Annotated in this window: 55 protein-coding genes (1 of these 55 running past the window's edge); 26 read left to right on the top strand and 29 right to left on the bottom strand. The window is 31.1% G+C overall.

The annotated features are described in order from the left end of the window. The 5 genes from mreC to AC28QF_RS05565 all read right to left on the bottom strand — a co-directional run. On the bottom strand, positions 1–168 hold the 5' portion of the coding sequence (gene mreC, locus AC28QF_RS05585) for a rod shape-determining protein MreC (RefSeq protein WP_488201185.1). The gene continues 639 nt to the left of window position 1, outside the view; 168 of the gene's 807 nt are visible here — the first part of the coding sequence; it begins with the start codon at positions 166–168; its stop codon lies beyond the left edge, outside the window. Between the two features lie 20 nt (positions 169–188). Then, a complete protein-coding gene (locus AC28QF_RS05580; RefSeq protein ID WP_488201186.1) occupies positions 189–1217 on the bottom strand; it encodes a rod shape-determining protein in 1029 nt (342 codons plus the stop codon). A gap of 82 nt (positions 1218–1299) precedes the next feature. Then, positions 1300–2826 (bottom strand): bifunctional phosphoribosylaminoimidazolecarboxamide formyltransferase/IMP cyclohydrolase, encoded by a 1527-nt coding sequence (gene purH, locus AC28QF_RS05575; RefSeq protein WP_488201187.1) that lies wholly within the window; start codon positions 2824–2826, stop codon positions 1300–1302. A gap of 137 nt (positions 2827–2963) precedes the next feature. Then, the gene (locus tag AC28QF_RS05570) at positions 2964–3089 is read right to left on the bottom strand and encodes a hypothetical protein (protein ID WP_488201188.1); all 126 of its coding nucleotides are present in this window, start codon (positions 3087–3089) and stop codon (positions 2964–2966) included. 80 nt (positions 3090–3169) lie between these two features. Then, the gene (locus tag AC28QF_RS05565) at positions 3170–3622 is read right to left on the bottom strand and encodes a GAF domain-containing protein (RefSeq protein ID WP_488201189.1); all 453 of its coding nucleotides are present in this window, start codon (positions 3620–3622) and stop codon (positions 3170–3172) included. 111 nt (positions 3623–3733) lie between these two features. On the opposite strand from AC28QF_RS05565, the gene AC28QF_RS05560 reads away from it, so the two are divergent. Genes AC28QF_RS05560 through AC28QF_RS05550 form a run of 3 tightly spaced genes read left to right on the top strand, consistent with a single transcriptional unit; the run spans position 3734 to position 6819 of the window. Next, positions 3734–4141, top strand: coding sequence for an HYC_CC_PP family protein (locus AC28QF_RS05560; RefSeq protein ID WP_488201190.1), 408 nt, complete (start codon positions 3734–3736; stop codon positions 4139–4141). A 55-nt stretch (positions 4142–4196) separates the two neighbouring features. After that, positions 4197–6446: a TonB-dependent receptor gene (locus tag AC28QF_RS05555; RefSeq protein WP_488201191.1), complete on the top strand. Its 2250-nt coding sequence runs from the start codon at positions 4197–4199 to the stop codon at positions 6444–6446. Position 6447: 1 nt separating this feature from the next. Then, positions 6448–6819 (top strand): heavy-metal-associated domain-containing protein, encoded by a 372-nt coding sequence (locus AC28QF_RS05550; RefSeq protein ID WP_488201192.1) that lies wholly within the window; start codon positions 6448–6450, stop codon positions 6817–6819. Between the two features lie 39 nt (positions 6820–6858). Here AC28QF_RS05550 and AC28QF_RS05545 read toward each other — a convergent pair whose 3' ends face one another. From AC28QF_RS05545 to AC28QF_RS05515, 7 genes are read right to left on the bottom strand one after another with little or no spacing between them, the layout of a single operon-like run. Further along, positions 6859–7836, bottom strand: coding sequence for a pseudouridine synthase (locus tag AC28QF_RS05545; RefSeq protein WP_488201243.1), 978 nt, complete (start codon positions 7834–7836; stop codon positions 6859–6861). Positions 7837–7878: 42 nt separating this feature from the next. Further along, complete coding sequence (locus AC28QF_RS05540; protein ID WP_488201193.1) at positions 7879–8796, bottom strand: geranylgeranylglycerol-phosphate geranylgeranyltransferase; 918 nt, start codon at positions 8794–8796, stop codon at positions 7879–7881. A gap of 9 nt (positions 8797–8805) precedes the next feature. After that, positions 8806–9732, bottom strand: a complete 927-nt coding sequence (locus tag AC28QF_RS05535) for a mevalonate kinase family protein (protein WP_488201194.1) — start codon at positions 9730–9732, stop codon at positions 8806–8808. A gap of 49 nt (positions 9733–9781) precedes the next feature. Further along, positions 9782–10273, bottom strand: a complete 492-nt coding sequence (locus tag AC28QF_RS05530; RefSeq protein WP_488201195.1) for a toxin-antitoxin system YwqK family antitoxin — start codon at positions 10271–10273, stop codon at positions 9782–9784. 19 nt (positions 10274–10292) lie between these two features. Then, on the bottom strand, positions 10293–11372 hold the full coding sequence (locus AC28QF_RS05525) for a diphosphomevalonate decarboxylase (RefSeq protein ID WP_488201196.1): 1080 nt from the start codon (positions 11370–11372) through the stop codon (positions 10293–10295). Positions 11373–11406: 34 nt separating this feature from the next. Then, positions 11407–12114, bottom strand: coding sequence for a LytR/AlgR family response regulator transcription factor (locus AC28QF_RS05520; protein WP_488201197.1), 708 nt, complete (start codon positions 12112–12114; stop codon positions 11407–11409). Then, positions 12107–13165 carry a sensor histidine kinase gene (locus AC28QF_RS05515; protein WP_488201198.1) on the bottom strand — a complete coding sequence of 353 codons (1059 nt, stop codon included), beginning with the start codon at positions 13163–13165 and terminating at the stop codon, positions 12107–12109. The genes AC28QF_RS05520 and AC28QF_RS05515 overlap by 8 nt, the downstream gene beginning before the upstream one ends. A 211-nt stretch (positions 13166–13376) precedes the next feature. Between AC28QF_RS05515 and AC28QF_RS05510 the strand changes: the two genes are divergently transcribed. From AC28QF_RS05510 to AC28QF_RS05485, 6 genes are all read left to right on the top strand, one after another. Further along, on the top strand, positions 13377–13739 hold the full coding sequence (locus AC28QF_RS05510) for a hypothetical protein (protein WP_488201199.1): 363 nt from the start codon (positions 13377–13379) through the stop codon (positions 13737–13739). Between the two features lie 12 nt (positions 13740–13751). Next, positions 13752–14798: a serine hydrolase domain-containing protein gene (locus AC28QF_RS05505; RefSeq protein WP_488201200.1), complete on the top strand. Its 1047-nt coding sequence runs from the start codon at positions 13752–13754 to the stop codon at positions 14796–14798. Positions 14799–14877: 79 nt separating this feature from the next. Next, positions 14878–15111, top strand: coding sequence for a hypothetical protein (locus AC28QF_RS05500; RefSeq protein WP_218772233.1), 234 nt, complete (start codon positions 14878–14880; stop codon positions 15109–15111). A gap of 22 nt (positions 15112–15133) precedes the next feature. Beyond that, the gene (locus AC28QF_RS05495; RefSeq protein ID WP_275316494.1) at positions 15134–15418 is read left to right on the top strand and encodes a hypothetical protein; all 285 of its coding nucleotides are present in this window, start codon (positions 15134–15136) and stop codon (positions 15416–15418) included. A gap of 55 nt (positions 15419–15473) precedes the next feature. Then, positions 15474–16094, top strand: coding sequence for a hypothetical protein (locus AC28QF_RS05490; protein WP_488201201.1), 621 nt, complete (start codon positions 15474–15476; stop codon positions 16092–16094). Between the two features lie 82 nt (positions 16095–16176). Continuing rightward, entirely contained in the window at positions 16177–16623 is a 447-nt protein-coding gene (locus tag AC28QF_RS05485) for a KTSC domain-containing protein (protein WP_315944423.1), read from the top strand. Between the two features lie 77 nt (positions 16624–16700). Here AC28QF_RS05485 and AC28QF_RS05480 read toward each other — a convergent pair whose 3' ends face one another. The 3 genes from AC28QF_RS05480 to AC28QF_RS05470 all read right to left on the bottom strand — a co-directional run bounded on the left by AC28QF_RS05480 (position 16701) and on the right by AC28QF_RS05470 (position 20301). Next, positions 16701–17909, bottom strand: coding sequence for a BaiN/RdsA family NAD(P)/FAD-dependent oxidoreductase (locus tag AC28QF_RS05480; RefSeq protein WP_488201202.1), 1209 nt, complete (start codon positions 17907–17909; stop codon positions 16701–16703). An 84-nt stretch (positions 17910–17993) separates the two neighbouring features. Further along, a complete protein-coding gene (locus AC28QF_RS05475; protein ID WP_488201203.1) occupies positions 17994–18944 on the bottom strand; it encodes a GYDIA family GHMP kinase in 951 nt (316 codons plus the stop codon). Between the two features lie 85 nt (positions 18945–19029). Further along, the gene (locus AC28QF_RS05470; protein ID WP_488201204.1) at positions 19030–20301 is read right to left on the bottom strand and encodes a hydroxymethylglutaryl-CoA reductase, degradative; all 1272 of its coding nucleotides are present in this window, start codon (positions 20299–20301) and stop codon (positions 19030–19032) included. Between the two features lie 142 nt (positions 20302–20443). Between AC28QF_RS05470 and AC28QF_RS05465 the strand changes: the two genes are divergently transcribed. The 4 genes from AC28QF_RS05465 to AC28QF_RS05450 all read left to right on the top strand — a co-directional run bounded on the left by AC28QF_RS05465 (position 20444) and on the right by AC28QF_RS05450 (position 26421). Beyond that, positions 20444–22588: a S9 family peptidase gene (locus tag AC28QF_RS05465; protein WP_488201205.1), complete on the top strand. Its 2145-nt coding sequence runs from the start codon at positions 20444–20446 to the stop codon at positions 22586–22588. Positions 22589–22599: 11 nt separating this feature from the next. Continuing rightward, entirely contained in the window at positions 22600–24156 is a 1557-nt protein-coding gene (locus AC28QF_RS05460) for a peptide MFS transporter (protein ID WP_488201206.1), read from the top strand. 75 nt (positions 24157–24231) lie between these two features. Continuing rightward, entirely contained in the window at positions 24232–25806 is a 1575-nt protein-coding gene (locus AC28QF_RS05455) for a peptide MFS transporter (protein ID WP_488201207.1), read from the top strand. 96 nt (positions 25807–25902) lie between these two features. Beyond that, a complete protein-coding gene (locus AC28QF_RS05450) occupies positions 25903–26421 on the top strand; it encodes a thioredoxin family protein (RefSeq protein WP_488201208.1) in 519 nt (172 codons plus the stop codon). A gap of 46 nt (positions 26422–26467) precedes the next feature. On the opposite strand, the gene AC28QF_RS05445 is transcribed toward AC28QF_RS05450, so the two are convergent. Beyond that, the gene (locus tag AC28QF_RS05445) at positions 26468–28489 is read right to left on the bottom strand and encodes a ComEC/Rec2 family competence protein (RefSeq protein ID WP_488201209.1); all 2022 of its coding nucleotides are present in this window, start codon (positions 28487–28489) and stop codon (positions 26468–26470) included. Positions 28490–28620: 131 nt separating this feature from the next. Between AC28QF_RS05445 and AC28QF_RS05440 the strand changes: the two genes are divergently transcribed. After that, positions 28621–29328, top strand: coding sequence for a hypothetical protein (locus tag AC28QF_RS05440; RefSeq protein ID WP_488201210.1), 708 nt, complete (start codon positions 28621–28623; stop codon positions 29326–29328). Between the two features lie 177 nt (positions 29329–29505). Here the strand turns inward: AC28QF_RS05440 and lysS are convergent, their stop codons facing one another. Both lysS and AC28QF_RS05430 read right to left on the bottom strand, forming a co-directional pair. After that, positions 29506–31203 (bottom strand): lysine--tRNA ligase, encoded by a 1698-nt coding sequence (lysS, locus tag AC28QF_RS05435; RefSeq protein ID WP_488201211.1) that lies wholly within the window; start codon positions 31201–31203, stop codon positions 29506–29508. A 368-nt stretch (positions 31204–31571) separates the two neighbouring features. Continuing rightward, positions 31572–32072 carry a DUF456 domain-containing protein gene (locus AC28QF_RS05430; RefSeq protein WP_488201212.1) on the bottom strand — a complete coding sequence of 167 codons (501 nt, stop codon included), beginning with the start codon at positions 32070–32072 and terminating at the stop codon, positions 31572–31574. A 578-nt stretch (positions 32073–32650) separates the two neighbouring features. Here AC28QF_RS05430 and AC28QF_RS05425 point away from each other — a divergent pair. The 5 genes from AC28QF_RS05425 to AC28QF_RS05405 are packed head-to-tail and all read left to right on the top strand — an operon-like array spanning position 32651 to position 37201. Then, entirely contained in the window at positions 32651–33568 is a 918-nt protein-coding gene (locus AC28QF_RS05425) for a hypothetical protein (protein ID WP_488201213.1), read from the top strand. A 3-nt stretch (positions 33569–33571) separates the two neighbouring features. Further along, a complete protein-coding gene (locus AC28QF_RS05420) occupies positions 33572–33937 on the top strand; it encodes a BlaI/MecI/CopY family transcriptional regulator (RefSeq protein WP_488201214.1) in 366 nt (121 codons plus the stop codon). Next, positions 33934–35439: an energy transducer TonB gene (locus AC28QF_RS05415; protein ID WP_488201215.1), complete on the top strand. Its 1506-nt coding sequence runs from the start codon at positions 33934–33936 to the stop codon at positions 35437–35439. Before AC28QF_RS05420 ends, AC28QF_RS05415 begins: the two co-directional genes overlap by 4 nt. Positions 35440–35447: 8 nt before the next feature. Beyond that, entirely contained in the window at positions 35448–36701 is a 1254-nt protein-coding gene (locus AC28QF_RS05410; RefSeq protein ID WP_488201216.1) for a tetratricopeptide repeat protein, read from the top strand. A 35-nt stretch (positions 36702–36736) separates the two neighbouring features. Further along, on the top strand, positions 36737–37201 hold the full coding sequence (locus AC28QF_RS05405; protein ID WP_488201217.1) for a hypothetical protein: 465 nt from the start codon (positions 36737–36739) through the stop codon (positions 37199–37201). 2 nt (positions 37202–37203) lie between these two features. Here the strand turns inward: AC28QF_RS05405 and AC28QF_RS05400 are convergent, their stop codons facing one another. Next, positions 37204–38712: a GH3 auxin-responsive promoter family protein gene (locus tag AC28QF_RS05400; RefSeq protein WP_488201218.1), complete on the bottom strand. Its 1509-nt coding sequence runs from the start codon at positions 38710–38712 to the stop codon at positions 37204–37206. A 66-nt stretch (positions 38713–38778) separates the two neighbouring features. Here AC28QF_RS05400 and AC28QF_RS05395 point away from each other — a divergent pair, with 66 nt between their 5' ends. Next, entirely contained in the window at positions 38779–39573 is a 795-nt protein-coding gene (locus AC28QF_RS05395) for a DUF2797 domain-containing protein (protein WP_488201219.1), read from the top strand. 105 nt (positions 39574–39678) lie between these two features. Here the strand turns inward: AC28QF_RS05395 and AC28QF_RS05390 are convergent, their stop codons facing one another. Continuing rightward, positions 39679–41799 carry a carboxy terminal-processing peptidase gene (locus AC28QF_RS05390; protein ID WP_488201220.1) on the bottom strand — a complete coding sequence of 707 codons (2121 nt, stop codon included), beginning with the start codon at positions 41797–41799 and terminating at the stop codon, positions 39679–39681. A 361-nt stretch (positions 41800–42160) separates the two neighbouring features. Between AC28QF_RS05390 and surE the strand changes: the two genes are divergently transcribed. From surE to AC28QF_RS05365, 5 genes are all read left to right on the top strand, one after another. Further along, the gene (gene surE / locus AC28QF_RS05385; RefSeq protein WP_488201221.1) at positions 42161–42931 is read left to right on the top strand and encodes a 5'/3'-nucleotidase SurE; all 771 of its coding nucleotides are present in this window, start codon (positions 42161–42163) and stop codon (positions 42929–42931) included. Continuing rightward, positions 42919–43206, top strand: a complete 288-nt coding sequence (locus tag AC28QF_RS05380; RefSeq protein ID WP_488201222.1) for a hypothetical protein — start codon at positions 42919–42921, stop codon at positions 43204–43206. The genes surE and AC28QF_RS05380 overlap by 13 nt, the downstream gene beginning before the upstream one ends. 12 nt (positions 43207–43218) lie before the next feature. Beyond that, positions 43219–44328: a lipid-A-disaccharide synthase gene (gene lpxB / locus AC28QF_RS05375; protein ID WP_488201223.1), complete on the top strand. Its 1110-nt coding sequence runs from the start codon at positions 43219–43221 to the stop codon at positions 44326–44328. Between the two features lie 79 nt (positions 44329–44407). Continuing rightward, on the top strand, positions 44408–44923 hold the full coding sequence (locus AC28QF_RS05370; protein ID WP_488201224.1) for a C40 family peptidase: 516 nt from the start codon (positions 44408–44410) through the stop codon (positions 44921–44923). A 3-nt stretch (positions 44924–44926) separates the two neighbouring features. Next, complete coding sequence (locus AC28QF_RS05365; RefSeq protein WP_488201225.1) at positions 44927–45397, top strand: C40 family peptidase; 471 nt, start codon at positions 44927–44929, stop codon at positions 45395–45397. A gap of 15 nt (positions 45398–45412) precedes the next feature. On the opposite strand, the gene AC28QF_RS05360 is transcribed toward AC28QF_RS05365, so the two are convergent. The 4 genes from AC28QF_RS05360 to secDF form a co-directional block, all read right to left on the bottom strand. Further along, positions 45413–46015 (bottom strand): hypothetical protein, encoded by a 603-nt coding sequence (locus tag AC28QF_RS05360; protein ID WP_488201226.1) that lies wholly within the window; start codon positions 46013–46015, stop codon positions 45413–45415. A 68-nt stretch (positions 46016–46083) separates the two neighbouring features. Continuing rightward, complete coding sequence (gene obgE, locus AC28QF_RS05355) at positions 46084–47073, bottom strand: GTPase ObgE (protein WP_488201227.1); 990 nt, start codon at positions 47071–47073, stop codon at positions 46084–46086. A gap of 125 nt (positions 47074–47198) precedes the next feature. Next, positions 47199–48317: an adenylate kinase gene (locus tag AC28QF_RS05350; protein ID WP_488201228.1), complete on the bottom strand. Its 1119-nt coding sequence runs from the start codon at positions 48315–48317 to the stop codon at positions 47199–47201. Positions 48318–48404: 87 nt separating this feature from the next. Continuing rightward, positions 48405–51383 carry a protein translocase subunit SecDF gene (gene secDF / locus AC28QF_RS05345; RefSeq protein ID WP_488201229.1) on the bottom strand — a complete coding sequence of 993 codons (2979 nt, stop codon included), beginning with the start codon at positions 51381–51383 and terminating at the stop codon, positions 48405–48407. Between the two features lie 206 nt (positions 51384–51589). On the opposite strand from secDF, the gene AC28QF_RS05340 reads away from it, so the two are divergent. Further along, positions 51590–53266 carry a formate--tetrahydrofolate ligase gene (locus AC28QF_RS05340; protein ID WP_488201230.1) on the top strand — a complete coding sequence of 559 codons (1677 nt, stop codon included), beginning with the start codon at positions 51590–51592 and terminating at the stop codon, positions 53264–53266. A 73-nt stretch (positions 53267–53339) separates the two neighbouring features. Here the strand turns inward: AC28QF_RS05340 and AC28QF_RS05335 are convergent, their stop codons facing one another. The 5 genes from AC28QF_RS05335 to thrS form a co-directional block, all read right to left on the bottom strand. Then, entirely contained in the window at positions 53340–53939 is a 600-nt protein-coding gene (locus tag AC28QF_RS05335; protein ID WP_488201231.1) for a hypothetical protein, read from the bottom strand. A 93-nt stretch (positions 53940–54032) separates the two neighbouring features. Continuing rightward, positions 54033–54377 (bottom strand): 50S ribosomal protein L20, encoded by a 345-nt coding sequence (rplT, locus tag AC28QF_RS05330; RefSeq protein ID WP_483704800.1) that lies wholly within the window; start codon positions 54375–54377, stop codon positions 54033–54035. A gap of 105 nt (positions 54378–54482) precedes the next feature. Continuing rightward, positions 54483–54680, bottom strand: a complete 198-nt coding sequence (gene rpmI, locus AC28QF_RS05325; protein WP_315944450.1) for a 50S ribosomal protein L35 — start codon at positions 54678–54680, stop codon at positions 54483–54485. Positions 54681–54728: 48 nt separating this feature from the next. Beyond that, positions 54729–55247, bottom strand: coding sequence for a translation initiation factor IF-3 (infC, locus tag AC28QF_RS05320; RefSeq protein ID WP_315945378.1), 519 nt, complete (start codon positions 55245–55247; stop codon positions 54729–54731). Positions 55248–55319: 72 nt separating this feature from the next. Further along, a complete protein-coding gene (thrS, locus tag AC28QF_RS05315; RefSeq protein ID WP_488201232.1) occupies positions 55320–57266 on the bottom strand; it encodes a threonine--tRNA ligase in 1947 nt (648 codons plus the stop codon). Between the last annotated feature and the right edge of the window lie 405 nt (positions 57267–57671).

Raw genomic sequence — 57671 nt, 5'->3', positions numbered from 1 at the left:
TTCTGATGATTTTTGATAAACACCACCAGTAATAAAATTAGTAGAACTAATAAATTTACTTTTATGAAAAGAATGGTTGTTAATGATTAATGCAACAGCAATAATTTCTAGAAATAGAAAAAACAAGAAGTTTTTATACTTCTGAAAGAAATAGATAAGCTGTTGCATATATAATAATCATTCAATATTTATTTGATCAATACAGACTTGTACTTTTCAAGGTTTTTTAAAGCAATACCAGTTCCTCTTACAACTGCACGAAGCGGATCTTCCGCAATATATACAGGTAAATCTGTTTTTCGAGATAAACGTTTATCTAAGCCTCTAAGCATAGAACCACCACCAGCTAAATAAATACCAGTATTGTAAATATCAGCAGCTAATTCGGGCGGAGTTTTAGATAATGTTTCCATTACAGCATCTTCAATACGTAATATCGATTTGTCTAATGCTTTTGCAATTTCTCTATAAGATACTTGTACTTGTTTTGGTTTACCGCTTAATAAATCACGTCCTTGTACCATCATATCTTCTGGCGGACTGTCTAAATCTTCAGTAGCAGAACCTATTTGTATTTTTATTTTCTCAGCAGTAGTTTCTCCAACATGTAAATTGTGTTGTGTACGCATGTAATACATAATATCACTTGTAAATAAATCACCTGCAACTTTTACAGATTGATCACATACAATACCAGCAAGCGCTATTACAGCAATTTCTGTAGTACCACCACCTATATCTATAATCATGTTTCCTTTCGGCTCCATAATATCAATACCAACACCAATTGCAGCAGCCATTGGTTCGAAAATTAAATAAATTTCTTTTGCATTCATATGGCGACCAGAATCAATAACTGCTCGTTTTTCTACTTCAGTAATTCCTGAAGGAATACAAATAACCATTCGTAATGAAGGTGGGAAAAATTTCTTTTTAATTGCTGGAATCTGCTTTACAAATTCTTTAATCATTTCTTCAGATGCCTGAAAATCTGCAATTACTCCATCTTTTAACGGACGGATAGTTTTTATATTTTCATGAGTTTTTCCTTGCATTCTGCTCGCTTCATGACCTGTAGCAATAATTTTACCAGTCAATCGGTTGCGTGCAACGATGGACGGATTGTCGATAACAACTTTACCATTGTGAATGATAAGCGTGTTTGCAGTACCTAAATCGACTGCAATATCTTCTGTCATAAAATCGAAAAATCCCATATAAACTCCTTTGTTTTACCTGTTTCTAATGTATTCTCACAAATCTAATAAAAATCTGCGGGTATTTTACATTCAATGTTATTTAATGTTTAAAATGTCTTGTACCTGTAAAAACCATAGAAACGTTGTTGTTATTACAATAATCTATACTTAATTGATCTTTAATAGAGCCTCCTGGTTGAATTACACTTTGTATCCCTGCGTTATTTGCAATCTCTACACAATCAGGAAAAGGAAAAAATGCATCACTTGCCATAACCGCTCCTGTTAAATCAAAATTAAAACTAGTTGCTTTGTCAATTGCTTGTTTTAAAGCATCAACTCTACTTGTTTGTCCTGTTCCACCAGCTAGTAGTTGTTTGTTTTTTACTAAAATAATCGTATTCGATTTTGTGTTTTTACACAACTTTGAAGCAAATAGCAAATCATCTAACTCACTTTCTGATGGTTTCGTATTTGTAGGATACGATAAATCTTCTAATTTATCAGTAATATTATCTTTGTCTTGTATTAAAACTCCGTTTAACGCTGTTCTAACAGTTTGGGTAGGTAATGTTACTTCTTTCTGAACTAGTAAAACTCTGTTTTTCTTTCCTTTTAAAACTTCTAGAGCATCTGCATCGTATGAAGGAGCAATTACTACCTCACAAAATAATTTATGAATTTCTTCGGCAGTAGTTTTATCTATTTTGGTATTTGATATTAAAACGCCTCCAAAAGCAGAAGTAGGATCACCTGCTAAGGCATCTACATAAGCTTGGTGAATTGTTTTTCTTTGTGCGAAACCACAAGCATTATTGTGTTTTAAAATAGCAAAAGTTGGTGCTTCACCCGAAAACTCGTTCATTAAGTTAACAGCGGCATCAACATCTAAAAGATTGTTATAGCTTAATTCTTTACCATGTAATTTATCGAACATAGCCTCTAAGTCACCAAAGAAATATCCTTTTTGATGTGGGTTTTCTCCATATCTTAAGGTCTTAGATGTGGTTTCACTTGCTTTATATACAACTTCATCTTCATTAAAATAATTAAAGATAGCAGTATCGTAGTGAGAAGAAATGTTAAAAGCTTTAGCAGCTAATTTTTTTCTATCACTAATAGTTGTATTTCCGTTACTTGCTGTAATAAGGTTTAAAAAATCGCTGTATTGCTCCATTGAAGAAACAAGCACAGTGTCTTTAAAGTTTTTTGCAGCTGCGCGTATTAATGAAATACCTCCGATATCAATTTTTTCAATAATATCTTGTTCTGGAGCGCCTGAAGCTACAGTTTTTTCAAAAGGATATAAATCTACAATAACTAAGTCTAATTGAGGGATATTATACTCTTGCATTTCAGCAACATCACCTTCATGATCCTGGCGGTTTAAAATACCTCCAAATACTTTAGGGTGTAATGTTTTTACGCGACCCCCTAAAATTGAAGGATAAGAAGTTACTTCTTCTACAGGTACTACGTTAATTCCTAAATCTTTTATAAATTTCTCAGTTCCTCCGGTAGAGTATATAGTAACACCTAAATCATTAAGTTTTTTTACTATAGGGGCTAATCCGTCTTTATGAAATACCGAAATTAGGGCAGATTTAATAGTTTTTGTATTGTTCATTGTTGTTGTGTTGTTAAGTGAACAAAGCTACTAAAACAGTAAAGGTTATACAATAATTATTTGTGCTTATTGTAAAACGAAAACACCACCAAAACTCTAAGAGATTTGGTGGTGTTTTTTACAAAAAAATAAAAGTATTATTCAGCGTTTTCTAAGAAATCGTGAAACCATGCTGTAATTTTTTCAAAAAAAGATTGTTGTGTTTTTGTACGAGCATTAGGGGTACCTAACGCAGCATAAGAGGGATATTCTTTGGTATTCATAATTAAGGGGATTATGTGGGGATTAATAAGAGTACAAACTTAAGTATAAAAAACCTAACAATCAAACGTTTACGTTAAATTCATATAAAAGAAGCCACTTTTTTACAAACATACTCTAATAATTCTTCGTCATTAGCTGTAAAAGGGTTAACAGTATGAGAGTCAATATCTATCTGACCAATGTTCTCGTTATTAACAAAAATTGGGATTACAATTTCAGATTTTACTTTCCAACCACAAGAAATATAATTATCCTGATCTTGAACATCTTGTACAATAAAATTTTCATTACTTACTGCAACCTGTCCGCATATTCCTTTTCCAAAAGGAATAATAGTATGGTCGGTAGGTTCGCCATTAAATTCAGCTAATTTTAACTCCTCCTTATCTCCATTTCTAAAGTAAAAACCTACCCAATCGTAATATGAAATTTCAGCAGCTAAGTAATCGCAAATTTGCTGTAATTTCACTCCCTTAACAGCATTGCTTTCAGTTATCTGATCTATATTATTTTTTAATTCTTGTAAATTCATTTTTGATGCGTTTTATAGTCTTATTCGTAATTCGAGCTAAGAGCTTACAAAAATAGATTTAACAATTGTTTAAAAAAAACAAATTTTTAATTTTTCGTATCTTTGCATTCAATGAAACAAGTAATTACTAAAATATCAATCATAACATTAGCCTTATTAGTGTTGTTTTCTACCTTTTCTTTTACGGTAGCTAAACATTACTGTGGCGATTTTTTAGTTGATATTTCTTATGTAGGAGAAACAGGTAGTTGTAATGAAGGCGAGAAAGACGATTGCGCAACCGTAATTAAAAAGAAATGCTGTAAAGACGAAGTGCATCAGATAGATGGACAGGATAAAATACAAAAAACATCTTCAAAAAAAATAAGCTTTCAGCAAGTTAAATTGTTTGTAGCTTTTTATAGTTTCTATAATCTATTATTTGAAAACGATGATAATCAGCCCGATTTTTATCAATATTATTATCAACCTGATTTAGTTTTTGATTTTCAGGTACTTCACGAAGTGTATATAATATGATTTTACAATTCTTTTAAGTAAATAAGAAGTGTAAAATTTAATATGATATAAAATAATGAAAATAAATATATTCAGTATTTTAATACTGATATCTAGTATGACCTTTTCACAAGAGAAGTTTAAAGGTATGATTATGGATAAAAACGGCCCTAAAGATAATTTAGGTGTTTATGGTGCAAGTGTGCATTGGTTGAATACTAATGTAGGCGTAACTACAAACGAAAAAGGATGGTTTACAATACCTTATCAGCAAGAATATAAGAAATTGGTTGTTAGTTTTGTGGGCTTTAAAACGGATACTATCACGATAAAATCGTTAAAATCATTCCATCATTTTTTAAAAGAAAACAATACTTTAAAAGAGATAACTGTTAAATCTAAAAAGAGTGCTACTCAAAAATCATATTTGCAAGCTCAAAATGTAATGATGATTAACAGTGCCGAATTATTGAAGGCGGCTTGTTGTAATTTGGCAGAAAGTTTTGAAACCAACCCATCAATAGATGTTAATTATTCAGATGCATTAACAGGAACAAAACAAATTCAAATGTTAGGTTTAACAAGTCCGTATTTGTTAATTACGCAAGAAAATATTCCGTCTATACGAGGCGCATCACAAGCATTCGGACTTTCTTTTACGCCAGGTACTTGGGTAGAAAGTATTCAAATAACAAAAGGTGCAGGTAGTGTTGTAAATGGTTATGAGAGTATTTCGGGACAAATAAATGCCGAATTGGTAAAGCCATATACGAATCATCGTTTTTTTGTAAATGCCTACGGATCAGCTGGAGGAAGAATGGAGTTTAATACCCATTTAAACCAAGAAGTAAGTGATAAGTGGCAAACAGGTTTGTATGTTCATGGTAATTACCGAGGAGAAAAATTTGATAAAAATGAGGATAACTTTTTAGATAACCCGCTAGCAAAACAAATTAATATCATGAACCGCTGGCAGTATGTAGATGCGCAAAAAGGATGGGTGAGTTTTATTAATTTTAGATATTTAGATGATGAGAAGCAAGTAGGTGAAGTTAATTTTAATCCTGATTTAGATAAAGAATCTACTACTGTTTGGGGAAGCGAAATTAAAACAAAACGCTTTGATACTTCTGCTAAATTGGGCTATGTTTTTCCTGATTTACCTTTTCAAAGTATGAGCCTACAGGCTGCTTATAGTAATCATAAACAAGATTCTTATTTTGGATTAAGTGATTATAATATTCAACATCAAAGTTTTTTTAGCAGTTTTATTTTTAATTCAATTATCGGTGATACCAGAAATAAGTTTAAAACAGGACTTAGTTTTACGTATGATAAGTATGACGAGTTTGTAAACGTTACTACAGTAAACAATTATGATCGTAAAGAAAACTCTGTTGGTGCTTTTTTCGAATACGCTTATGATAATGTGGATGATATAAGTATTACCGCAGGATTAAGAATTGATACTCATAATATATTAGGAACTTTTTTAACGCCTCGTTTGCATATTCGTTATGCGCCTTGGGAGAAAGGAGTTTTTAGAACATCGATAGGAAAAGGAAGAAGAAGTGCTAATATTTTTGCTGAAAATCAACAATTTTTTGCATCTTCAAGACAAGTTAATATTGATGATGTAGGAGGAGAGGTTTATGGTTTAAGTCCGGAAACAGCTTGGAATTACGGAATATCGTTTTTACAAGGTTACAAATTGTTTGGCAAAAAAGGAGGTATTACTTTTGATTTTTACAGAACAGATTTCGAAAATCAAGTTGTGGTAGATTGGGAAAATCCGCAGGAAATATCTTTTTATAATTTAGACGGAAAAAGTGTTGCTAACAGTTTTCAGTTAGAAGTAAATCAAAATATAGTTCCATATTTTAACACTCGTTTTTCATACAAATACTACGATGTAAACACTGATTATAAATCAGGGAATTTAGATAAGGCATTACAGGCAAAACACCGGTTTTTTGCAAATGTTTCTTATGAGACAGAGAAAAAGGAAAATGTTGCACATTGGAAATTTGATGTTACTTATAATTGGATAGGGAAACAACGTTTACCAAATACACAATCAAATCCGGTTCAATATAGGTTGCCAGAATTTTCAAAAAGTTATAATTTGTTAAACACTCAGGTAACAAAAGTGTTTTCTAAAAAGTTTGAATTGTATGCGGGAGCAGAAAATATAACAAACTATAAACAAAAAAATCCGATATTGGGAAGCGATAATCCTTTTGGTTCAAGTTTTGATACCACAATTATATATGCGCCCGTATTTGGAAGTAATTATTACGCAGGTTTAAGATTTAAAATAGATTAAGATGAAAAAAATAGTATTAGTAATAACGGTTTTGTTGATGAGTATATCTTTATCAGCGCAAGAAAAGAAGAAGAATGCCAAGATATCTATTGATGTAGACGGTGTTTGTATGATGTGTAAAGGACGTATTGAAAAGGCAGCTTTAAATAGTAAAGGTGTAAAATATGCGCAGTGGAATGTAAAAACACATGAGTTAAAATTAATTATTGATGAACGTAAGACGGATGTTAAAACGATTCAGCAAAATGTAGCAAATGTTGGTCATGATACGAAAGCAGTAAAAGCAACAAAAGAAGCTTACGATGGTTTACACGGTTGTTGTAAGTATCGAAATGAAGAGGTACAAGACGATCATAAAAAAGAAAAGAAGTAAATAAAAAAATCCCGAGTTTTAAACTCGGGATTTTTTTATTTATAACATTTTTAAAGAATTAACTTCTAAATCGGTTAACTCACGCCATCTACCACGAGGTAAATTACGTTTAGTCATACCTGCAAAAACAACACGATCTAGTTTTGTTACTGCATATCCGAAGTTTTCAAATATTTTACGTACAATTCTGTTTCTTCCAGAGTGTATTTCAATACCAACTTCTGTTTTTCTTTCACCTTCTACATAAGAAACGGCATCAATAAAAACTTTTTTACCTTCAATAATAACATCACCACGTAATTTATCTAAATCAGATATTGATAGTTTTTTATCTAAAGAAGCATGATAAAGTTTACGTACATCATGTTTTGGGTGTGTTAATTTCTTAGCTAACTCACCATCGTTTGTAAACAATAACAAACCAGTAGTATTTCTATCTAATCTTCCAACAGGATAAATACGTTCTTTGGTAGCGTTATCTACAAGTTCCATAACTGTTTTACGACCACGATCATCCTCCATGGTAGTAATATAGTTTTTTGGCTTGTTTAATAAGATATAACGTTTCTTTTCGATTGAAATTAAAGTACCATCAAAACGAACTTCATCGGTAGGTTGTACCTTGTAGCCCATTTGTGTCATTAAATTTCCGTTTACAAAAACACTTCCGTGTTCAATATAAGTATCGGCTTCTCTACGAGAACAAATTCCTGAATTAGAAATATACTTGTTTAAGCGAATTCCTGCAGTATCATCAGAGCTAGTTTGCTTTTGCTTATTAGCAGCTGATTTTTTAAGGTCTCTATTAAATTGTTTTTTGTTGTCAGAAGAGCTAGTTGCAAATCTTGGTTTTTCAGATGATTTTCTAACGGGTCTATCGGTTTTTTCATTCCTGTCGCTTCTGTCAGATCTATCGGTTCTTTCAGACCTGTTATCAGATCTAAATGATTTTTTTTCACGAGGATTGCTGTTCCTATCAGCCTGTCGTCCTCTCGACGAGTTTTTTGAATTCATAATTAAATTTTAAAAGGGTGCAAATGTACGGTAATTATTTGATTTCTAATCTAAAGCGATAACTACTTTGTCTAGAATTAAAGACTTATCAATAAAAAGTAAACTAAATACTCCTATTAACAATAATATCTTTAAAATGTTGTGCAATAGGCGATATTGATCCGTTTTTGTTGCTTTCCAGGTGTAAAAACCTATAAAGAACAAAACAAGAGCTGCTAAGTAAAAATAATATTTCATGTACTCGATTGCAGGGTAGTAAAATAAAACACTTATCGGAATTAAGGTTAAAACCATTAATAAGATGATTAATTTTTTGGTATTTTTTTCTCCGTATTTAATAGGGAAAGTATTGTAGTTGTTGATTATAGCTCCTTTAATGTTTTCTAAGTTTTTGATTAATTCACGAATCATTATAATTAGAAAAAGAAAGATTGCGTGCACAAAAATTACTTTCGAAAAGTTTTTAAAATGCACAAAAACCACAAAAAAAGGAAGTATTGTTAAAACAGTAACGCTCAGTAAACCAATAAAAGGATTTTTTTTTAATTTATGAGAATAAAACCAAATCCCGAAAATATATATAGCAAAAAAGAAAGCAGCTCTCCAAGATACTAACCAGCCAAAACCAAAACCTATAAAGTTTAAGGTAAAGTATAACGATAATTTAGTTTCTTGTTTTATGTAAGAGTCTAAGTTAGATTTTATAGGTCTATTTATTTGGTCAGATTTTTTGTCGTAAAAATTATTGATGATATACCCTGCGGCTACAGTAGCTACCGTAGCAATAACTAAGTAAAGTAGATGCCAATCGAAAAGTACTGGTTTTACAGATTTTTGATCAGAGAAAATAAAAATAGCAGCCAAGTATTGGGCTGCTATTAGTACTAAAATGTTATAACCCCTAACGACTGATAGAAGGCTAACTATTTTTTTTAGAAACGTATTAACTTTTAATATACTCATCGTAGTATTTTAAAATCTATACACCAATTCTAATTTATAATCTTTTAAGCTTGTTTTAGCTTTTTCGAAATCTTCAGTAAAACCTAAAATATAACCACCACCACCAGAACCACAAAGTTTTAAGTAGTATTCGTTAGTTTGAATTCCTTTTTCCCAAACTTTATGAAAAGCAGAAGGAATCATCGGTTTGAAGTTTGTTAAAACTACTTTCGATAATTTTTTTACGTTACCAAATAATGATTTTATATCACCTAGTAAGAAATCATCAATACAAGCATCGGTATGTAAAGAAAATTCTTCGCTTAACATTTTACGAAATCCTTCGTTTTTCATCTTATTCATAAAGATGTTTACCATTGGTTCAGTTTCACCAACTTGCTCGGAGTCTAGTAAGAAAACGGCACCTTTTCCTTCTTTTTGAGATGGAATACCTGCTGGCTCTATATGTTCTTTTGAGTTGATTAAAATAGGTAAACTTAAGTATGAATTTAAAGGATCTAATCCTGAGCTTTTTCCGTGGAAAAAAGATTCCATTAAAGAAAAAACTTGTTTTAATATTAATAGTTTATCGCGTGTTAGGTTTTCTAAGACAGTAATTTTATTATTTGCATATTGATCGTAGATTGCAGCAACTAAAGCACCAGAACTTCCCACACCATATCCTTGTGGTATAGATGAATCGAAGTACATGCCGTTATCAATATCATTTTTAAATGAAAGTAAGTCAAAAGAAACTAAATCAGAATTTAAGCTATTTAAGTAATTATAGAACTTAATTAAATTAGCATTCGATTTTTTAGCTTCACCAGTTAAATTACTAGCAGATTTTAACACACCTTTATATGAGTTAAAAGGAATCGCTAGTCCTTTAGAATCTTTTATGATTCCATATTCTCCGAAGAGTAATATTTTTGCGTAAAATAAAGGTCCTTTCATAAATTTTAATTGCTTAGCAAAAGTACAAGTAAAAGTACTAGTTTACAAACTAGTATACGTTTTTGTAGAAAGTTTTCCAAACACCAACTTTTTCATTATCGCGGTACTTTCCTTTTGTTTCTATTTTTCCGTTTTTATAAAAGGTTTTCCAAACACCATCTCTTTGTCCGTTTGTATATTTTCCTTGCTCTTTAAGCTCGCCAGTTTTGTAAAATACTTTGCGGTCACCGTCTAATTTACCACTTAGGTAATTAGCTTTATGAAAAAGTTTACCATCAGCATGGTAATACATAACAAGGCCGTCAAACATTTCTTTATTAAGTTCTTTATTTTTACTGTACCCTTCCATTTGAACCTGACCATTTTTATAATAATCAATAATCCAAAATCCGTTATTGATTGCTTTAGGAATTGGTCTATAATATTCGTGACTTTCTTTTGATGTTTCTTGCCAGTTATCATCAAGCCAAATGGTTTGTGCTGTTACTGTGGTTGATAAAAACCCAATAAACATAACTATTAATAGTGTTAATGTTCTCATGATAATAGGGAGTTTAAGGTTAATGGGTTTTTGCGCCAAAACCCGTGTTATCACAAATATACTGATTTTTTTGGCAGTAAATAGCTAAGGTGTTCTTAATAAAATGTTCTACCTCAGTCTTTTCTGTATTAGGGTAAAGTATATGAACATTTGCTCCTGCATCGAGAGTAAAGCAAATATTACTGTTGTTTTGCGCTCTGTATTCCCAAATTTTATTAATCACCTCTAACGTATTAGGCTTCATTAATATAAAATACGGGTTACTTGTAAGCATCATTGCATGCAACGTTAATGCTTCACTTTCAACTAAATTAATAAACTCTTTTATGTCTCCGTTTTGAAGAATAGTAGATATTTTAGATAAATTTTCGTTTGCCTGTGTAAAGCGTTGTTCGGCATACGGATGGTTGTGCATTAAGTTATGACCAACTGTAGATGAAACTTGTTTCTCTCCTTTATCAACCAATAAAATAGTATCGCAATAGTTTTCGAAAATGGGGTGTATTTTATATGGAAATTTTACTCCGAATAAATCTGAACTTCCTTCAATTTCTGGGTGTTCTCCCCAAACAACCAAAGGACCTTCAATACTTCTACTGGCACTACCAGAGCCTAAACGGGCTAAAAAAGAAGCTTTTTTGTTAATAAATTCGTCTGTTAAATCAGAATTTAATTCTTTTTCAAGGTTTAATAAACACATTGCAATAGCACTCATTCCGCTTGCAGAAGAGGCAATTCCGCTACTGTGAGGAAAAGAATTCTCTGAAGAAATCACCATTTTATATTCTAAAATATAAGGGCAGTATTTTTCTATTCGCTTAAAAAATTCAGCAATTTTTGGTTTAAAATCATCCTTCTTTTTTCCTTCAAAAAACAATTCGAATTTTGCTTCGCTTGATTTTTCAATTTTTAAAAACTCAATCGTAGTAATTGTATGGCAGTTGTTAAGTGTAAAACTTATCGATGCATTTTTGGGAATTTGCGGATTGCTTTTTCCCCAATATTTGACTAAAGCGATATTACTTGGTGTTTGCCATGTATATGTAGCTTTTTCAATTGTTTTATTTGATTCTTTTGAAATAAAAAGTGCTGTATTCAAAGGTTTAAATTTTGCTGTAAAGATAAAATTTAGACTACACTTTTGCTAATTTTTGTAAAACGGATTCTTTGTAGCTTCTACTTATAGGAATTGCCTTTTTACTAATCTCAATAAATTCGTTTGTATAAGAGGTTATTTGCTTTGTAGATACGATGTACGATCTATGAATTCGAATAAAATTATTTAAAGGCATTTTTAATTCTAAATTACTAATACTTTCTCTCGTAACAACTGTGTTTGTTTCGGTAAATATTTTTACATAATCGCCTAGACTTTCTATATACAAAACATCGCTAAAGTTTATTTTAACCATCTTTCTGTCTGCTCTTACAAACATATAATCAGACTTAATTTCTTTAGTTTTTTCGATGATTTTAGGGGTGTTTATATCTAGCACTTTTTGAGTAGCTTGTAAGAAACGATCAAAAGCAATTGGTTTTAATAAATAATCTACCACGTTTAAATTAAATCCGTCTACGGCATAATCTCTATAAGCAGTTGTGAAAATTATTTTAGATTTTTTATTGATAATTTTTGCTAAACTTAAGCCTGTAATTTCGGGCATATTAATATCTAAGAAATATAAATCTACAGATTCATTTTGCATAAAAATAATTGCCTCAGCAGCATTTTTACACATTTTAATAAGCTCTAAGTTTGGTGTTTTTTCAATGAATGAAGCTATTATTTCTCTAGCCATAGGTTCATCATCAACAATAACACAGCGTAATTTATCAATCATTTTTTAAAGGCGTTTTTAATTCAACTCTAAAACTGTTTTTTGTTTGTGAAATATCTAAATGATACGATTTCCCGTATAGCATCTCTAATCGTTTTTTTATATTTTCTAGCCCGATTCCTTTTTTTGATGACGTATTGTTTTTTGTTGAATTTTTTATTTCAAAAAAAAGTAAATTGTTAGCTGTTTTTAATTTGATGTCAACTTTTAGAACAGCATCTACTTGTGCTCCATGTTTAAAAGAATTCTCTACAAATGGCAATAATAACATCGGGGCAATTTGAATGTTTTCTTGATGTATTTCTTTATCAAAACTCACGAATAAACTATCTTGAAAGCGCATTTTTTCTAACGAGATATAATCTTCAATATGATTAACTTCATCATTTAAAAACACTAATGGCTTTTCTACCTGATATAAAATATAATCTAATAAATTAGAAAGTTTTAAAATCATATCAGGAGCTTCATCAGACTTTTTTAAAGCAAAACCATATAAAGTATTAAGAGTGTTGAATAAAAAATGTGGATGAATTTGCATTTTTAAAAACTTTAATTCTTGTTCTTTTAGTTGTAGTTGCGTTGCTAAGAATTTGTTTTTTAAGTCTTCGTTTTTTAATACAGACTTGTAATTATTTATAATTAATCCAATACTAATTGCAACAAAAAAAATAAAATATACTGCTAAAGTTATAAATATAAGCCCTTTTGTAATTGGTGTGCCATCGCCTGTTTTTAAGTTGTCAGAAAAAACTAAGCCATAAAATATCGATACAAGAATAAAAAAGAAAGAAATTATAAAAGTGTACGCAGTATATAAAATAAATAGTTGCTGTTTTTTAAGAAGTAAATATTTAGGGATTAAATAAAAATAAAAAAAATAACTACTACCAATAGTAATTGGCATTAAGAACAGCGAAAAACGATTTATGTATGCGATGTTTTCACTTCCATAACCTAAAAAATAAGTATAAAATAAATATACGGCTATCCAAAATAAAAGATGGATTACTGTTTCTATAATAAATTTAGGTATAAAGTGTCGTTTTTTCATACGCTTGCAATATCTACTTTTTTACGTTGTTTTATGTTTTTTTGAGATAAAATTCGCTTATTTGTAGGTAGAATACCAATTTACCTATTTTTACTAAAATATGCTTTAAACTTGTTGTTTACGGTTTTTTTCTTTGCAATTATCGAAATAAATAGAAAGGTATAAGCTTTAAAGATACTTTTGAATCATAATAACTTTAAAACTTACTAATATGAATTTTTTAATTATCAATTTATTACAAGATGGCGGAACAATGTTTATGTACCCATTATTATTTATGTTAATTACCTGCATTGCTTTAATTATAAAAGCCTTCTTAAGAAGCGCTGAAAATGATAAAGTAGTTTTACTAATAAAACATATAAGTTTATTTGCGTTAGTTTATGGTTTTTTCGGGTTTATGATGGGGATGATTGAAGCCTTTGATGCTATTTCTAGAGCAACAAGTGTTCATCCTGCTGTCTTAGCTGGAGGTTTAAAAATCGGGTTACTTTCTCCTTCTTTAGGAATGTTTGTGTTCTTAATAACAAGATTGGGGCTTATCGGTTTAATATTAAAAAATAATAAACACTAAAATTATAATAGTATGAAAAAGAAATTTTTAATTATTATGATGGTTGTGTGTTCTTTTTTAAGTTGCGCAAAAAATCAGAATTTAGACGATTATTTAGCATCACTAGAAAAAGAAAAAAAGGCAATGGGAACTGTTTCTATTTTTAAAGAAGGAAAAGAGTTTTATACAAAGTCTATTGGTTATTCAAATATCAATTTAAATAAAAAAAACAATTCTGAAACAAAATTCCGAATAGGCTCTATTAGTAAAACATATACAGCAACACTTATATTACAGTTGGTAGATGAAGGTAAACTTTCTTTAAATACGAAACTAAAAGATTTCTTCCCTGTGATTCCTAATTCAGAGAATATTACAATTTCTGATATGCTGTATCACCGTAGCGGAATCTTTAATATAACAACTGATAAAAATTTTGAAGTTTGGATTAGCGAACCTCGAGATAGAGCAAAAGTGATTGCGAAAATCAAAGAGTATCAAAGCTTATTTACGCCAAATTCTATAACTGAGTATTCTAATTCTAATTATATTTTATTAGCATATATAGCAGAAGATGTAGATAAGGAAACATTTGCAGATATTATTCAAAATAGAATCGCCGAAAAAATAGGAGTATCTAAAACCGCATTCGGAAAAGATATTGACTTTTCTAACAACGAAGCAATGTGTTACTACCCAGAAAACAATAAATGGCATCCAATAACTTTTCATACAAATTTATTAGGAACCATGGGAGCGGGCGGAATTACAGCAACCGCAAACGAAGTAAGTGTTTTTTATAATGCGCTTTTTACAGGTAAACTGTTCTCAGAGAGAAGTATGCAGTTGATGATTGCCCCTAAAGATGAAATGGGTATGGGGATTTCGGTAAGTGATTTTAACGGCTTAACTGTTTATGGCCACGATGGCGCTATTGATGGTTTTAGATCGATGGCGGCATATATTCCGGAATTAAAACTTACTATTTCATTTACTTTTAATGCTTCTTCAGGATCATCGTCACAAAGATTAATTCAGCTTTTTAAATCATATCAATACACAATTAATCAAAAAAAATAATCGTTTTCTGGTTAGTTTATTTTAATGCCCATTTTTAGCACAGAAATGGGTATTTTTGTGTTTGTAAATAAGTGTTGATATGAGTAGGAAAATAAAGTTAATATGGGATTTTAAAGGCCCAGATGGTTTAGCAACCGCAAAACACCATTGTATTCATTTAAAAGAATTTGCACAAATAGATAGTTTAACGTATTATGAGGTAAATCATACGGAGTTAAACCCAATGCACACCATTGCTTTTATTGTAGTAGATGAAAGTGATATGAAAATTTTTAGAGACGCTTTAAAGCCTCATAGAGGGGAATTAGCTTAATTAATTTAAATAAAATAAAATTATGTTTTTAATAAACGCTTTAGCAAAACCAAAAAAATCGTCAGAACATTATAATGAAGTTGTAGGAGCTTATGTAAGCTTATATATCGATTATAAAGATATCGAAGGAGCTCTTAAATTAGCAAAGCATTACATAAAAGATGAAGGTTGGAAAGTATCAGAAATAGAAGAAGAATATTTTACTTTAGATTCTGCAGATGATGTTGACGAAGATCAAAAAGAATTTTATGAAGAAGCAATTGAGTACGGTTACACAATTGTTTTTAATTGTTACGAAGAGGAATAATCTTTGTTTTTAAAAAACTGTTATAAAATTGACTATCTTTCAAACAAAAAATGTTATGAAAGGTAGTCTTCTTTTTTGTACGACACTTTTAATGTCTATTGCTGGGTTTTCGCAGCATAAATTCTCCACATATACAGCACATAAATCAATAACAGAAGCAATTCGAATAAACAACGAATTAATAGCTGGTAGAACTTCTTTTTTTGAAAAACAGGCATTGGCAAAACCATTAATGTTTCAGAACACAAAAATAAAAATTGCAGAGTTTAATAGATTATCAAACAATGTTTCAAAATATATAGAAGTAATTCAGAAAGAGGTAAATACCGAGCAAGTTTTATACGATATGCTAACGCGAGATTTTTATAAAAACATCTTGTTTAAAAACGACAAAGATTTAAGTTTTAAAGGAATGAAGTTAAAAACTAAAATAGATAGTTTGTATAATCATGCCGTTAAAATTAATGTGCATAAATTATCTCAGCTTGATAATTTTTATAATGGCCACTTTAAAACAAATGATGTTTTTTATGATTTTGATGAAAATGAATTAGATTATTTTGAATATCGTTTTTATGATAAATCTAATTATGGCATTATGATGGCAATGAACTGTTTGCTTTTAGATGTTAAGACATTTCAGTTATTGTATTTTGGTACCGTTATGAGCTATTAAATATTTTTTTGAAATTTAAATAGCTTTCGGTCTCATATTCAGATATTTTAAGTAATTTCGCAGGCTAAATTATTTCATACAAATGAAACGTATTAAAGAATATAAAAAGCTTTTTAGTGTTGAAGGAGCTATCGATTTAAAGGACTTGAAAAAAACGTACCGAGGATTGGTAAAAGAATGGCACCCAGATAAATTTCAGGAAGAAGAAAAGAGGTTAGAGGCAGAAGATGTAAGTACTAAAATTATTGATGGTTATCATTTTTTAGTAAGTATTGCTCCTGAAACTAAAGAAGCAAATGCAGCAGCATATCACACCACTATTACTGAGTTTAAAGTAGCTGATTATCACCATAAAAGTATGTTGTTAGAAGTTACTTTTACTGATGGAAATACCTACGAGTATTTTGGAGTTACTAAAAAAATGTTCTTAAAATTTTTAAACGCTAAATCGATAAATAACTTCGGAAAAAGAAATATTTTTAATTCTTTTACCTACAGAAAATCAATGAAAGCGTCAGCTACAGTTTAATATAAAATTAAACGATATTATTAAAAAAGACCATTTACTATGTTTAGTAAATGGTCTTTTTTATGTGTAAAATAATGTTATTCAGCAATGCTTTTCGCACAAATATATCCGCCTGTCCAAGCGTTTTGAAAATTAAATCCGCCAGTAACGGCATCAATATTTAAAACTTCACCTACAAAAAAGAGGTTTTTATGTAGTCTGCTTTCAAAACGTTTAAAGTTTATTCCTTTTAAATCTACACCACCAGCCGTTACAAATTCATCTTTAAAAGTTGTACGACCGTTTGCATTAAACAATCCTTTTGTTAATTGAGTAGCTAAATTATTTAATTGTTTATTACTTAAATCGCCCCAATTCTGAGCCGTTTTAATTTCTGCAGCTGCAACAAAACGTTCCCATAAACGACGAGGAATATCTGCAAAAGGTGATTTTAAATTCACTTGTTTTCTGGCTTGTGCGTTTTTAAGATCAGATAATTCATCTAAAACACTATCAAAATCTTGTCCTAACCAATTTACTTCAACATTGTATTGATAGTTTTTATCAGCTAAAATTCGTGCACCAAAAGCAGAGAGTTTTAAAATTGCGGGTCCGCTTAATCCCCAATGCGTAATTAATAAAGGTCCTGAGTTTTCTAGATTTGTTCCCACTAATTTTACCCCGGCATTTGGCACTGATATTCCGCCTAAATCGATAATTCGTTTATCTTTTATATTAAAAGTAAACAAAGAAGGCACAGGTTCTATAATCGCATGGTCTAAGGTTTTACATAAATCCCAAACTTTCTTAGAACTACCCGCGGCGATAACTAAAGAATTAGCCTCAAATTGTTGTTCTTTTGTGTTGATAACCCACTTGTTTTCTTGTTGATAAACTGAATTTACACCGTGATTTTTTAACACCGTAATACCAAGGTTATCAACAGCATTCTGAAAACAATCTATAATGGCTTGTGAGGTGTTTGCTTCAGGAAAAACACGATTATCACTTTCAATTTTTAAAGGAATTCCTCTGTTGTCAAACCATTCAAAAGTATCACCAGTCATAAACTGATGAAAAGGTCCTAGTAATTCTTTTTCTCCTCTCGGATAAAATTTTACAAGTTCCTTAGGTTCAAAACAAGCATGAGTAACGTTACAACGACCACCACCAGAAATTTTTACTTTTTGTAAAACTTCCTTTCCTTTTTCGAGAATGGTAATGTCTAATTCAGGATTATTTTCTTTAGCGTTTATAGCCGTGAAAAAACCTGCTGCACCACCGCCAATTATAATTACTTTTTTCATTTGTAGAAAAACCTCTCGACTGCACTCGAGGAGACATTTTAAGATTAACTTGTCAGGTCGAGCGCAGTCGAGACCTGTTTTGATTTATAAAATCATTTCTTTGTAAGGAACAATTGTATTGTAGCCTTTTTCTTTAAAATATGTTGAGGTATTTTCATTACCCGCAGCTAAAACAAAATCGCCACCCCAAGCACCTAAACTTTTTATTTCACCGAAATAATCAGGAAAAAGACGTTTTTTAACTGGAGTTTGTTTAATAATTGAGCTAATTATTTGCTCATGCTCAATTATTATTTTAGCTAAACTCTTAGAAGAATTAGCCTTTAAAAACTCTTGAGTTAGCTCATTTATTTCCGGAATTAGCTTTTTAGCTTCTTCTCGATGTTCTTTATATTGTGCGATTCCTTCTCTGCTATTTTGCTTCTGATTTAAATACACAAAAAACAACTCATCTTTAAAATCGGGGTTGAATTTTACCTCACTAACAATAGGTGTCATCTCGAGCGCAGTCGAGAGGTTCTTTTTTAATTGATATAAGATAGGGTTGTTATTACTAGCGCAAGCAATATCATACCCACTACCAGAAAAGGCATTCCATAATAAGGTAAACGGATTCACATTTGCCCAATTAGCAATGTTGTTTATCAATGTAGATGAGCTTCCTAATCCCCAATTCTGAGGAAAAGTTAAGTTCGTTTTTACAATAAAACCACCGTCAGAATTTAAAAAATCAGGATTTAACTTTTTAGCTTCATGTAAAATATCAGATAAGGTTTCTGCAATAACTTCCGCATTTCCTTGTTTATCAGCATTAAAAGTAGCTGAGGTTAAACGCAACTTTGGTAAATCGAAAGTAGCTTCAAACCAGCATTCGCCTGTATTAGTAAAGCTAGCCCAAATAAGTTGTGATTCTTTTATCGGTTCGATAATTAAATCTTGACCAAACTTAGTAGGCACCGCTAAAGATGTTGCTCCGTCAAGAACTACATATTCACCTGTTAATAATAATTTTCCGTTAGAATAATATTTTCCCAATACAATTGTCAGGTCGAGCGCAGTCGAGACCTCTTTTAATGTTTGTAATCTGACCTCTCGACTGCGCTCGAGGAGACAATTAATACTATTTTCTTAACTCTTTAAATTTATCAACTACAGCGCTATGAGAAACGGTACTTTTATCAAAATAAGCAGTTATAGTATCTCTTTCTTCTGCAGTTGCTTCTAATTGATTTAAAATGTTTTGCAAGTGCATTTTCATGTGTCCATGCTGAATTCCTTTAGTTGTTAAAGCGCGTAATGCAGCGAAATTCTGAGCTAAACCAGCAGCAGCAATAATTTGCATTAATTCTCTTGCAGATGGTTTTTGCAGCATATCTAACGATAATTTTGCCATCGGATGTAAAGCTGTTAAACCACCAACGGTTCCGAGTGCTAAAGGAATTTCAATCCAAAATTTAAAAATGCCTTCTTTAATTTCACAATGTGTTAAACTTTTATACTGTCCGTCTTTAGAAGCGTAGGCATGTGCACCAGCTTCGATCGCTCTAAAGTCATTACCGGTAGCTAAAACAACGGCGTCTATACCGTTCATAATTCCTTTGTTGTGAGTAACGGCTCGGTAAGGTTCTATTTCGGCTATTTTTACCGCTTGCTCGAATTTCTGTGCAAATTTATGAGGGTCTTTACCTCCTAAATCTTCTATTTTACAACTCACTTCTGCTTTAACCACACAATCTGTAACGTAGTTAGAAAGGATGCTCATTACGATTTCAATATCATCACGTCTAAACTGATTAGCCATTGCTTCTAAACACGAATTAATAAAATTCGCGCCCATGCTATCTTTTGTTTCAAAAGTAACATGTAACTGGTAGTAATTTGCAAGTTTATTAGTTTTATCAACTAATTGAATGTCTAAAATACCTCCACCGCGTTTTTCCATGTTTTTTGTAATGGAAGCTGTTGCGTCGTATAATTTAGATTTTTGTTGATCAAAATAGTTTTCTAATTCCGTCTTATCACCTTCATACATAAAATGTACTTGTCCGATTTTGGTGGTAGCAATAACTTCAGTTTTAAAACCACCGCGCGTACTCCAATATTTTGCAACTAACGAAGCTGCTGCAACAACCGAACTTTCTTCAATAACCATCGGCACTACATAATCGCGATTGTTTATTACAAAGTTAGGAGCAATACCATACGGCATGTAAAAATTAGAAAGCGTATTTTCTATAAAATCGTCATGTAGTTGTTGTAATTTTTCATCTACATTCCAATACTGTTTTAGTGTTTGTGTAATTTCTGGTTGGTTGTTAAAATAAGTTTTAGCCAACCAATTTATTTTTTCCTCTTTAGTAAGTTTAGAAAATCCAGTAATAATTTTAGACATTGTCTATAAAATTTAGGTGGCTCAAAGATAAATGAATCTTGTTAAAATAGCTTTCATATTTAGTATTTCTAACTTTTTTGATGTGTTTTATGGCGATTTTTCCGTAAACTTGGCAAACTTTTTAGATAAACAACAACTTAAGATGAAAAAAATATTACTGCTTTTCATAGGATTATCTTCGCTGTTACAAGCACAGAAAAAAGATATTTCTTTAGAAGATATTTGGAAAAAAGGCACATTTAGAGCCGATTACATGAATTCATTAAACTCAATGAATGATGATTTTTATTCTTTATTAAATTACGAAAACGGAAATTCGTCGGTAGATAAATACAATTATAAAACTTTAGAAAAAGTTGAAACAATTGTTAATAGTAAAGATTTAAATGGTTTAAATACATTTAGATCATATAGTTTTAATAGTGATGAAACGAAGTTGATTTTAGGAACAAACTTCAAACCAATATTCCGTCGTTCTTTCTTAGGTACATTTTATGTATATGATATCGCTTCAAAAACATTAAAGTTAATAGGAGAAGATATTCAGCGACCAACTTTTTCGCCAGATAGCAAAAGAGTTGCCTATGCAAAAGACAATAACTTATTTATTAGAGATTTTTCTAGCAATACAATTGTTCAAATAACAAAAGACGGTGAGAAAAATAAAATTATAAATGGTATTACCGACTGGGTTTACGAAGAAGAATTTGGATTTGTGCGTGCTTTTGAATGGAGTGCTGACGGAAGCAATCTAGCTTTTTTACGTTTTGATGAAAGTGCTGTAAAAACATTTTCTATGGATGTTTATGGTAAAGGAAAATACCCAACTCAAGATGTTTTTAAATATCCAAAGGCAGGAGAAGATAATGCGAAAGTTACCTTACATGTGTATTCTTTAGATACTAACGGAACTGCTAAAATTATTTTCGGAGAGTATGAATACATCCCTAGAATTAATTGGACAAAGGATGGTAACATTTTAGCGGTACGTACTTTAAATCGTCATCAAAATGATTTGAAAATGTATTTTATTAATGCTAAAACATATGATACTACATTAATATTAACAGAAACGGATGAAGCTTATGTGGATGTAACGGACGATTTAACATTTTTAAATGATAATAGTTTTATCTGGACGAGTGAAAAAGATGGTTTCAATCATATTTATCACTACAATAATAAAGGTGAATTAATAAATCAGGTAACAAAAGGAAACTGGGAGGTAACTTCTTATTATGGTTTTGATGCTGATAAAAAAACAATTTACTATCAATCAGTAGAAAACGGATCTATAAATAGAGGTGTTTATAGTGTCTCTTTAACGGGTGAGAATAAAAATATAATAAGTAATCCTTTAGGAACAAATAGCGCATCGTTTAGTAAGAACATGCATTATTTTATAAATACATTTTCTGATGCGAATACGCCAAATGTATATTCTTTAAGAAACGATACGGGTAAAGTATTAAAAATAGTAAAAGACAATGCAGCTTTAAAAGAAGTTATTGCAGGATATAATTTAAGTGAAAAAGAGTTTTCTACCATTAATATAAACGGAAACGACTTAAATATGTATACAATAAAGCCTGTTAATTTCGATTCAAATAAAAAATATCCAGTATTAATGTATCAATATTCTGGGCCAGGATCTCAAAATGTATCAAATAGTTGGAACGGATCTAACGATTATTGGCACCAAATGTTGGCTCAAAACGGTTACATGATTGTTTGTGTTGATGGTAGAGGAACAGGTTTAAAGGGTAGAGATTTTAAAAAAATCACTCAAAAGCAATTAGGTAAATACGAAGTTGAAGATCAAATAGCGGTAGCTAAAGAATTAGCAAACTTATCATATGTAGATGCAAATAGAATTGGAATTTGGGGATGGTCGTACGGTGGTTTTATGAGTACTAACTGTATTTTAAAAGGAAACGATGTATTTGCGGCAGCAATAGCGGTTGCTCCTGTAACTACTTGGCGTTTTTATGATAGTATTTATACTGAGCGTTACATGCAAACACCTGAAGAGAATCCTACAGGTTATGATGAGAACTCTCCATTAAATTATCCAGAACTACTAAAAGGAAAGTACTTGTTAATTCATGGTACAGCTGATGATAACGTACACGTGCAAAATGCATTTAGAATGGCAGAAGCTTTAATACAAGCCAATAAGCAATTCGAATGGGGAGTGTATCCTGATAAAAACCACGGAATTTACGGTGGTAATACGCGTATACACTTGTATACGAAAATGACAAATTTTATTAAAAAGAACTTATAAAAATATAAAATATGAACACAGTTAAACAAGCACATGAAAAAGAACTTTTTGGGCAACCAGTAGGTTTGTATATTTTATTTTTAACAGAAATGTGGGAGCGCTTTTCTTACTATGGTATGAGAGCGTTATTAGTTTTGTATATGACAACATCATCTATGGGGGATGATCCTAGAGGAGCAGGTTTAGGATGGACAAGTAAAGAAGCACTTGCTCTTTACGGATGGTATACTATGCTTGTTTATGTAATGTCAATTCCAGGAGGAATGATAGCGGATAAAATATTAGGCCAAAAAAAATCGGTTTTATTAGGAGCAATTATATTATGTATAGGGCATGGGGTTTTAATTTTAACTGATCCTTGGGCTTTTTATACAGGATTAGGTCTCGTTATTTTAGGAGTAGGTTTATTAAAGCCTAATATTTCTACAATGGTAGGTGGATTATACAAAGAAGGAGACATTAGAAGGGATAAAGGATTTTCTATTTTTTATATAGGGATAAACTTAGGTTCTCTTTTAGCAACAATGGTAATAGGTTTAGTGGTCGCTAAATGGGGATGGCATGCTGGTTTTGGTTTAGCAGGTATCGTGATGGTTTTAGGATTAATAAATTATATATACGGGCAAAAATACTTAACGGAAGTTGGTAATTTCGTACCAAGTGAAAATGATGAAAACTCAATTTCATACGGGCAATTGTATTCTAAATTATTTAGTTCACCTAAACAATTGCTTTTTACAGGGTTGTTATTAGTTGCGTCGTTTTTAGGATGGTATAAATTAGGTTGGGGCTATGGATTGTTATTTATGTTTTTAACCGCAATAACTGCATTGTTAATGATGATTTACAAAGAGTTAGATACACAGGTGTTTAAAGACCGCTTTTTAGTTCTTTTATTATCTTTTATAATGGTTATTATCTTTTGGGGAGCATTCGAGCAAGCTGGAGGTTTAATGAATTTATATACAGAAACCAATACTGATAGAAATTTATTTGGATGGTTAATTCCAACAGTAATGTTTCAGAGTTTAAATGCAGGATTTATTATTTTATTTGCAACCGGTGTTGCAAGTTTTTGGGCTAAAAGAAAGTTGAAAGGAAAAGAAGCTTCTTCTTTATTAAAAATGGCTTTAGGTATTATTATAATGGGGTTTGGTTTTCTTTTTATGGTATTTGCTGCAATGCAATTTGAAGAATCAGGAACTTCTAGTATGGTTTGGTTAGTATTAGCATACTTATTTCATACGATAGGTGAATTATGTATTTCACCAGTAGCTTTATCATTCATTACAAAATTAGCGCCAGTAAAATACGCAGCTTTAATGATGGGAGTTTATTTTGCTGCCACAGGTCTAGGTAACAAAGTAGCTGGTATTATAGGTGAGTCTGCATCTGAGTTTGGTGAGTTAACTATATTTTCAGGGATTTTAATTTTTACAGTAATAATAGGATTATTGTTTATAGTAATGTTAAAACCTCTAAAGCGTTTAACACATGGAGCAGAAGAAAGAGAAAGAGATTTAAGTAGTGAGCAAACTGAAGGCTTCGAATTAGCGGAAAATAACTAAAAAAGAACTTGTAAAAGCATTGTAATAATTATTGTTACAATGCTTTTTATTTTTATTAAAATTTATATTTTAAACATGAGTACAGATATTGAAAATCTATTTAAAGACAAAGTATTAGGGCATCCAGCAGGGTTATTTGTGCTGTTTTTTACTGAAATGTGGGAACGCTTCTCGTATTACGGAATGCGTGCATTATTAGTTTTATTTTTAATTAGTTCTATAACAGATGGTGGTTTTGGATGGGCAAAAGCAGAAGCCTTATCATTATACGGAACTTATACAATGGGGGTTTATTTAACTCCTGTTTTTGGTGGACTTATAGCCGATAAACTTTTAGGTTACAGGTGGGCTGTAATTATTGGAGCTTTAATCATGACGCTAGGTCATGGAGCAATGGCTTTCGAAACACCAATGATGTTATATGTTGGTTTAGCTTGTTTAATGATTGGTAATGGTTTATTCAAACCTAATATGACATCAATTATATCTAATATGTATAAAGATCATGAAGGTAAAAAAGATGGAGCTTATTCTATTTTTTATATGGGAGTAAACGCAGGTGCATTTTTAGGAATCATGTTATGTGGTTATATTGGAGAAAACTATTCTTGGTCTTTAGGTTTTGGTTTAGCAGGTATTTTTATGTTTATTGGAATGTTACAATTCTACTTTACACAAAATATTTTTGGTAATATCGGTCTTTCACCAAAACAATTAAAAGAGATTACTTTAGAGGAGATAGGAAAGGATGGCGATCAAGATTTAGTAGAGAAAAATACTGAAGAAAAAACACCTCAGAGAGTTGTAATTGATAGATTAATAGCAGTAGGAGTATTTTGTATTTTTACTGTGTTTTTCTGGGCGGCTTTTGAACAGGCTGGTGGTTCTATGACAATTTTTGCAGGAGAATATACTCAAAGAAATTTAACTGGAACTTATGGTACTATTTTTAAATATGTTGATGCTTTACTAACAATTTTACCATTGGGTATTATTACATATGTATTGTATTTATTATTCAAAAAAACATTCGCAAAATATGCATTAGGTAACATTGTTTTATCTTTAAGTTTTATTGTGATATGGGGTATTGTAGGTTGGAAAATTCAAAGAGATTTTTCTCAAGAAAGTGTTGAGGTACCTGCAACTTGGTTTGGTATTTTAAATTCTTTGTTTATTATAACGTTAGCACCATTCTTTTCTAAGTGGTGGGAAAGTAAATACAATATGTCTGGACCTTTAAAATTCGGATTAGGATTATTATTACTAGGTTTAGGTTTTGGGTTTTTATCAATGGGGTCTCAAAGTATTGTAGCAGGAGAACCTATCGTTAAAGTAAGTATGTTTTGGTTAATTGCAGCTTATTTATTCCACACTATGGGTGAGTTATGTATTTCACCTGTAAGTTTATCATATATTAGTAAGTTAGTACCAGCAAAATGGATTGGCTTTATGTTTGGTGTTTATTATTTATTTATAGCAATGGGTAATAAATTAGCCGGTACTGTAGGTAGTTATATTGAAGATATTGAAAAGGCATATTCTATCTCTGGTTTTTTCTTAATTTTTACAATTATACCAATTGTAGCAGGTTTAATTATCGCAGGTTTAAATCCTTTAATGAAAAAGCTAATGCACGGAGTAAAATAATTTTTACAAACGTTAAAATATATATAAAGCCTATCAAGAATAAAAACTTGATAGGTTTTTTTGTAAATTTGGAATACTTATTGAGACCTAAGAAGCATGAAGAAATTAATTTTAATAGCCGTATTCGCATTTATTTCAGTTGGTGTAAAAGCACAGCAAGAAGTTAATTGGTTAACTTTTGAAGAAGCGATAGAGAAGAATAAAGAAACACCAAAGCCAATTTTAGTCGATTTATATACAGACTGGTGTGGTTGGTGTAAAAAAATGGATAAAACTACCTACAAAAACGATGTAATTGTAAAGTTTATAAATGATAACTTTTATGCCGTAAAAATGGATGGTGAAGGTAAGGAAGATATCAGTTTTAAAGGAAAAACATATAAGTTTGTTCAGCAAGGAAGAAGTAAATATCATGAATTGGCTGCAACAATTATGAAAGGACAAATGAGTTATCCTTCTACCGCTTTTTTTAGCGCAGAAGAACAATTAATTCAAACAGTTCCTGGATATTTAGATGAAAAGAAATTCGAAATGGTTTTAGCTTACTTTGCAAAAGATAATTATAAGAATACGAAGTGGGCAAAGTTCTCAAAGAACTTTAAAGGCTCAATCTAAACAATAACAGTTCGTCACTACGAGGAACCATGTAATCTGCTTACAGTTATTTTAATATATAAGCTCCGTTTTGTCCTGTGTGATGAAACGGAATTTTTTGCTTTTTACAAGTAAATTGCCATCTGTCTATATAACTGCTGTAATTACTGCCATCAGCAATTATTTGTATTGGTTTTAAGTTGTTTATGAGTCTAGTTAAATTAATTTTGGGAGAATTTTGTAGTAGTACAATAGGGTTTTTAATGGTAATATTGTAAACACCTAAACTATCAACTATTAAAATATCATCAGAATTAAACTTAAAATAATTAAGTGTTTTATTGATAGAGTAACTGTTTATATTCTCATTTATCCGATAATCTATAATTGCTTTATCATTAATTACTTTAAGACTATCTAGGTTGTGAAAAATATGTAATTGTTTTCCGTTTCTTATGCCTACCAGGTTTTTTCTGCTTTTATTAAAAACTATAATTTCTTGTTTTTGTTCTCGGTTCTTTTTTTCGAAAATATAAACAGTTTGTAGCATAACTATGGATGCTAGTAAAAATAATAATTGTGTTGTTTTTTTGATAATAATGAATTGATACGCAAATACGATTATAATATACCAACCAATCATTTCGTAAAAAGACATCGATATTTCTTGCCATAGAAACCCTTCTTGATTCGAAACCCAATCGACTACTTTATTCATTAAAGAAATAACGAACCCGTAAATATCAACAAAAATCTGCGGAAGTAAATTTAACAACGCAAGCAGTATTACTAAGATTCCGCCAATTAAAATTCCACCTAAAAACGGAATAATTAATATGTTTGTTAGTATAAAAAGTCCAGGAAACTGATGAAAATAATACAAGCTAATTGGTAATATTCCTACTTGAGCGGCAACAGAAACTGTAAGTAAACTCCAAATTTTATCGAGCAACCAAATTTTAGGTTTCCATAATTTATAGAGTAGGGGTTGTACCCAAATAATTCCGAAAACAGCGAGGTAACTCAACTGAAATCCTACATCAAACAAAAATAAAGGTTTGATTAATAATAAGAAAAACATCGAACTGATTAACGAATATTCTACGATTCTTTTCTTTTTAAAAGAGGCACCAACAGCAATAAAAGTAAACATAGTAACTGCTCTAACAACAGAAGCCGATAAGCCTGCGATAAAAGCAAACATCCATAGTAAAATAACGATTAGAAGAGCTTTTAGGATTACGCCATGATTTAATCGTTCTAAAGGTTTAAATAACGATGATAATACGAGTAAGATAATTCCGATATGCAAACCTGAAATTGCTAAAATATGAACGGCACCGGCATTGATATAGCTTTCCAAAAGGTTTTTAGAAATGTCTTGTCGTTGTCCTAATAACAGGGCATTAATCACCGAAAGTTCATCTTTGTTAAAAGAGTGTTTTTTTAAAGAAGTTTGAACCTTATTTCTGAATTGAGCTGATAATCCATAAATAGAAACAGTTCCTTTTTCTAACCTTTTGTATTCTTTTTTTAGGATAAAAACTTGTTGATAGATGTATTGCTTTGCTAAATAATCTTTGTAATTAAATTGATGTGGGTTTAAAGGATCAGCTAAGTTTTTAAACTCTGATTTCAAAAAGATACGATCATCAACATTTAAAACTCTTGCTATGCTGTCTTTTTTTAGGTTTAATAAAATAGTTCCGCTTGTTATTTTAGTATCAACCTGAATTACATTAGCAATAAATTTATGATTATAATTTCCTGATTTTAGAACTTTATGAATTTTTACAATTACTCCTGAGTTGTCATTAATATGACGTTGATAGTAGTTATCATTATTTTTAGGATTGTGTATGAATGAAGTAGAAACTCCAATAACTACAAAAAACAAAAGTGTAACAAAAGAAAATAATTTACGGTTGTTATTTCTCTTTAATAGATATAATAGAAGTAAAAAAAAGAAAATAAAAACAATTAAAAAGTTGAAATCAAAACTCCATAAGTTCGTGTAAAACTGTAAAACAATTCCGATTATTAAACAGCTTAAAAAATGGAAAGGAGAATATTGTAACAACTTTTTCATAACTCATTAAAGTTAATGAAAAATAATTAGTTAGATTTAAGATACCTTTTCACACTTTTTTTACATTTCATTTTCAGTAACTTAGAGATGCAAGTGTATATTTGTGGTATAGCATCTTAAAATAGTAGATTATGAAAACAAGAATAACCGTTGCCGCAATTTTAGTAATGATAATAAGTTTTGTTGTTCTCGGATTTGTAAACAAAAAGGAAACAAAAAAAGGAATTACTTCAGTAGCATCTGCAGATGCAATTTCTACAGGTTTTGAAAATACTATTTTAAAATCAGCACCTGTAAGAAAACTGACATACTATGTAAGAGGGGCGAATAACAAAACAATAACAGAAGGTGAATTAAGTAACGTAAAAACGTTAAAAGTAGTATTTGAACACTATCCTACTAGTTGGATTGAAGAATACGTATTCATAGAAATTACTCGAGTAACGAACAACAAAGAGATTAAAGAAGTATGCAAGAGTATTGTTTTAGATCTAAAACAACAAGCACTTTTTAGAAACGCTAAAGTTGGAGATGATTTACGAGTTAAAATTGTTTATAAGACTAAAAACGCAGCAAATAATTCTTTAAATACAAGTGAGATAAAAAAGATTTTAACTGTTGTTCCAGATGTTTCGGCTCGTTTTAAAGGAGCAGAAAACGCTTTAGAATCTTATTTAACAAACAATAGTTCTACAGAAATTAAGAATTGGAAGTTTAATCCAACACAAAGTGCTACTGCTACTTTTATGATTGATGAAAATGGAGACGCAATTAATGTAAATATTGTAGAATCTTCAGGTATTATATCAATTGATAAAGCAATAGAACAATTACTATAGCAAATGCCCAAATGGATACCTGCAAAAAATAGTGTTGGAAAATCAGTACAACAAAATTTTGAATTAACAATTGGTGATACTGGTTGTTAATTGGGATATATTTAACTTGTTCTGATATCTTACAAACCAAAAAAGCAACCTAAATAAGGTTGCTTTTTTAATATATTTAAAAAGGTATTATGCTATTTCAACAAATAAACCTTCGTCAGTTTTTTCAACTTTAGCTAATTTGTTTTTAGTTAAACCTTTAATAGTTTTGTCCCATTTCTTATTAGATAAACCAGATTGTGTTTTTAAATCATTTAAAGCAATCTTTTCAGCTTTTTCAATCAAAGCCAACACTGCTTTTTCATCGTCGTTTAATTCAACAGAAGGCGCTTTTTTCTCAGGTCTCATTTGAGGGAAAAATAACACTTCTTGTATCGATGCATTGTTAGTTAAATACATAATCAAACGGTCCATACCAATTCCTAAACCAGACGTAGGAGGCATTCCGTATTCTAGAGCACGTAAAAAATCATGATCTATAAACTCGGTAGCTTCATCATCACCACGTTCAGCTAATTTAAGTTGCGCTTCAAAACGCTCACGTTGATCAATTGGGTCGTTTAATTCAGAATATGCATTGGCAATTTCTTTACCACAAACCATTAACTCAAAACGCTCTGTTAATTCAGGATTATCTCTGTGTTCTTTACATAAAGGTGACATTTCCTTCGGATAATCAGTAATAAAAGTAGGCTGAATGTAATTTCCTTCACATTTTTCACCAAACATTTCATCAATTAATTTTCCTTTACCCATGGTTTCATCAACCTCAATTCCCATTTCTCTAGCAGCTTCAAAAAGCTCACTTTCAGATTTACCGATAATATCAAAACCAGTAAAATGTTTTATAGAATCTGCCATGGTAACTCTTGCATACGGCGCTTTAAAATCAACCTTATGTTCTCCAAAAGTTGTTTCTGTTGTTCCGTTTACAGCAATTGCACAATGTTCTAATAACTTCTCTGTAAAATCCATCATCCAGTTGTAGTCTTTGTAGGCTACATAAATTTCCATCGCTGTAAATTCAGGGTTATGAGTTCTATCCATTCCTTCATTTCTAAAGTTTTTAGAAAACTCATACACACCATCAAAACCACCAACAATTAACCTTTTAAGATATAATTCGTTAGCAATACGCATATATAAAGGTACATCTAAAGCATTGTGATGTGTCATAAATGGTCTTGCAGAAGCACCACCAGCAATTGGTTGTAAAATCGGAGTTTCAACTTCAAAATAACCAGCATCGTTAAAAAAGTTACGCATAGCGGTAAATAACTTCGTACGCTTTACGAAAACTTCTTTTACATGTGGATTTACCACTAAATCGGCATAACGCTGACGGTAACGCATCTCAGGATCTGTAAATCCGTCAAATGTATTTCCTTCGGCATCCACCTTTGGTAAAGGTAATGGTTTTAAAGATTTACTTAATAATTTAAACCCTTTTACCATTACTGTTTTTTCACCAACTTGAGTCGTGAATAATTCACCCTCAATACCAATGAAATCACCAATGTCTAATAATTTTTTATATACTTCGTTGTATAAAGTTTTGTCATCTCCGGCACAAATTTCGTCGCGATTAAAATAAACCTGTATACGTCCTTCACTATCTTGTAATTCGGCAAACGATGCTTTTCCTTGAATACGACGACTCATTAATCTACCAGCAATTACCACTTTTTTTCCTTCTTCAAACTCGTTTTTAATAACTTTCGAATTAGAATCTAATGGAAATAAATCAGCAGGGTACGGATTAATACCTAATTCACGTAGTTTTCCTAACTTTTCTCTACGTACAACTTCTTGTTCTGATAATTGCATGGGTTGTTTTTTATAATTTTTAATGAATCCGCAAAGATACAATCAATTGCAGAATTAAACAACGCTAAACAAATTCGTGTTTTTTGTAAAAAAATCAAAAAAGTTTGGTAGAGTGAAAAAAGGTTGTATATTTGCAGGCTGCTTTTTTTTAAAGGTAGCATTTAGTTGTGTTGTTAGGCACTTTAAATAGTGTCATGGTTTTGTTAACCAATGGAAAGCTTCCCTGAGATGGGTTGCTTTTTTTTTGCCCTAAATTTAAGGTTTCACTTTTTTTATGAAGCTATTTCCCGCTTTCCGCACTCGCTCTCTGCGAGGAGCTCAAACAAATGCTACAATCGGGGCTAGGTATATTTATTAAGTATAAAGCATTATATAAATGAGCTTTTATATTCCCAAAGTGTCGTAAAAAACAAGATAAAATAAATAAAAGCTATTGAGAATTTAATAGAAGCAGAGGTAAGAAAACCTAATAAAGCACCGAAGGAAGCTTTAATAGCTCTGTTGGTATCTTTGCTATCAAAAAGTAACTCGCCAATAAGTGCACCGAAAAAAGCACCAATTATAATTCCGAAAGGAATAGGAGACAGCAATCCTATAATAAGTCCGATCGTTGTACCGTACACTCCGTATTTAGTTCCTCCAAAGCGTTTTGTTCCCATAGCGGGAATAAAATAATCAAGAATAAAAATTATGATAGCAATCGCTAAGGTAATTCCAAGGAAAGTCCAGTTTTGCGGAACAGCGTTTGTTAAATGTAATAATAACAAGCCAATCCAACTTGTAATTGGCCCTGGCAGAATAGGCAGGAAAGAACCGATAATTCCTAAACACACAAAACAGAAGCCGAGAATGGCTAGAAATATATCCATAATTTAATTTTTTTCATTGTCTCTAAATTAATACTAATTCAGCTTGTGTTAATTTAAACTTTTTTTTCATCCCATCATAATATGCTATTTAGCCAATTTTACATTTTTATTTATAGACGTTTTTAAAATGTCAGTTCGAGTGGTTTTATAAAGTGATAACGGTATAAAATTGTATAGAGAACAAGCATGCGAAGTAAAAATCATATTCTCGATACAAATTTGACTCATTCCAATCGTAAAATTCACTTGAATTGACAGCGTTTTATAATAATGCATAATGAGTACGAAGTAAAAATCATATTCTCGATACAAATTTGACTCATTCCAATCGTGAAACTCACCTGAATTGACAGCGTTTTATCATAATGCACAATGTGAGTCATTTATTATGAAAGTTCATTATAGAATAAATATAGGCATTGGTTATTGTTTAAAAAAACAGGAGGCTGTTTTTTTAAACAAACCCTTACTTACACACTATAAGACGAATACAATAATTGTTTGTTACATTTACTTATAACTAAAAAATTAGTTTAAACTAATTTTTTAGTTATATTTGAAAAGTTAAACGTGGTAAAATGAAAATAATAGGGCAGCATAATATAGTTTTCTTAATGATTTTTTTAACAAGTTTTTGTTTTTCACAACAAAGAGCTGCTAATATCGATGTGCCGAAAATTAAAAACCCAAGGTATTTAAAATCAACAGGGCCTACAATATATATAGATCAAACACATCAAAATTTTCATCAAAAAGAAGGGAGGTTTAAACCTTTTACTGATTTATTAACTGCCGATGGTTATAAAGTAGATAGTATCATCAATTTAAAAAAATTAAAGAGTAATGATATGCTAGTAATTGCAAATCCTGTTCATCAAAAAAATGTTAGGAATTGGAGAAAGCCAATTCACAGCGCATTTACTAAAACGGAAATTGCCTTTATAAAAAATTGGGTTAAAAAAGGAGGTAGCTTATTATTAATTGCAGATCACATGCCTTTTGCCGGAGCAGCAAACAATTTAGCAAATGCTTTTGGTTTTAATTTTTGCGATGGTTTTGCTTATTTACAAAAAGAAGAAAGAAACTTACCTGATGTTTTTTCGGAAGATAACGAGCGTTTGATCAGCTCAGAAATTACAAACGGAATTTTAGGTGAAAAAATAAATGCGATAACAACTTTTACAGGCTCGGCTTTTACAATTCCGAATACAGCAAACGGAATTTTAAAATTTAAAAAAGATGATTATTGTTTAGCGCCAGCAATTGCTTGGCAGTTTAATGATGAAACTCCAAGACACGATTTAAGAGACAAATACCAAGGAGCAATTTTAACACACGGAAAAGGAAAAATAGCAGTTTTTGGAGAAGCAGCAATGTTTACGGCTCAGACAATAACAAATAATACGGGGACTTATAAGTTTGGATTCCATGCAGAAAGTGCACCCAATAATGTAGAATTTATCAGAAACTTAGTGTTCTGGTTAAGTAAAAAATAACAGATGAAACAATTAACAAAAGCAGAAGAACAGATAATGCAAGTTTTATGGCAATTGCAAGAAGCATCCGTAAAAAGTGTGATAGAAGAATTACCAGAGCCAAAACCGGCATACAATACGGTTTCTACAATTATCAGAATTTTAGAAACCAAAGAATTTGTAGGGCATAAAACGAAAGGTAGAGGTTATGTGTATTATCCGTTAATAGAAAAATCGTCATACAGTAACCAAAGTTTACATAAGTTAATGGACGGTTATTTTGGAGGATCATTTAAAAGTATGGTGTCGTTTTTTATGAAAGAAAACGAAATGAACATTAACGAGCTTGAAAGCATTTTAAAAGAAGCTAATAAAAACAAAAAGCCATGATAAACTATATAATTCAAGTCATCTTATTTCAAACATTGTTTGTTGCCGTTTATGATTTCTTTTTAAGTAAAGAAACTTTTTTCACTAAAAACAGGTGGTATTTATTAAGCACGTCGGTTATTTCATTTTTATTACCGCTTTTTAAAATACCAACCATACAAAAAGTAGTTCCGTTAGAATACACCATTTTATTACCCGAAGTAGTTTTGTCCCCACAAAGTGTATTAGAAAAAGCAGTTTGGTATCAATCTATAAATTATTTAGATGTTTTATTTGTAGCGGGGAGTTTACTGTTTTTAGCCATTTTTATTATAAAACTACAGCGAATAGTTCGTTTGATTTTTAAATACGGAAGTGAAAATAAACAGACATATAAGTTAGTTTTGTTGCCTAAAAACGCCAAAGCATTTTCATTTTTTAACTATATATTTTTAGGAAAAGGAATTCCGGCTGCGAAACAAGAAAAGATAATTGAACACGAGTTAGTACATAGTACACAAAAACACACCTTCGATTTATTGTTTTTTGAGTTTTTAAGAATATTCATGTGGTTTAATCCGATGGTGTATGTGTATCAAAACCGTATATCGTTGGTACACGAATATATTTCAGACGATGTAGTAACGAAATCAACTGAAAAAGAAAATTACATCAACAATTTATTATCTGATATTTTTCAGGTAGAAAATATCTCATTCGTAAATCAATTTTACAAACATTCACTAATTAAAAAAAGAGTTATTATGATGACAAAAGAAAAATCAAAACAAGTAAAGCAGTTAAAGTATTCATTATTAATACCGTTATTGGCAAGTATGGTGTTGTATACAGCATGTAGTGATAGTGAAGAGGTTTCTGTAGAATCTAAGTTAGAAAAAAGAAAAGTATATACGGATTTAGAAAAAGAGCCAAGTATAGCACCAGAAGAAACTTATATGGATGTTTATTTTGGAGGTAAAGGAATTAGTACAAAAGAATTAACAATTAAAGATCTTACTGTTAAAGAAAAAGAAGAATATCTAGAGTTAAAAAATAAACTAGAATCAAAAAACCCACCGTTAAGTCTCAAAATTCATGAGGGTTTTAATAATAGAAAAATGATTGTTTTTGATATTGTTGAGATACAAATAGTAGAAGAAACTAAAGAATACGGCGAAGACGTTCCGTTTTCAATCATAGAAAAAGCACCAACTTTTCCTGGTTGTGAAGAAGGAGATAAAAGTTGTTTGAATAAAAGCATGATGAAATTTGTAAGAGAAAATTTTGATGTCAAATTAGCAAATACTTTAGGATTGAAATCAGGGAAAAAAAGAATTTATGTACAGTTTAAAATAGATAAAGATGGTAGCATTACAGATGTAAAAGCAAGAGCACCACATCCGAAGTTAAAAGAAGCTGCAATGGAAATGATTAAGAAGTTACCACAAATGAAGCCAGGAGAACAAAGAGGTGAAAAAGTAAGAGTTGGTTATACATTACCAATAACATTTGTGATAGAATAATTTTAACTATGAAAAAGAAAATTTTAACTATTGTTCTTATTATTTCATTTTTAAAAGTCGGGGCGCAAACCTCGACTTTTATTTCTGTAGATAGTTTGGTACATATTGGGCGTTATCAAAAAGCATTAGTGCAACTTAAAAAATTACCAGAAAGTTATCAATCAACTAAAAGAATGGCAACTATTTATAGTTCGATAGATAACTATAAAGAAGCATCTAAATATTACGAAAAAGCACTGTTGCTAAACAACGAGTATTCGGTTAAAGTAGCTTTAGGAAAAAGCTATCAGAAAGAAAAAAAGTTACAAAAAGCGATTACAGTTTTTGAAGAAATTAGAACAGCCGATCCTGATAATTTATTAATAAATTATCAATTAGGAAAACTGTATTTACAAACAAAAAAACCTACGAAAGCAAAGTATATTCTTGAGAAGCTACTAAAAAAGGATGAGAGCAATGCAAATTATCATTACCAAATGGCAATTGTATATGCGTTATTAAAAAAGAGAGATTTAAAAATTAATAGTTTTTTAGCAACTTATAAAAACGACAACGAACATATAAAAGCAATTCATCAATTAGCGGTTGCTTACACGCTTTTAAGAGATAAAGATTCGGCAAGTATTTTTATAGATAAAGGCTTAAAAGTAAACTCGAAACATATTGCTTTAAATAAATTAAAAATTAATAAATTATATACAAGCAAAAAGTATGAGGATGCAATTGACTTGTTAGAGAAAATTGATTCATTAGAACCGAACGAACATTATACCAAAAAGATGTTAGGGCGCAGTTTTTTAAAGCTGAAAGATTACGAAAAAGCAAGAGATAATTTTAAGGAAGCATTAAAAATTGATAGAGCCGATTTTAAATCATACACATATTTAGGAGATATTGATTTTGCTGAAAAAGACTATAAAAGTGCTCGTTTTAATTATTGGTTTGCAACATATGTAGGTAAAGAAGCGCGTGATACAGAATATTATCAATTAGCAAGAGCTTATAAAGAATTAGGCAAGCCAAAAGAAGAAATGAATGCTTACCGAGATGCGTACGAAGAAAATTTTAAGAATTACAGAGCATTATTTCAGTTAGCAAATACTTCAGAAAGTTTTTATAAGGATAAGAAAATAGCGTATAAGTATTATAAAAATTATATGAAGAAGTTCGTAACTAAAGATTCTTTACTAACGAGTCAGGTAAAAGTGCGACTTAAAGAAATAAAAAAGTTTTATTTCTTAAAAGGAGAACTGCTAGAGTAAATCATTTTTTGTACTTTCATTTCAAAATCAGGGAGATGCGGTTTTTTTATGCGATTTTTTTTATAGTGATTTTCACGAGTTTAAGTTGTGATTTTTTATCAGAAGATGATGAAAATCACAACTTAAATACTGTTATTGATTATTTGACGGTAGATGTTTCTCCGACTTTTAAAAACTGTAAAAATTTATCAATTAAAAAAAATAGCGTTTGTTTTGGTGAAGAGATACATAAAAGAATGCAAGCTTCTTTAATAACGTGTAACTTTGTAACCGAACAAGCTATTAATGAAACTGTTTTAATTGATTTGTTAATTGACAACAAAGGAAGCTTTAGACTTAAAAAAATTACAGCATCGATAGCTATTAAAAATCAGCTACCTAAATTAGATAGCGTTTTAAGAAGCGCTATTAAGAAATTACCCAGAATTACTCCTGCTTTTAAAAGAGGTATTCCGGTGACTACACAATATCAATTACCTTTAAAAGTTGAGGTTTATTAAACTTATAAGTTTAACAATTCTTCAACAAAATCACGTTTATTAGATAAACGAGGTACTTTATGTTGGCCGCCAAGTTTTCCTTTTTCTCGTAGCCAATCGTAAAATAAATTTTCACGAGCTTCATGTATAATCGGCATTGCCAATGTTAAATTGTTGTAGCGTTTAGCCTCGTAATCTGAATTGATAGTTTTTAAAGAGTTATCTAGTAATTCGGTAAAATATTTAAGGTTTTTAGGTGCTTTACTAAATTCAATAATCCATTCATGACCGCCACTTTTTTTACCATCCATAAAAATAGGACCAACTGTGTAATCTTTAATATTTGCATCAGTTTTTTCACTTGCAGCTTTTAATGCTTTTTCAGCATTTTCGATAATTAGTTCTTCGCCAAAAACATTAATGTGATGTTTGGTACGCCCAGTAATTTTAATGCGATACGGATCTGTTGATGTAAACTTAATTGTGTCGCCAATTAAATAACGCCATAAACCACCATTTGTAGTAATTACAATGGCATAATTTACGCCTTTTTTAACTTCGGAAAGTGAAATTGCAGTTGAGTTTTCTCCGTCATAAGTGTTCATCGGAATAAACTCATAAAAAATACCATAATCTAACATTAGTAGCATTTCATCAGAATTATTTCTGTCTTGAATTCCAAAAAAACCTTCTGAAGCGTTATAGGTTTCATAGTATTTGAAATCTTTTTTCGGAATGAGTTTTTTATATTGTTCACGGTATGGACTAAAGTTTACGCCACCATGAAAATACACTTCTAAGTTAGGCCAAACTTCTAAAATATTGTCTTTTCCTGTTTTTTCTAAAACACGATTTAATAAAACCAACATCCAGCTAGGAACACCAACTAAACTCGTAATGTTTTCATCGATAGTTTCATCAATAATAGCTTCCATTTTAGTTTCCCATTCAGCCATTAAAGAAACTTCCTGACTAGGAGCAGAGCTAAAATCGGCCCAAAAAGGTAGATTTTCGGTTATAATTGCAGATAAATCGCCGAAATAAGAATTGTTGTCTTCGTAAATAGCCGTACTGCCGCCTAGTTTTAATCCTTTACCTTTAAACATCTGTGTGTCTTCATTATTATTAATATATAAACACAACATGTCTTTTCCGGCTTTTAAATGACAGCCTTCTAGTGCTTCATCACTAACAGGTATAAATTTACTTTTAGCATTGGTAGTTCCGCTACTTTTTGCAAACCAATGAATGGGTGTAGGCCAAAATAAATTTTGTTCACCTTTTCTGCAACGCTCAATAAGAGACTCTATACTTTCGTATTTTTGAATAGGAACTCTGGATGAGAAATCAGAATAATTATGTATTGATTTAAAAAAATGTTGTTTTCCGAATTCGGTATTCTTGGCAGTATTTAGTAATTTTTGTAGCAGTTCGTTTTGTACATCAATAGGATATTTTAAAAACAGTTCTACTTGATGTTTACGCTTTTTTAAAAACCAAGAAATGATAGAATTTATAAATGGAAACGACATAGATTAGCTCTTAATTTAATTTTTTTACTGTAAGTTTGTGAAGCTAAAAGTAATAAAATTTAAGACATGCAATACCAAGGAGTTTTAAAAAAAATGACAACTGAAAATTTAGACACAGTTCAGTATTATTTAGATATGAAATCTGATTTTATAAATATGAATCAGTTGCTACATAAAAGCATCACATTAAGTTTTGTTAACTATGAGTGTTTAAACTGTCATTTAGAAAAAGAGGTATACCGCCAAGGATTTTGTAAAAGTTGCTTTTTTGAAACACCAAATGCTGGAGATTGGATTATGCGACCTGAATTAAGTAAAGCGCATTTAGGAATTGAAGATCGCGATTTAGAGTATGAGAAAAAAGTGCAATTAAAACCGCATATTGTCTATTTAGCAAACTCTAGTAATGTAAAAGTAGGTGTTACTAGAAAACAGCAGGTGCCAACACGTTGGATAGATCAAGGTGCACATGAAGCAATTGAAATTGTTGAGGTTCCTAATCGTTATTTAGCGGGAATAACAGAAGTTGCTTTAAAAGAGCATGTAGCCGATAAAACCAATTGGCGAAAAATGCTTAAGAATGATGTTGTAGATGAAAGTTTAGTTTCTTGGCAAGAAAAACTATTAGAATTTATACCTGCAGAGGCGCAAGAGTATATTATAGAAAATAATAAAGAGACTATTATTAATTTCCCTGTTGCTAAATATCCATTAAAACCTAAAAGTTTAAATATTGTAAAATCACAAACTTACACAGGTGTTTTAGTAGGTGTTAAAGGGCAGTATTTAATTTTTGAAGATGAAACTGTTTTTAACGTTAGAGCTAACGAAGGTTTGGTTGTAAAATTAGAGTTGATTTAGTAAGTAATTACTGTTATGATGAGCTTCGTAATCGGTTTCAGAATGACGTTAGATTATAATTTGAAACAGCTATAATAAAAAAAAGCAGCCCGTAGGCTGCTTTTTTTATTGTTTTACAATGGTATAATTTTTATTCATTTTTAATTCACTCAGCACATTAAGTGCTTCGTTTAAATAAATATCTTTTTTTAAGTTCTTATGCCATACAACACGTTTTTCTTTTAAAACAGTATCTTTTGTAAATAAGTTTAGCTCGTATTTTGGTGAGTTAAAAGTTAAGTTAGAATCAAATTTATAAAGGTCTTTAAACTGTTTAGCTTCTTTTAATTTATCCTCACTTTCTTTTTTATAACTGCTATATTTTAAAGAATAGATTCTTTCTTCTTGATTTTTCTTTAACCATTTAGCATACTCATTAATTTTCTTGAATTTCTCATCACTAAGTACACGTTGTTGACTTTTATAAACAACATCACCAAAGTTACTGTAAGAGTTTGTTGTACTGTATTTAGCTTGTTCTACCTTATCCCAAGGTAAAGCACCATCTAAATCACGTTCACCAAACTTCATGTAACTATATCTTGTAGGTAATGATATATCTGAATACACACCTTCAATTTGAGTAGATCCACCGTTTATTCTATAAAATTTTTGAATAGTCATTTTCAACGCACCTAAATCACTCGGGTATTTTTCATAAAAACGGTTAATAGGCAACACGTTTTGTACGGTTCCTTTACCATAAGTTTGTTTACCACCTATAATTACACCACGCTTATAATCTTGCATTGCAGCAGCAAAAATTTCAGAAGCCGAAGCAGAAAATTCATTCACCATTACAACTAAAGGTCCGTTCCATTGAATTTTAGCATCTGTATCATTTTTCACTAAAGGAGCTTCATCTCTATACTTTACTTGTACAATTGGTCCTTTTTCAATAAATAATCCACCTATTTCAATAGCAGTTTTTAAAGAGCCACCACCATTATCACGTAAATCAACAATTAATCCTTTTACGTTTTCGCTTTTTAATCGCTCAATTTCTTTCTCCATGTCTTTTGCGGCATCTCTGCGGCTTAAGTCATTAAAATCAATGTAAAATCTTGGTAAATCTATAACTCCATATTTTTCACCATTTTTTTCAACAATACTCGATTTTACAAAAGTCTCATCCAATTCAACAACATCTCTAATAATAGGGATTACTTTAGTTGAACCATCAATTTTTTTCTTAACTGTTAAGCGAACCTCTGTACCTTTTTTACCTTTGATAAATTTAATTGCATCATCTAAACGCATACCAACAATATCTAAAGGTTCTGCATCTCCTTGTGCCACCTTTAAAATAATATCTTCAGGTTCTAAATCGCCTTGTTTCCAAGCTGGTCCTCCAGAAATTAGTTCAATAATATGTGTATACATTCCTTTTTTCTGTAAACGCGCTCCAATACCTTCTAATTTACCTGACATTTCTTGATCGAAACGAGATTTAGTACGAGGAGACATATATGTTGTATGCGGATCGAAACCACTAACGACACTATTTAAGAAAGTAGAATACCAATCTGAGTTTTCTAGTTCATCAATACGTTGGTATAATTCATTCATGTTCTTTAAAACATCTTTTCTTGCTTCTTTTTCAAGTTCTATAAATGTTTTCTTTTTAAAAGTTGTGTCTTTTTTAGCTTTACCATTTTGTAAGTCTTCAGCATCTTCAATTCTGCTTAAAATAGAAAGTTTTAACTGTTTTCTCCAATAATCAACTAATTCACTTTCATTTTTAGCAAATGGTATTTTGTCGTAATCAACATCAATAGCTTCATTTTTTTTATAATTAAAAGGTTGCGCTAATAATGCACGGTAATTATCCTTTGCGGTAGCTAGTTTTGCTAAAAATCGATTGTATACTAATTTATAAAAATCAATTTTAGTATCTTTTAATTGATTGTCTATTTGATATTTAAACTGAGAAAATTCTTTTAAATCTTCTTGCGTAAAATATCTTTTATTAGGATCTAAACCATCAATAAATGTATTGTAAACATGTTCAGAGAAATCATCATTTAGTTCTTTTTGAACATAATGATACCTGCTTAAAATATTTTTTAAAACATATACAATTACTCTGTCTTTATCAGGATCTGGATCGGAAGCCGTATTCGAATAAGTTGCGTTTGAAAATAATAGGGTAATTGCTAAAAAAGGAATGATAAATTTCGTCTTCATATATCTTCTGTCTTTTAATTATGTACTAGGTATTACTAAACTACTAAAATAATGCCAATTTTTAATTGCAGCATTTTTTAGGGTGTTTTTTTTAAATAATTTAATGGATTTGATTGATCTTTTTTAAAACTTAAATTATTAATAGAAAATGGTATTATTATAATTAATAGCTGTTTTTTAACTGATAACTATCGAAAAAAATATAGATATTATAAAAATAGTTAAATAAACAATAAATCGTACCATGTTGTTTGTGTTTGATTACTACAATTTTACGCATAAAATAAAGGATTCTGTCTTTAAAAAATGTTAAAATAATAGTGCTTTTTTTATGTTACATTTGTTGTAAAACTAACACACTATGCAAGAAAGACCCTTAATCTTGGTAACAAATGACGACGGAATTACCGCACCAGGTATTCGTATGTTGATAGAAATAATGAATAAAATTGGCGACGTAGTTGTTGTTGCCCCCGATAGACCACAAAGCGGAATGGGACATGCAATTACGGTAGACAATGTTTTACATTGCAATCCTATTACAATTGATGATGGTCCGCAGATAGAATACAGTTGTTCTGGTACACCAGCTGATTGTGTAAAAATGGCAAAAAATGTGATTCTAAATCGCACGCCAGATTTATGTGTTTCAGGAATTAATCATGGCGCAAATTCATCAATTAATGTTCTTTATTCTGGTACGATGAGTGCAGCGGTAGAAGCGGGTATTGAAGGAATTCCGGCAATAGGTTTTTCGTTATTAGATTTTGATTGGCATGCAGATTTTAGAGCAGCAAAAAAATATATAGAAAAAATAGTATTGAATGTTTTATTAAACGGCTTGCCAGATGGCGTGGTGTTAAATGTAAATATTCCGAAGTTAAAAGAAGACGATATTAAAGGAGTACGTGTTTGTCGCCAAGCAAATGGTTTTTGGAAAGAAAATTTCGATAAACGCAAGAGTCCGTATGGTAAAGAATATTATTGGTTGTCTGGAGAATTTGTAAACAGAGATAAAGGGCAAGATACAGATATTTGGGCGTTAGAAAACGGATTTATTTCAATGGTTCCTGTACATTTTGATATGACGGCACATCATGCAATTCAAAAATTAAACTCATGGGACATATAAGTAAAGAAGTTGTAATAGGCGTTTTAACATCTATAGTAGCAACTTTGTGTGGTCTTTTTATTTATTTAGAATTTATATCGGACGATACAATGGCAGAAACATTTAAAAAAGTTATAGAAGGTGGTGTTTTTGGACCCGTTTTGGCATTGGCTGCAATTCCTAATTTATTTGTTTTTTGGGTGTTTTTAAAAAAGAATCAAGATTATAGAGCAAGAGGAGTTTTAATGACAACAATCGTTGTTGCTTTAATAACCCTTGTTTTAAAATTTATATAACAATTACTACTCATGAAATATTACATTCTTGTAGGTGAAGCTTCGGGTGATTTACACGGTGCTAACTTGATGAAAGCTTTATTAAAAGAAGATCCATCCGCAGAAATTCGTTTTTGGGGAGGTGATTTAATGCAAGGAGTAGGAGGTAAGCTTGTAAAGCACTATAAAGAAAGGGCTTTTATGGGGTTTTTAGAAGTGTTAATGAATTTGCGAAAGATAGTGGGAATGCTGTCTTTCTGTAAAAAAGACATTGCTAATTTTAAGCCAGATGTGTTAATTTTAATTGATAATTCAGGTTTTAATCTTCGGATAGCAAAATGGGCAAAACAACAGGGTTTTAAAACCAATTATTACATTTCTCCACAAGTTTGGGCAAGTAGATCAGGAAGGGTAAAAGATATAAAGCGTGATGTTGATGCTATGTTTGTAATTCTTCCGTTTGAAAAAGAATTTTATCAAAAATATAATTATAATGTGCATTTTGTAGGGCATCCGTTAATTGATGGGATTGCAGGAAGAAAGCAAGTAAACATAAAAGATTTTAGAGAGCAACATAATTTAGGAAACAAAGAGATTATTGTTTTGTTGCCTGGTAGTAGAAGGCAAGAAATAACAAAAATGTTATCTGTAATGCTTTCTTTGGTAAGTGATTTTTCTAATTACCAATTTGTAGTTGCCGGAGCTCCGAGTCAGCCTTATGAGTTTTATAAAGAGTTTATAGGAGATGCTAACGTTAAGTTTGTTAATAATAAAACATACGACTTATTAAGTATTTCGCATGCAGCTTTAGTAGGATCAGGAACGGCAACTTTAGAAACAGCATTGTTTAAAGTACCGCAAGTAGTTTGTTATAAGGGGAGCAATATTTCATATCAAATAGCAAAACGTATTATTACTTTAAAGTATATTTCGTTGGTGAATTTAATTATGAATAAGGAGGTGGTGACTGAATTAATTCAGAATGATTTTACCAAAAAGAATCTTGCAAAGGAGTTAAAGCATATTTTAGAACCTAAACACCGAGAAGAATTGTTCTTGTCATATTTCGATTTAGAACAAAAATTAGGAGGTAAAGGAGCTTCTGAAAAAACAGCAAAATTAATTGTAAGCGGGTTGCAATAATGTATGTCTTCTCGAGCGCAGTCGAGAGATATAAAAATAGGTAGAATTAAATCTCGACTGCGCTCGATTTGATAATAATATGATAAAAAAATCAATCTATATAATACTACTTTCTTTTTTAATGGTTTCATGTGGATCATCAAAAAATATAAGTACTTATAAAAAGCCTAAAATAGTAAAGAATAAAACCGCTAGTTCACTAAAAAATCCAACAATTGCAGATAAAGTGGTTTGGACAGCAGTAACTTATAAAGGGGTTCCTTATAGGTATGGAGGAATGACCAGAAGAGGTATGGATTGTTCTGGTTTAATTTATACATCATTTAAACAACGTAATGTTACCGTACCAAGAACATCTGGAGAGTTGTACAGTAAAAGCCGTGATATTTCTTTGCGTAAAGTAAAACGAGGAGATTTATTATTCTTTAAAACTTCTAGAAAAAGAGGTAAAGTTAATCACGTGGGTTTGGTAACATCTATAGATAACGGCAATATTAAGTTTATACACTCAACAACTTCTCGCGGAGTTCTTGTTACTTCGCTGTATAGTGATTACTGGAAAAAAGCATTTATAAAGGCTAAAAGAATTTTATAAGAAATGAAAAAAAACCTACTATTATTTATTATGATTATGGTGTTTATTATTTTTAGATTTTCGATTCAAGGAAACGATAAAACAGCAAACACTAAAATTAATAAATTATTAGAAATAGCCAATTCGTATGCGGGTGTTTCTTATAAAGCAGGTGGAACAACCAAAAACGGAATGGACTGTTCGGGGCTTGTGCATACATCGTTTAAACAAGTTGGGGTTAAATTACCACGTTCATCAAAAGCCATGAGTGTAAAAGGGAAAGAGATTGCTTTAATTGATGTTAGAGTAGGTGATTTACTTTTTTTTGATATTGCACGTTTAAAAGGTAAAATAAACCATGTTGGCTTGATAACTTCAATAAAGAATGATGAAATATTTTTTATGCATTCTACCACATCAAAAGGCGTAATCACTTCTTCCATGAATGAAAGGTATTGGAAAAATGAGTTTGTAAAAGCGAGGCGAGTATTATAGATTGTTTTAGAAAGGTTATAAAGAACAATTATTATATTGATTGATAACTTCTATAATGTCTTTTTTCGAAAGTTCTCTATTTTTTAATTTTTTAACTAATGAAGGACAGTCATTAAAGTATTTAATAGCTCTTTTTCTAAATGACCTAGAAGGCCTAGCCGTAATTAATGGAGTGGCAATACTCTCATTATCTCTTTGGATATAAAATTCATTTATGCTATGAGAAGATGTCATTCCAGGGTTAGATGAAGTCGTGCCAACAGTTCTAGCATAAAGAGTTGCATTTCCTGAAGAAATTAAACAAAAGATTTCTCTCTTTTTTTTTGAAACAGCAATATACTTGTAGTAAGCTACTTCAGAGTCAGAATAGTTAAATTTTATTAACTCTACTTGATGTTCTTCAAATTTAGTTTTTTTACCTGTTATTTTGTTCTTTAGCTTAACTTTTGATTTACCATTAAAATTAACAAAGTTCTTAGAAATTATGGGGATTTTTATCAGTCCAGAAATTGTTTTTCCGTTTTTTAGATTTATTTCACCATCTGTCCAGTCATACTGAGAAAAGCAAAAGGATGAACTAATGCAAAAAAAAAGTAATAATAATTTATTCCTTGTCATTTGTTGTTAATTTTTCTTAATTTATTGTATGCTAGATTTAGGATCTAGCATACAATAAAACTATTATTTTAATTTAATACATCCCATAATTTATCTTTCAATTCTTGTAAACCTAATTGGGCTACAGATGATATAAATAAGGCATCGATACCTTCAGGTAAGTCTTGTTTTATTTCTTCTTTTAGTTCGTCGTCTAACATATCAGACTTAGAAATGGCTAATAAACGATCTTTATCTAACAATTCAGGATTGTGTTTGCGTAATTCGTTTAACAGAATTTCGTATTCCTTTTTAATATCATCACTATCCGCAGGAATTAAAAATAATAGGGCTGAGTTACGTTCTATATGACGTAAAAAATAATGTCCTAATCCTTTCCCTTCAGCAGCTCCTTCAATAATACCAGGAATATCTGCCATTACAAAACTCTTGTGATTACGATGCTCTACAATACCTAAGTTAGGCTTTAAAGTAGTAAAAGCATAATCAGCAATTTTTGGCTTTGCAGCTGTTAATACAGATAGTAAAGTAGATTTACCTGCATTAGGAAAACCAACTAAACCAACATCCGCTAATAATTTAAGTTCTATACGAAACCATCCATCTACACCATCAATACCAGGTTGTGCATAACGCGGAGCTTGGTTTGTTGACGATTTAAAGTGCCAGTTACCAAGACCACCTTTACCACCTTGTAGTAAGGTAATATCTTGATCGTGGTGCGTAACTTCGTGCAAAATTTCGTCAGTATCAGCATCACGAATAATAGTTCCTAATGGTACAGGAACAATAATGTCTTTTGCATCATGTCCAGTACTACGACTCGCACTACCATCACCACCCGGTTCTGCTCTAAAATGACGTTTAAATTTTAAGTGAAAAAGTGTCCACATACTTTTATCACCACGTAAAATAATGTGACCTCCACGACCACCGTCACCTCCATCAGGTCCACCTTTAGTAATAAATTTCTCACGATGTAAGTGTACTGATCCTCGACCTCCTTTACCAGAAGATGCGTAGATTTTTATATAGTCAACAAAATTTCCTTCAGTCATTGTTTCTAAGTTGTTTTCTGTTTTTATTTAAACAGAACTAAGTTAATTGACGCCATTACGAGAAATGCTAATTTCGAAATAAACTGTTTAGAGATTCCTACATTTCATTCGGAATGACGTTTGTCTTATAATGTATCAAATACGTCTGATAAACGTTGGGTAATCTCTTCTATAGATCCTACACCGTTTACTCCGTAATAATTACCTTGTTCTTGGTAATAGTCTTTTAAAATAGCTGTTTTTGTATTGTATTCGTTAAAACGATTTCTAATTTTACTTTCATCAGTATCATCAGTTCTACCGCTTGTTTTTCCTCTTTCTAATAAGCGATCAACTAATAAGTCTTCAGAAACCTCTAACGCAACCATTCCGTTAATTCGTTCGTTCTTTTCACCTAAAAAAGTATCTAAAGCCTCTGCTTGTGATTCTGTTCTAGGAAAACCATCAAAAATAAATCCGTTTGCATCTGCATTTCTTTCTACTTCTGCTTTTAACATATTAATGGTTACTTCATCCGGAACTAAATTTCCGTCATCCATATACGTTTTAGCAAGTAAGCCTAGTTCCGTTTTATTTTTGATATTGAAACGGAAAACATCACCAGTAGAAATATGAACTAAGTTATACTTTTCTTTTAATAAATCGGCTTGTGTTCCTTTTCCGGCACCTGGAGGGCCAAATAATACGATGTTTTTCATTTTAGGTTGTGTTGTTAATTGGTAAATAGCAGGCAAATTTCTACCGTAACCTTTGTAATCTAAACCGTAACCTACAATAAATTTATCTTCAATACTCTTTCCGATATAATTTATAGGTAGCTCTTTTCGGTATACATCTGGCTTGTAAAAAAGTGTTACTATTTTTAATTCTTTTATGTTTTTTGTTTTGAAGATTTCGTAAATCTCCTGTAACGTTGTGCCAGTATCAATAATATCTTCTAATATAATAACCGTACGGTTAGTTACATCTTCATTAATACCGATTAATTTTTTTACATCATCTGTTGATGTTGTTCCTTCATACGAAGCTAATTTTACAAAACTAATTTCACAATCGCCTTTGTATGCACGTAAAAAATCGGCAGTAAAAACAAAGCATCCGTTTAAAATACCAATAAATAAAGGAACTTCATTTTTTGGTAAATCTGCTCTTACTTGTTGTGCTAAGTTTTTAGCAATCGTTGAGATTTCATTTGAAGAAATGAATTCTTTAAAATATAAATCGTGGAGTTTTGTAATTTTCATCAGACTGCAAAGATAGTTGCTTGATTGTAAATGAAAAAACCGTTTTGAATATTATTCAAAACGGTTTTTGTAATCTATATAAGAATGTTACTCTTTGTCTTCTTTTTTAGAGGCATCAAACATAATTGGCGTTGCTACGAATAATGATGAATACGTACCTACAACTACACCTACGATTAATGCGAACATAAATCCTTTAATAGAATCTCCTCCGAAGAAAAAGATAGCTAACATTACTAATAATGTAGTTAAAGAGGTATTTATGGTTCTTCCTAAAGTGCTACTTAATGCTTTGTCTACTAAACCAGCAGTAAATGTTTTGCTTTCTCCTGCATATTCTCTAATTCTATCGAAAATTACCACGGTATCATTTAATGAGTATCCAACAACTGTTAAGATAGCTGCGATAAATGATTGTCCGATTTCCATATCAAAAGGCATGAACTTGTAACAGATAGAAAATACTCCTAATACCACTAATACATCGTGGAATACTGCTGCTACTGCACCAATAGAGTAAGACATTTTTCTAAAACGTAATAAGATGTATAAGAATACTACAAGTAACGAACCGATTACCGCCCATAATGCAGATTTTTTAATATCATCAGCAATGGTTGGCTCTACTTTCATGTAGCTCATAATTCCGCTACCAGCTTTTTCAAATCCAGGTTTAAAGCCTTCGTAAGAAGTAGTACCTAAATAAGATTTTAACCCGGTGAATAAAGCATTCTGAACTTGTTCATCAACCTCAGTACCTTCTTCATCAATTTTAAAAGCTGTAGTTATTTTTAACTGATTATCAGAACCGTACGTTTTAACTTCAGGAGCAGCTTCAAAAGTACCTTGTAAAGAAGCAGCAACTTCAGTAGCGTTCATTGGCTGATCGAAACGAACAACATAAGAACGACCTCCTTTAAAATCTACTCCTTGCTTTAATCCTAAAGTAAAGATAGAAACTAAACCAGCAAGAATAAAGAATCCAGAAATGATGTAAGCTAACTTACGTTTCTTTAAGAATTCGATATTGATATTGTTAAACCAGTTTTTAGAAATATTTGTATTAAAAGTTAAGTTCGCTTTTTTATTTACTGATCCGTCTATAAATAAACGAGTAATAAAAATGGCAGTAAATAATGAAGTTGCAATACCTAACATTAAAGTATAAGCAAAACCTTTAATTGGTCCTGTACCAAATATAAATAAGATAAGACCTGTTAAGAAGGTTGTAATGTTTGCATCGATAATTGCAGATAAAGCTCCTTTAAAACTAAATCCTTCACTAACTGCTGTATCTAAACTTTTACCACCTCTTAAGGCTTCTTTAATTCTTTCGAAAATAATTACGTTTGCATCTACCGACATACCTATGGTTAAGATAATACCAGCAATACCAGGTAATGTTAATACCGCATTAAATGAAACTAACCATCCGAAGATAAATAAGATGTTTACTAATAATGCAATGTTTGCATAAATACCCGCTTTACCGTAGTATAAAAACATCCATATTAATATTAATAAGATTGCTAATCCGAATGACCAGATACTTGCATCAATAGATTCTTGACCTAATGAAGGTCCTACAACTTCCATTTGAATAATTCTTGCAGGAGCAGGTAATTTACCAGCTTTTAATACTGTAGAAATATCTTGAGCTTCTTCAACTGTCATCGTTCCTCCAGAAATCTGAGTACTTCCTCCAGTAATTGCCCCAGGAACAGATGGTGCAGTATATACATAATCATCTAATACAACAGCTACAAAACGGCCAGTATTATCACCAGTTAATTTAGCCCATTTTTTAGATCCTACACCATTCATAGTCATAGAAACAACAGGTTTGCTTAATTCATCATAATCTTGTTTTGCGTCAGCTATTACATCACCATCAATAGCTGGTTTGTCGTTTCTGTTAGATTTTATGGCATATAAACCAATAATTTCAGCAGCTCCATCAGCACTAGGTTGTGCTTTATAATCCCATAAAAATTTAACATACTTTAAATTAGTAGGTAATAAAGCTCTTACGCTTTTATCAGCAAGTAAACTGTTTACTTTAGATGTATCTTGTACTCTAGCTTGTGCAACTAAAGAGCTCATTTGTTGTTGGTTTTGAGCTACGTTAGGAAACAAGTACGTAAATAAGTTTTTTTGATTTTCAACCTTAGTTGAATCAGCAGATGCACCTAATAAATCATCGATACTATCTGCTTTCGTAGAGTCTTTAACTTTTTCGGTAGTTGAATCATTTTTTAACAATTCAGCAACCTTTGCATTTGCAGCAAAGAAAAAGTTTTGAACTTCAGCATTGGTATATACTTCCCAAAACTGTAATTCAGCAGTACTTGTAATTAATTTAGTAACACGTTCTATATCTCTAGCACCTGCTAATTCAATTTGAATTCTACCAGAGTTACCAATACGTTGAATATTTGGTTGTGTTACACCAAATTTATCAATACGGCTACGTAATACTTCGAAAGACGTATTGATAGAGGTATTAATTTCTTGTTGAAGAACTTCTTTTACTTCAGCATTCGTTTTATTAAAGTCGATTTTTTCACGTAAAGACTTTGTTCCGAATATTGCAGGATCACTTAATTTAACGGTTCCGTTACTTAATGTTTCGAATTCGCTAAAAAATAAATCTAAGTAATTATCCTGACTTGCTTTTTGAGCTTCGTTAGCTTTCTCTAAAGCTTCTCTAAAAACGGTGTTATTAGAGTTATTTGCTAAAGCAACTAAAATATCTTTTACAGATACTTGTAAAATAGCATTTATACCACCTTTTAAGTCTAAACCAAGGTTCATTTCACGCTCTTTAATGTCGTTATATGAGTACTCAGCAACACCTAAATTTACTACTTTATCATTAGCAACACTATCAAGATATTTCCTCTCAAATCTAGCTAACTCTCTACCGTTGTTATCTTTAACGTTTTCCTTTGCATATACCTTTGCGCTATCTTCTACTTTATTAGCAAAAAATGTAAACGACAGTTGGTACAAGCTTACTAATCCGAAAAGGACAGCAAATAATTTAATAAGACCTTTGTTCTGCATCTATAATAGTTTAATTCGAGTTCTTTTTTAAAACGTGCAAATATAGTATTTCAAAAAAGATTTGCCAATTCTTTTATCATATTTATCTGAATCTACTAAGTTTAGTTATATAAAGCTAATAAATGTCAGTTTTTGTAGGGATTATATTATGTACATTTACTTTCTTGTTTTATAATAATCAATAACTAAAAATAATATAAGTAGCTATGGCAAATTTAAGCGATATACAAATTGCACAAGCAAAAGATTTACAGCATATTAAGCACATAGCTAATAAGCTAAAGGTACAAGAAGATGATTTAGAAATGTATGGTAAATACAAAGCTAAATTGCCTTTGCATTTAATTGATGAAGATAAAATAAAGGAAAATAATTTAGTTTTAGTAACTGCATTAACACCAACACCTGCAGGAGAGGGGAAAACGACAGTTTCTATCGGGTTAACAGAAGGATTAAATAAGATAGGCAAACAAACTACTGTGGTTTTAAGAGAGCCTTCGTTAGGACCAGTATTCGGAATTAAAGGTGGAGCTGCTGGAGGTGGTTATTCGCAAGTAGTGCCAATGGAAGATATCAATTTGCATTTTACGGGTGATTTTAATGCCATTGAGAAAGCAAATAATTTATTAGCAGCTTTGATAGATAATAATTTGCAAAGCCAAACGAACAATCTAAATATAGACCCGCGCACTATTTTGTGGAAACGTGTTATCGACATGAACGATCGTGCGCTGCGTCAAATAACGATTGGTTTAGGAGGTACTGGAAACGGTATTCCTCGTGAAGATGGTTTTAACATAACGCCAGCATCCGAAGTAATGGCAATACTTTGTATGGCGATGAATTTTGATGATTTAAAAAAGCGATTAGGAAATATATTTATAGGATTTACTTTTGATAAAAAGCCTGTTTTTGCCGCTGATTTAAAGGCTCAAGATGCAATGGCTATTTTACTTAAAGATGCCATTAAACCAAACTTAGTACAAACGCTAGAAGAAAATCCTGCAATTATTCATGGAGGTCCTTTTGCAAACATAGCACAAGGAACTAATACGATTATTGCGACTAAAATGGGCTTGTCATTATCTAATTATGTAGTTACAGAAGCAGGTTTCGGAGCAGATTTAGGAGCAGAGAAGTTTTTAAATATTAAATCTGCATACGCAGGATTAAATCCGAAGTGTGTAGTGTTGGTTGCAACTATTAGAGCATTGCGCCATCATGGTGGAGCGGAGAAAGAAGAATATAATACGCCAAACTTAGAAAGGGTTAAAGACGGATTTAAAAATTTAGAAAAGCATATCGAGAATATTCGTAAATTTAATATCGAACCAGTGGTTGCAATCAACTCATTTATTTCTGATTCTGATGAAGAAGTAAGTTTTGTAATTGATGCTTGCAAAAAACTAGGTGTTGAAGCTGTAGTTTCTGAAGGCTGGGCAAAAGGAGGAGAAGGAACTAAAAACTTAGCAAAAGCTGTGGTTAATGTTGTAGAAAACAAAGCAGCACAATTTAAACCTTTATATGATTGGAAAAGTCCTGTAAAAGATAAAATTGAAATAATAGCAAAAGAAATTTATGGTGCCGATGCTGTTACTTATGATAAAAAAGCAGAATTAAATTTAAGAAGAATTGATAGATTAGGGTTTAATGATTTTGCAGTTTGCATGGCAAAAACACAAAAATCTTTTTCTGATGATGATAAGTTGATAGGAAGACCAGAGGGTTTTACTATTAATGTTCGTGAAATAGAGATTGCAGCAGGTGCACAATTTGTAATTCCTATTTTAGGTAAAATGATGCGCATGCCTGGTTTACCGGCAACACCAGCTTCCGAGAATATGAGTATCGATAGTAATGGAGTAATTTCAGGGTTGTCATAAACAAGCCTCAATTAAAAACAACAAACCACGAGTTATTTAATTTGGGGTTTGTTGTTTTATATCAGACTGAAAATTAATTCACACCACGTTGTTTGTTAATTTCATCTTGTAACTGACGTCTTAACTTCTGTTCTTTATCAATAGAGCTTCTTTTGTACTGTTCAAATTCATGCTCAACATCAACCAATAAATCTTTTGTTTCTTTAGTAATAGAGTAGCTTCCGTTAAACTTAAAAATAAAAAAAGCCAACCCAATTAGTAAACCACCAATAATACTCCAAAGAATAGTATTATAGGTTGCTTTGTTTAAAGGAATTCCTAAAAAAGAAATAGCATCTTCTTTTTCAAGAGATACAGATAAATTATCCTTTAATGTTGTGATTTCTTCTTTTAAAGAATTATAGTTTTTTAATTGCTCGTTTATTTTAAGCTGTTTTGTAAATAGGTCTTTCTTAATAGCAGAAACACTATCAAGTATATTTTTTTCAAAACTCACAAATTGAGTTCTTTTAATCATTTTGTACTCTTGCCAGTTATTAGATAGTCTGTAAATTTTTGTAAACTGATTTTCTATAGTATTAGGCAAAGAATCTACTTGACTTTTAGATAAACGACTTTGTGCCGTAATGTTTTGTGTTATGATAATTAAAAATAGAATTCTTAAAGTTTTCATAGATGAGAATTTTATGTAAATATTGAATATTATAGGTTTAAAAAAACCCAAACGTTTAAGTTTGGGTTTTTAGTATAAGCAAGTATATGAAACTTATTTTACTTTTTCTACAATGGCCTTAAAAGCTTCTGGGTTGTTCATAGCTAAATCGGCTAAAACCTTACGGTTTAATTCGATGTTGTTAGCTTTAACTTTCCCCATAAACTGAGAATAAGACATTCCAAACTGACGAGCTCCAGCGTTAATACGTTGAATCCATAATGAACGGAAGTTTCTCTTATTGTTTTTACGGTCACGATAAGCATATGTCATCGCTTTTTCTACCGCATTTTTTGCTACTGTGTAAACGTTTTTACGTCTTCCAAAGTAACCTTTTGCTGCCTTCAAGATTTTTTTTCTTCTTTTTCTTGAGGCTACTGAATTTACTGATCTTGGCATAATTCAAATGGTTTTTTGTAGTAGGCGACCGAATATCGACACTTAATTGAGCCTAACTCCATGGTTAATAATTAAATTCCCTGGCTAACAAATTAGGTTAAGATATTATCTTAAAACTAATTGTTGCTTAATGTTTGCTACATCAGACTTGTGTACTAATGTTGCATGAGTTAAAGCAAGCTTACGTTTTTTAGACTTCTTTGTTAAGATATGGCTTTTGAACGCGTGCTTTCTTTTGATCTTTCCAGAACCAGTTAACTTGAAACGTTTCTTGGCACTAGACTTTGTTTTAATTTTAGGCATCTTTGTTTTTTAGTTTATCTTGCTTATATATTATGAACGATTTTTAGTTTACTTACTCTTTTTAGGAGCAAGAAACATAATCATACGTTTTCCTTCTAACTTAGGCATTTGCTCTACCTTACCGTAATCTTCTAATTCTTGAGCTAATTTCAATAATAAAATTTGCCCTTGTTCTTTAAAAACAATCGAACGTCCTTTGAAGAAAACAAATGCTTTCAACTTTGCACCGTCTTGTAAAAACTTAATTGCATGTTTCTTTTTAAACTCATAATCATGCTCATCAGTTTGAGGTCCGAAACGAATCTCTTTTACAATAACTTTAGTTGCTTTTGATTTTAAAGCTTTATCACGTTTTTTCTGTTCGTATAAAAACTTTTTATAATCAATAACTTTACAAACAGGAGGTACGGCTTTAGGTGAAATTTCAACTAAATCTAACTCTTGCTCACGTGCTATTTCTTTGGCTTTTTCCAAAGCATAAACACCTACTTCGATGTTTTCGCCAACAAGACGAACTTCCTCAACATATTTAATTTTATCATTAATTCTATGTTGATCTTCTTTGATTACTCTGAGCGGTCTACGTCCGCCTCTTCTTCTAATTGCTATGACCTATATATTTAAATTATTATTTATTTTTTAGTTTCCAAAAGGAACCAATACTTCACTAACTTCTTTTTGTATTAGAGATATAAACTCTTCTATTGTAAATGTTCCTATATCTCCTTCTCCGTGTTTTCTTACAGATACCGTGCCATCTTGTTCTTCCTTTTCACCAACAATTACCATAAACGGAATTTTGCTTACTTCAGCGTCACGAATCTTTCTTCCAGTTTTCTCACTTCGGTTATCTACCAGGGCGCGAATTTCGGAATTTTCTAACAAAGTTAAAACTTTTTTAGTATATTTTTGATATTTCTCACTGATTGGCAGTATAATAACCTGCTCTGGAGTTAACCAAAGAGGGAAATTACCCCCTGTATGCTCTAATAACACAGCAATAAATCGTTCCATCGAGCCAAAAGGTGCGCGGTGAATCATCACCGGACGATGTAATTCGTTGTCACTTCCTTTGTAATTTAAGTCAAAACGTTCTGGTAAATTATAATCAACCTGAATAGTTCCAAGTTGCCAACTTCTACCTAAAGCATCTTTTACCATAAAGTCTAATTTCGGTCCGTAAAAGGCTGCCTCACCTTCTTCAATAACAAAATCTAAACCTTTGTCTGTTGCTGCATTTATAATTGCCTGTTCAGCAAGTTCCCAAGTTTTAACATCTCCTATGTATTTATCAGGGTTCGCCATGTCTCTAATAGAAACCTGCGCGGTAAAATCTTCAAAACCTAAAGATTTGAATACATATAGTACTAAATCAATAACGTCTTTAAATTCTTGATCTAATTGCTCTGGTGTACAAAAAATATGAGCATCATCTTGTGTAAAACCTCTTACACGAGTTAATCCATGTAATTCTCCACTTTGTTCGTACCTATATACAGTTCCGAATTCAGCAAAACGTTTTGGTAAATCTTTATAAGAGTGTGGTTTAAAGTTGTAAACCTCACAGTGATGTGGGCAGTTCATAGGCTTTAACAAAAACTCTTCATCCATTTTGGGAGTTTTTATTGGCTGAAAACTGTCAGCTCCATATTTTTCATAATGTCCAGAAGTAACATATAGTTCCTTTTGTCCGATATGCGGAGTCATTACCATTTCGTAACCAGCTTTCTTTTGAGCCTTCTTTAAAAACTCTTCTAAGCGATTTCGTAAAGCAGCTCCTTTAGGTAGCCACAAAGGTAAACCAGCTCCTACTTTCTGAGAGAATGTAAATAACTCTAATTCTTTACCTAGTTTTCTATGATCACGTTTTTTAGCCTCTTCCAATAACTCTAAATACTCCGTAAGCATTTTTTGTTTCGGAAAAGAGATCCCATATATACGTGTTAATTGTTTATTCTTTTCGTCGCCTCTCCAATAAGCACCAGCAACACTCATCACTTTAATGGCTTTTAGTATTCCAGTGTTAGGAACATGTCCACCTCTACATAAATCAGTAAAGTCACTATGGTCACAAAAAGTAATGTCACCGTCAGTTAAATTTTCAATTAATTCAACTTTGTATTCATTTCCTTCCTCTTTATAGTAGGCTAGGGCATCTGCTTTAGAAATAGAACGTAATTTAAACTCATGCTTTCCTCTAGCAAATTCTAAAAACTTCTTTTCAATAGCAGAGAAATCCTTATCAGAAATAGTTCCCTCTCCTAAATCAACGTCATAATAAAAACCATTATCAATTGCTGGTCCTATTGTTAATTTAGCATTTGGGTGAAACTCTAAAATAGCCTGAGCTAACACGTGCGCAGAAGAATGCCAAAAAGCTTTCTTACCACCTTCGTCATTAAAGGTATATAGTATTAAAGAACCATCTGTCGTAAGCGGAGTAGTGGTTTCAATAGTTATACCATTAAAATTCGCAGAAATAACATTTCTAGCAAACCCTTCACTTATACTTTTAGCAACATCCATTGATGTGCTGTTTTTCTCAAATTCTTTGACGCTTCCGTCAGGTAATGTAATTTTAATCATTATATATTAGGTTATGTTTAATTCCCTTACAAGTGAGAATTTTCAAAAGACAAAGATATTGCAAAAGCATTTTTAATACAATATATATGAGTGCTATTTTTATGGCGTGTCAATTTCTTTAAAATTGTCGGGCTTTCACTACTCGCTTTTTTACCAAAAAAGGTAAAAAGAGCTCAAACAAGTCGTTCAATCCCTCACGCGAAGTACAATTTAATAATAAAACAATAAAAGACAAGATTAAAACAGGTGTTAAGTAACTAGAAAACAGCGCTAAAAATAATACTTAAAAAAAAGGTAGATAAAGGTAGTTGTTATGTAATAAAAGCAGTCTATATTTGCACCCGCTAAGGGAAAAACGAGTGTTATAAAGCACGAGTGAGATACTCTAAAAGTTCTTGAAAATAC

This window comes from Tenacibaculum sp. M1.3A (genome assembly GCF_057732375.1).
The sequence above is the reverse complement of the archived record's forward strand: the minus strand, read 5'-3'. Positions and strand labels throughout refer to the sequence as shown.

Excerpts from the sequence above, each read along its gene's own strand:
- AC28QF_RS05580 (WP_488201186.1), bottom strand. The coding sequence starts at position 1,217 with ATGGGATTTTTCGATTTTATGACAGAAGATATTGCAGTCGATTTAGGT.
- purH (WP_488201187.1), bottom strand. The coding sequence starts at position 2,826 with ATGAACAATACAAAAACTATTAAATCTGCCCTAATTTCGGTATTTCAT.
- AC28QF_RS05570 (WP_488201188.1), bottom strand. The coding sequence starts at position 3,089 with ATGAATACCAAAGAATATCCCTCTTATGCTGCGTTAGGTACCCCTAAT.
- AC28QF_RS05565 (WP_488201189.1), bottom strand. The coding sequence starts at position 3,622 with ATGAATTTACAAGAATTAAAAAATAATATAGATCAGATAACTGAAAGC.
- AC28QF_RS05560 (WP_488201190.1), top strand. The coding sequence starts at position 3,734 with ATGAAACAAGTAATTACTAAAATATCAATCATAACATTAGCCTTATTA.
- AC28QF_RS05555 (WP_488201191.1), top strand. The coding sequence starts at position 4,197 with ATGAAAATAAATATATTCAGTATTTTAATACTGATATCTAGTATGACC.
- AC28QF_RS05550 (WP_488201192.1), top strand. The coding sequence starts at position 6,448 with ATGAAAAAAATAGTATTAGTAATAACGGTTTTGTTGATGAGTATATCT.
- AC28QF_RS05540 (WP_488201193.1), bottom strand. The coding sequence starts at position 8,796 with ATGAGTATATTAAAAGTTAATACGTTTCTAAAAAAAATAGTTAGCCTT.
- AC28QF_RS05535 (WP_488201194.1), bottom strand. The coding sequence starts at position 9,732 with ATGAAAGGACCTTTATTTTACGCAAAAATATTACTCTTCGGAGAATAT.
- AC28QF_RS05530 (WP_488201195.1), bottom strand. The coding sequence starts at position 10,273 with ATGAGAACATTAACACTATTAATAGTTATGTTTATTGGGTTTTTATCA.
- AC28QF_RS05520 (WP_488201197.1), bottom strand. The coding sequence starts at position 12,114 with ATGATTGATAAATTACGCTGTGTTATTGTTGATGATGAACCTATGGCT.
- AC28QF_RS05515 (WP_488201198.1), bottom strand. The coding sequence starts at position 13,165 with ATGAAAAAACGACACTTTATACCTAAATTTATTATAGAAACAGTAATC.
- AC28QF_RS05510 (WP_488201199.1), top strand. The coding sequence starts at position 13,377 with ATGAATTTTTTAATTATCAATTTATTACAAGATGGCGGAACAATGTTT.
- AC28QF_RS05505 (WP_488201200.1), top strand. The coding sequence starts at position 13,752 with ATGAAAAAGAAATTTTTAATTATTATGATGGTTGTGTGTTCTTTTTTA.
- AC28QF_RS05500 (WP_218772233.1), top strand. The coding sequence starts at position 14,878 with ATGAGTAGGAAAATAAAGTTAATATGGGATTTTAAAGGCCCAGATGGT.
- AC28QF_RS05495 (WP_275316494.1), top strand. The coding sequence starts at position 15,134 with ATGTTTTTAATAAACGCTTTAGCAAAACCAAAAAAATCGTCAGAACAT.
- AC28QF_RS05490 (WP_488201201.1), top strand. The coding sequence starts at position 15,474 with ATGAAAGGTAGTCTTCTTTTTTGTACGACACTTTTAATGTCTATTGCT.
- AC28QF_RS05485 (WP_315944423.1), top strand. The coding sequence starts at position 16,177 with ATGAAACGTATTAAAGAATATAAAAAGCTTTTTAGTGTTGAAGGAGCT.
- AC28QF_RS05480 (WP_488201202.1), bottom strand. The coding sequence starts at position 17,909 with ATGAAAAAAGTAATTATAATTGGCGGTGGTGCAGCAGGTTTTTTCACG.
- AC28QF_RS05470 (WP_488201204.1), bottom strand. The coding sequence starts at position 20,301 with ATGTCTAAAATTATTACTGGATTTTCTAAACTTACTAAAGAGGAAAAA.
- AC28QF_RS05465 (WP_488201205.1), top strand. The coding sequence starts at position 20,444 with ATGAAAAAAATATTACTGCTTTTCATAGGATTATCTTCGCTGTTACAA.
- AC28QF_RS05460 (WP_488201206.1), top strand. The coding sequence starts at position 22,600 with ATGAACACAGTTAAACAAGCACATGAAAAAGAACTTTTTGGGCAACCA.
- AC28QF_RS05455 (WP_488201207.1), top strand. The coding sequence starts at position 24,232 with ATGAGTACAGATATTGAAAATCTATTTAAAGACAAAGTATTAGGGCAT.
- AC28QF_RS05450 (WP_488201208.1), top strand. The coding sequence starts at position 25,903 with ATGAAGAAATTAATTTTAATAGCCGTATTCGCATTTATTTCAGTTGGT.
- AC28QF_RS05445 (WP_488201209.1), bottom strand. The coding sequence starts at position 28,489 with ATGAAAAAGTTGTTACAATATTCTCCTTTCCATTTTTTAAGCTGTTTA.
- AC28QF_RS05440 (WP_488201210.1), top strand. The coding sequence starts at position 28,621 with ATGAAAACAAGAATAACCGTTGCCGCAATTTTAGTAATGATAATAAGT.
- lysS (WP_488201211.1), bottom strand. The coding sequence starts at position 31,203 with ATGCAATTATCAGAACAAGAAGTTGTACGTAGAGAAAAGTTAGGAAAA.
- AC28QF_RS05430 (WP_488201212.1), bottom strand. The coding sequence starts at position 32,072 with ATGGATATATTTCTAGCCATTCTCGGCTTCTGTTTTGTGTGTTTAGGA.
- AC28QF_RS05425 (WP_488201213.1), top strand. The coding sequence starts at position 32,651 with ATGAAAATAATAGGGCAGCATAATATAGTTTTCTTAATGATTTTTTTA.
- AC28QF_RS05420 (WP_488201214.1), top strand. The coding sequence starts at position 33,572 with ATGAAACAATTAACAAAAGCAGAAGAACAGATAATGCAAGTTTTATGG.
- AC28QF_RS05415 (WP_488201215.1), top strand. The coding sequence starts at position 33,934 with ATGATAAACTATATAATTCAAGTCATCTTATTTCAAACATTGTTTGTT.
- AC28QF_RS05410 (WP_488201216.1), top strand. The coding sequence starts at position 35,448 with ATGAAAAAGAAAATTTTAACTATTGTTCTTATTATTTCATTTTTAAAA.
- AC28QF_RS05405 (WP_488201217.1), top strand. The coding sequence starts at position 36,737 with ATGCGGTTTTTTTATGCGATTTTTTTTATAGTGATTTTCACGAGTTTA.
- AC28QF_RS05400 (WP_488201218.1), bottom strand. The coding sequence starts at position 38,712 with ATGTCGTTTCCATTTATAAATTCTATCATTTCTTGGTTTTTAAAAAAG.
- AC28QF_RS05395 (WP_488201219.1), top strand. The coding sequence starts at position 38,779 with ATGCAATACCAAGGAGTTTTAAAAAAAATGACAACTGAAAATTTAGAC.
- AC28QF_RS05390 (WP_488201220.1), bottom strand. The coding sequence starts at position 41,799 with ATGAAGACGAAATTTATCATTCCTTTTTTAGCAATTACCCTATTATTT.
- surE (WP_488201221.1), top strand. The coding sequence starts at position 42,161 with ATGCAAGAAAGACCCTTAATCTTGGTAACAAATGACGACGGAATTACC.
- AC28QF_RS05380 (WP_488201222.1), top strand. The coding sequence starts at position 42,919 with ATGGGACATATAAGTAAAGAAGTTGTAATAGGCGTTTTAACATCTATA.
- lpxB (WP_488201223.1), top strand. The coding sequence starts at position 43,219 with ATGAAATATTACATTCTTGTAGGTGAAGCTTCGGGTGATTTACACGGT.
- AC28QF_RS05370 (WP_488201224.1), top strand. The coding sequence starts at position 44,408 with ATGATAAAAAAATCAATCTATATAATACTACTTTCTTTTTTAATGGTT.
- AC28QF_RS05365 (WP_488201225.1), top strand. The coding sequence starts at position 44,927 with ATGAAAAAAAACCTACTATTATTTATTATGATTATGGTGTTTATTATT.
- AC28QF_RS05360 (WP_488201226.1), bottom strand. The coding sequence starts at position 46,015 with ATGACAAGGAATAAATTATTATTACTTTTTTTTTGCATTAGTTCATCC.
- obgE (WP_488201227.1), bottom strand. The coding sequence starts at position 47,073 with ATGACTGAAGGAAATTTTGTTGACTATATAAAAATCTACGCATCTTCT.
- AC28QF_RS05350 (WP_488201228.1), bottom strand. The coding sequence starts at position 48,317 with ATGAAAATTACAAAACTCCACGATTTATATTTTAAAGAATTCATTTCT.
- secDF (WP_488201229.1), bottom strand. The coding sequence starts at position 51,383 with ATGCAGAACAAAGGTCTTATTAAATTATTTGCTGTCCTTTTCGGATTA.
- AC28QF_RS05340 (WP_488201230.1), top strand. The coding sequence starts at position 51,590 with ATGGCAAATTTAAGCGATATACAAATTGCACAAGCAAAAGATTTACAG.
- AC28QF_RS05335 (WP_488201231.1), bottom strand. The coding sequence starts at position 53,939 with ATGAAAACTTTAAGAATTCTATTTTTAATTATCATAACACAAAACATT.
- rplT (WP_483704800.1), bottom strand. The coding sequence starts at position 54,377 with ATGCCAAGATCAGTAAATTCAGTAGCCTCAAGAAAAAGAAGAAAAAAA.
- rpmI (WP_315944450.1), bottom strand. The coding sequence starts at position 54,680 with ATGCCTAAAATTAAAACAAAGTCTAGTGCCAAGAAACGTTTCAAGTTA.
- thrS (WP_488201232.1), bottom strand. The coding sequence starts at position 57,266 with ATGATTAAAATTACATTACCTGACGGAAGCGTCAAAGAATTTGAGAAA.